The sequence below is a fragment of the Algibacter miyuki genome, from assembly GCF_030409805.1.
Lineage (GTDB): Bacteria > Bacteroidota > Bacteroidia > Flavobacteriales > Flavobacteriaceae > Algibacter > Algibacter miyuki.
The window spans coordinates 1-57,671 of sequence record NZ_JAUFQP010000016.1 but is presented as its reverse complement, the minus strand read 5'-3'; the positions used below and the strand labels follow the sequence as shown (position 1 = coordinate 57,671).

46 protein-coding genes, 1 other RNA gene and 1 pseudogene (1 of these 48 running past the window's edge) are annotated in these 57,671 nt (G+C 34.0%); 22 read left to right on the top strand and 26 right to left on the bottom strand.

Annotated elements, in window-relative coordinates; translation table 11 throughout:
* Together QWY92_RS18930 and QWY92_RS18925 are read right to left on the bottom strand one after the other, a co-directional pair.
* Nucleotides 1-9,065, bottom strand: the 5' portion of a protein-coding gene (locus QWY92_RS18930) for an HYR domain-containing protein (RefSeq protein ID WP_290274536.1). The gene continues 1,069 nt to the left of window position 1, outside the view; the window shows 9,065 of its 10,134 coding nt (coding positions 1-9,065); it begins with the start codon at nt 9,063-9,065; the stop codon falls past the left edge of the window.
* A gap of 31 nt (nt 9,066-9,096) precedes the next feature.
* Nucleotides 9,097-9,624 carry a hypothetical protein gene (locus QWY92_RS18925; RefSeq protein WP_290274532.1) on the bottom strand — a complete coding sequence of 176 codons (528 nt, stop codon included), beginning with the start codon at nt 9,622-9,624 and terminating at the stop codon, nt 9,097-9,099.
* 460 nt (nt 9,625-10,084) lie between these two features.
* On the opposite strand from QWY92_RS18925, the gene QWY92_RS18920 reads away from it, so the two are divergent.
* The 4 genes from QWY92_RS18920 to QWY92_RS18905 all read left to right on the top strand — a co-directional run bounded on the left by QWY92_RS18920 (nt 10,085) and on the right by QWY92_RS18905 (nt 14,345).
* A complete protein-coding gene (locus QWY92_RS18920) occupies nt 10,085-10,570 on the top strand; it encodes a SixA phosphatase family protein (protein WP_290274529.1) in 486 nt (161 codons plus the stop codon).
* Nucleotides 10,571-10,747: 177 nt separating this feature from the next.
* The gene (ppk1, locus tag QWY92_RS18915; RefSeq protein WP_290274526.1) at nt 10,748-12,805 is read left to right on the top strand and encodes a polyphosphate kinase 1; all 2,058 of its coding nucleotides are present in this window, start codon (nt 10,748-10,750) and stop codon (nt 12,803-12,805) included.
* Nucleotides 12,806-12,810: 5 nt separating this feature from the next.
* Nucleotides 12,811-13,716: a Ppx/GppA phosphatase family protein gene (locus QWY92_RS18910; protein WP_290274523.1), complete on the top strand. Its 906-nt coding sequence runs from the start codon at nt 12,811-12,813 to the stop codon at nt 13,714-13,716.
* A 101-nt stretch (nt 13,717-13,817) separates the two neighbouring features.
* On the top strand, nt 13,818-14,345 hold the full coding sequence (locus QWY92_RS18905; RefSeq protein ID WP_290274520.1) for a porin family protein: 528 nt from the start codon (nt 13,818-13,820) through the stop codon (nt 14,343-14,345).
* 38 nt (nt 14,346-14,383) lie between these two features.
* On the opposite strand, the gene QWY92_RS18900 is transcribed toward QWY92_RS18905, so the two are convergent.
* Both QWY92_RS18900 and QWY92_RS18895 read right to left on the bottom strand, forming a co-directional pair.
* Nucleotides 14,384-14,965: a MiaE family protein gene (locus tag QWY92_RS18900; protein WP_290274517.1), complete on the bottom strand. Its 582-nt coding sequence runs from the start codon at nt 14,963-14,965 to the stop codon at nt 14,384-14,386.
* Nucleotide 14,966: 1 nt separating this feature from the next.
* Nucleotides 14,967-15,536: a hypothetical protein gene (locus QWY92_RS18895; protein WP_290274515.1), complete on the bottom strand. Its 570-nt coding sequence runs from the start codon at nt 15,534-15,536 to the stop codon at nt 14,967-14,969.
* Between the two features lie 190 nt (nt 15,537-15,726).
* Between QWY92_RS18895 and QWY92_RS18890 the strand changes: the two genes are divergently transcribed.
* The 3 genes from QWY92_RS18890 (at nt 15,727) to QWY92_RS18880 (ending at nt 18,229) form a co-directional block, all read left to right on the top strand.
* The gene (locus QWY92_RS18890; RefSeq protein ID WP_290274512.1) at nt 15,727-16,905 is read left to right on the top strand and encodes a DUF3095 domain-containing protein; all 1,179 of its coding nucleotides are present in this window, start codon (nt 15,727-15,729) and stop codon (nt 16,903-16,905) included.
* Between the two features lie 227 nt (nt 16,906-17,132).
* A complete protein-coding gene (locus QWY92_RS18885) occupies nt 17,133-17,609 on the top strand; it encodes an Hsp20/alpha crystallin family protein (RefSeq protein ID WP_290274509.1) in 477 nt (158 codons plus the stop codon).
* Nucleotides 17,610-17,752: 143 nt separating this feature from the next.
* Nucleotides 17,753-18,229, top strand: coding sequence for a hypothetical protein (locus tag QWY92_RS18880; RefSeq protein ID WP_290274508.1), 477 nt, complete (start codon nt 17,753-17,755; stop codon nt 18,227-18,229).
* A gap of 111 nt (nt 18,230-18,340) precedes the next feature.
* Here QWY92_RS18880 and dnaX read toward each other — a convergent pair whose 3' ends face one another.
* Complete coding sequence (dnaX, locus tag QWY92_RS18875) at nt 18,341-20,071, bottom strand: DNA polymerase III subunit gamma/tau (RefSeq protein WP_290274506.1); 1,731 nt, start codon at nt 20,069-20,071, stop codon at nt 18,341-18,343.
* 312 nt (nt 20,072-20,383) lie between these two features.
* Here dnaX and rnpB point away from each other — a divergent pair.
* Nucleotides 20,384-20,700, top strand: an RNA gene (gene rnpB, locus QWY92_RS18870) — RNase P RNA component class A.
* A gap of 61 nt (nt 20,701-20,761) precedes the next feature.
* On the opposite strand, the gene QWY92_RS18865 is transcribed toward rnpB, so the two are convergent.
* From QWY92_RS18865 to QWY92_RS18855, 3 genes are read right to left on the bottom strand one after another with little or no spacing between them, the layout of a single operon-like run.
* Nucleotides 20,762-21,304, bottom strand: coding sequence for an RsmD family RNA methyltransferase (locus QWY92_RS18865; RefSeq protein ID WP_290274503.1), 543 nt, complete (start codon nt 21,302-21,304; stop codon nt 20,762-20,764).
* A complete protein-coding gene (locus QWY92_RS18860) occupies nt 21,304-22,134 on the bottom strand; it encodes a DUF3822 family protein (protein ID WP_290274501.1) in 831 nt (276 codons plus the stop codon). Before QWY92_RS18860 ends, QWY92_RS18865 begins: the two co-directional genes overlap by 1 nt.
* The gene (locus QWY92_RS18855; RefSeq protein WP_290274499.1) at nt 22,118-22,855 is read right to left on the bottom strand and encodes a hypothetical protein; all 738 of its coding nucleotides are present in this window, start codon (nt 22,853-22,855) and stop codon (nt 22,118-22,120) included. The genes QWY92_RS18860 and QWY92_RS18855 overlap by 17 nt, the downstream gene beginning before the upstream one ends.
* A gap of 129 nt (nt 22,856-22,984) precedes the next feature.
* Between QWY92_RS18855 and QWY92_RS18850 the strand changes: the two genes are divergently transcribed.
* From QWY92_RS18850 to QWY92_RS18815, 8 genes are all read left to right on the top strand, one after another.
* Complete coding sequence (locus QWY92_RS18850) at nt 22,985-24,418, top strand: ATP-dependent DNA helicase (RefSeq protein ID WP_290274497.1); 1,434 nt, start codon at nt 22,985-22,987, stop codon at nt 24,416-24,418.
* 75 nt (nt 24,419-24,493) lie between these two features.
* Nucleotides 24,494-25,060 carry a DUF4126 domain-containing protein gene (locus QWY92_RS18845; RefSeq protein ID WP_290274494.1) on the top strand — a complete coding sequence of 189 codons (567 nt, stop codon included), beginning with the start codon at nt 24,494-24,496 and terminating at the stop codon, nt 25,058-25,060.
* Nucleotides 25,061-25,151: 91 nt separating this feature from the next.
* A complete protein-coding gene (kdsB, locus tag QWY92_RS18840; protein WP_290274492.1) occupies nt 25,152-25,880 on the top strand; it encodes a 3-deoxy-manno-octulosonate cytidylyltransferase in 729 nt (242 codons plus the stop codon).
* Entirely contained in the window at nt 25,871-26,575 is a 705-nt protein-coding gene (locus tag QWY92_RS18835; protein ID WP_290274490.1) for an HAD family hydrolase, read from the top strand. The genes kdsB and QWY92_RS18835 overlap by 10 nt, the downstream gene beginning before the upstream one ends.
* Before the next feature lies 1 nt (nt 26,576).
* On the top strand, nt 26,577-27,194 hold the full coding sequence (locus tag QWY92_RS18830; protein WP_290274488.1) for a CatA-like O-acetyltransferase: 618 nt from the start codon (nt 26,577-26,579) through the stop codon (nt 27,192-27,194).
* 48 nt (nt 27,195-27,242) lie between these two features.
* The gene (locus tag QWY92_RS18825) at nt 27,243-28,325 is read left to right on the top strand and encodes an iron-containing alcohol dehydrogenase family protein (protein ID WP_290274486.1); all 1,083 of its coding nucleotides are present in this window, start codon (nt 27,243-27,245) and stop codon (nt 28,323-28,325) included.
* Nucleotide 28,326: 1 nt separating this feature from the next.
* The gene (locus tag QWY92_RS18820; protein ID WP_290274484.1) at nt 28,327-28,875 is read left to right on the top strand and encodes a 1-acyl-sn-glycerol-3-phosphate acyltransferase; all 549 of its coding nucleotides are present in this window, start codon (nt 28,327-28,329) and stop codon (nt 28,873-28,875) included.
* Between the two features lie 217 nt (nt 28,876-29,092).
* Entirely contained in the window at nt 29,093-29,845 is a 753-nt protein-coding gene (locus tag QWY92_RS18815; RefSeq protein WP_290274480.1) for an NYN domain-containing protein, read from the top strand.
* Between the two features lie 206 nt (nt 29,846-30,051).
* Here the strand turns inward: QWY92_RS18815 and QWY92_RS18810 are convergent, their stop codons facing one another.
* From QWY92_RS18810 to gcvT, 6 genes are all read right to left on the bottom strand, one after another.
* Nucleotides 30,052-31,026, bottom strand: a complete 975-nt coding sequence (locus QWY92_RS18810; protein WP_290274478.1) for a Gfo/Idh/MocA family protein — start codon at nt 31,024-31,026, stop codon at nt 30,052-30,054.
* 66 nt (nt 31,027-31,092) lie between these two features.
* A complete protein-coding gene (locus tag QWY92_RS18805) occupies nt 31,093-31,812 on the bottom strand; it encodes a YebC/PmpR family DNA-binding transcriptional regulator (protein WP_290274476.1) in 720 nt (239 codons plus the stop codon).
* 149 nt (nt 31,813-31,961) lie between these two features.
* A complete protein-coding gene (locus QWY92_RS18800) occupies nt 31,962-32,255 on the bottom strand; it encodes a 4a-hydroxytetrahydrobiopterin dehydratase (protein ID WP_290274475.1) in 294 nt (97 codons plus the stop codon).
* 122 nt (nt 32,256-32,377) lie between these two features.
* Nucleotides 32,378-33,211: a sugar nucleotide-binding protein gene (locus tag QWY92_RS18795; protein WP_290274473.1), complete on the bottom strand. Its 834-nt coding sequence runs from the start codon at nt 33,209-33,211 to the stop codon at nt 32,378-32,380.
* A gap of 9 nt (nt 33,212-33,220) precedes the next feature.
* Nucleotides 33,221-34,135: a glutaminase gene (locus tag QWY92_RS18790; RefSeq protein ID WP_290274471.1), complete on the bottom strand. Its 915-nt coding sequence runs from the start codon at nt 34,133-34,135 to the stop codon at nt 33,221-33,223.
* Nucleotides 34,136-34,138: 3 nt separating this feature from the next.
* On the bottom strand, nt 34,139-35,218 hold the full coding sequence (gcvT, locus tag QWY92_RS18785; protein ID WP_290274469.1) for a glycine cleavage system aminomethyltransferase GcvT: 1,080 nt from the start codon (nt 35,216-35,218) through the stop codon (nt 34,139-34,141).
* A 227-nt stretch (nt 35,219-35,445) separates the two neighbouring features.
* On the opposite strand from gcvT, the gene QWY92_RS18780 reads away from it, so the two are divergent.
* A complete protein-coding gene (locus QWY92_RS18780) occupies nt 35,446-37,188 on the top strand; it encodes a hybrid sensor histidine kinase/response regulator (protein ID WP_290274467.1) in 1,743 nt (580 codons plus the stop codon).
* A 95-nt stretch (nt 37,189-37,283) separates the two neighbouring features.
* Here the strand turns inward: QWY92_RS18780 and QWY92_RS18775 are convergent, their stop codons facing one another.
* Nucleotides 37,284-37,778, bottom strand: coding sequence for a hypothetical protein (locus QWY92_RS18775; protein WP_290274464.1), 495 nt, complete (start codon nt 37,776-37,778; stop codon nt 37,284-37,286).
* Nucleotides 37,779-37,938: 160 nt separating this feature from the next.
* Between QWY92_RS18775 and QWY92_RS18770 the strand changes: the two genes are divergently transcribed.
* Nucleotides 37,939-39,537, top strand: coding sequence for a DUF5060 domain-containing protein (locus QWY92_RS18770; RefSeq protein WP_290274461.1), 1,599 nt, complete (start codon nt 37,939-37,941; stop codon nt 39,535-39,537).
* Between the two features lie 126 nt (nt 39,538-39,663).
* Nucleotides 39,664-40,449 carry a 3-keto-disaccharide hydrolase gene (locus tag QWY92_RS18765; protein ID WP_290274459.1) on the top strand — a complete coding sequence of 262 codons (786 nt, stop codon included), beginning with the start codon at nt 39,664-39,666 and terminating at the stop codon, nt 40,447-40,449.
* 95 nt (nt 40,450-40,544) lie between these two features.
* On the opposite strand, the gene thrC is transcribed toward QWY92_RS18765, so the two are convergent.
* From thrC to thrA, 3 genes are read right to left on the bottom strand one after another with little or no spacing between them, the layout of a single operon-like run.
* Nucleotides 40,545-41,837: a threonine synthase gene (gene thrC / locus QWY92_RS18760; protein WP_290274455.1), complete on the bottom strand. Its 1,293-nt coding sequence runs from the start codon at nt 41,835-41,837 to the stop codon at nt 40,545-40,547.
* Nucleotides 41,838-41,893: 56 nt separating this feature from the next.
* Entirely contained in the window at nt 41,894-42,814 is a 921-nt protein-coding gene (locus tag QWY92_RS18755) for a homoserine kinase (protein ID WP_290274452.1), read from the bottom strand.
* 44 nt (nt 42,815-42,858) lie between these two features.
* Nucleotides 42,859-45,303, bottom strand: a complete 2,445-nt coding sequence (thrA, locus tag QWY92_RS18750) for a bifunctional aspartate kinase/homoserine dehydrogenase I (protein ID WP_290274448.1) — start codon at nt 45,301-45,303, stop codon at nt 42,859-42,861.
* 343 nt (nt 45,304-45,646) lie between these two features.
* Between thrA and QWY92_RS18745 the strand changes: the two genes are divergently transcribed.
* Entirely contained in the window at nt 45,647-47,203 is a 1,557-nt protein-coding gene (locus QWY92_RS18745; RefSeq protein WP_290274445.1) for an NAD(P)H-hydrate dehydratase, read from the top strand.
* Between the two features lie 81 nt (nt 47,204-47,284).
* On the opposite strand, the gene QWY92_RS18740 is transcribed toward QWY92_RS18745, so the two are convergent.
* The 6 genes from QWY92_RS18740 to QWY92_RS18715 are packed head-to-tail and all read right to left on the bottom strand — an operon-like array spanning nt 47,285 to nt 52,694.
* Nucleotides 47,285-48,664 carry a TlpA family protein disulfide reductase gene (locus tag QWY92_RS18740; RefSeq protein ID WP_290274443.1) on the bottom strand — a complete coding sequence of 460 codons (1,380 nt, stop codon included), beginning with the start codon at nt 48,662-48,664 and terminating at the stop codon, nt 47,285-47,287.
* Nucleotides 48,665-48,689: 25 nt separating this feature from the next.
* Nucleotides 48,690-49,544, bottom strand: a complete 855-nt coding sequence (locus QWY92_RS18735) for a substrate-binding domain-containing protein (protein ID WP_290274442.1) — start codon at nt 49,542-49,544, stop codon at nt 48,690-48,692.
* A gap of 11 nt (nt 49,545-49,555) precedes the next feature.
* On the bottom strand, nt 49,556-50,431 hold the full coding sequence (locus QWY92_RS18730) for a nucleoside phosphorylase (protein WP_290274439.1): 876 nt from the start codon (nt 50,429-50,431) through the stop codon (nt 49,556-49,558).
* Nucleotides 50,421-51,365, bottom strand: coding sequence for a DUF1835 domain-containing protein (locus QWY92_RS18725; RefSeq protein ID WP_290274437.1), 945 nt, complete (start codon nt 51,363-51,365; stop codon nt 50,421-50,423). Before QWY92_RS18725 ends, QWY92_RS18730 begins: the two co-directional genes overlap by 11 nt.
* A 3-nt stretch (nt 51,366-51,368) precedes the next feature.
* Nucleotides 51,369-51,698: a translation initiation factor gene (locus tag QWY92_RS18720; RefSeq protein WP_290274435.1), complete on the bottom strand. Its 330-nt coding sequence runs from the start codon at nt 51,696-51,698 to the stop codon at nt 51,369-51,371.
* A 48-nt stretch (nt 51,699-51,746) separates the two neighbouring features.
* Entirely contained in the window at nt 51,747-52,694 is a 948-nt protein-coding gene (locus QWY92_RS18715) for an isopenicillin N synthase family dioxygenase (protein ID WP_290274433.1), read from the bottom strand.
* A 130-nt stretch (nt 52,695-52,824) separates the two neighbouring features.
* Here QWY92_RS18715 and QWY92_RS18710 point away from each other — a divergent pair, with 130 nt between their 5' ends.
* On the top strand, nt 52,825-54,816 hold the full coding sequence (locus QWY92_RS18710; RefSeq protein ID WP_377878742.1) for an alpha-ketoacid dehydrogenase subunit alpha/beta: 1,992 nt from the start codon (nt 52,825-52,827) through the stop codon (nt 54,814-54,816).
* Between the two features lie 53 nt (nt 54,817-54,869).
* Here the strand turns inward: QWY92_RS18710 and QWY92_RS18705 are convergent, their stop codons facing one another.
* A complete protein-coding gene (locus QWY92_RS18705; protein WP_290274427.1) occupies nt 54,870-55,424 on the bottom strand; it encodes an ExbD/TolR family protein in 555 nt (184 codons plus the stop codon).
* Nucleotides 55,425-55,741: 317 nt separating this feature from the next.
* Here QWY92_RS18705 and QWY92_RS18700 point away from each other — a divergent pair, with 317 nt between their 5' ends.
* Nucleotides 55,742-56,272 carry a hypothetical protein gene (locus QWY92_RS18700; protein WP_290274425.1) on the top strand — a complete coding sequence of 177 codons (531 nt, stop codon included), beginning with the start codon at nt 55,742-55,744 and terminating at the stop codon, nt 56,270-56,272.
* A 317-nt stretch (nt 56,273-56,589) separates the two neighbouring features.
* On the opposite strand, the pseudogene mgrA reads toward QWY92_RS18700, so the two are convergent.
* Nucleotides 56,590-57,603: pseudogene (gene mgrA / locus QWY92_RS18695) on the bottom strand (L-glyceraldehyde 3-phosphate reductase).
* Nucleotides 57,604-57,671 lie beyond the last annotated feature (68 nt).

The window sequence follows — 57,671 nt, the reverse complement described above, 5'->3', positions numbered from 1 at the left end:
GTGATATTGGCTAGTGGTAACGTACCATCGAATACTGGTTTGGTAGTATCCTGAACAGATATGATCTGGGTGTAAGATGTTTTGTTTTCACATTCGTCTTCTGCAGTCCAAATTCTTGAAATAGTATAGTTTGAATCGCAAGTTCCATAAGTGATAATATCTTCCACGGTTACAGTTGCTAAACCAGAACCACATGAATCTTCAGCAGCTACAAATGGAGCTGTAGGAACGGCATCGCACTCAACTACTAAATTAGGGCTTGGTAATGTCCCTGTAAATGTAGGCGGTGTTGTATCTTGAACTGTTATCGTTTGAACAAAATTATTAAAGTTTCCAGCTTTGTCTGTAACAATGTACGTTCTAACTAAAGTATAGTTTGAAGGACAAGATCCTTCCGTTTTTACTTCGTTAAAGGTTAATGTTGGTGTTTCGCAATTGTCGATTCCTGTAAACACTAAAGGTTCTGGAACATTAGTACATTCTACGGTTAAGGTTTCCGAAGGAAGCGCCTCTACAAACGTAGGAGGGATATTATCAATAATTGTGACTTTTTGAGTACAAGTTGTTTCGTTATCCGCTTCGTCTGTTACAGTCCATGTTACTGTGGTTTCTCCAATAGGAAATGTTTCAGGCGCATCATTTGTGATTTCAACATTACCACAATCTTCTACATCTAAAGTTCCTAGCTCTACATTTGTAGCACTACATGAGTTGGCATCTACAAAAGTAGATACATCAGCAGGGCAAACTATTTCTGGTAAGTTACCATCGTTAACGGTTACTTTTTGTAAACATGTTGTTTGGTTACCTGAATTATCAGTGATGGTCCATGTTATAATAGTTTCACCAAGTGCATAAGGTTCTAGTGCATTATTTGTAATTGTATAGTTATCACAGTTGTCATCTGTAGTTGGTGTCCCTAAATCTACACCGGTAGCAGTACATTGACCTTCATCAGCATTAACAATAATATCAGCCGGACAAGTTATTGTTGGGAAAATATTATCGACTACTGTTACATTTTGTGTACATGTTGAACTGTTTCCAGCTTCGTCTTTCACAGTCCAAGTTACTACAGTTACTCCAACAGGGAAAGAAAGAGGAGCGTCGTTATTGATGGTAACAGAAGTACAATCTATTGCATCTAGTGTACCAAGATCTACGTTTGTTGCAGCACAAGAATCAGCATCTACAAAAACATCTACATCTGCAGGACATGTAATTTGTGGTGCATTTCCATCTGAAATTGTAACGGTCTGATCACATGGATCACTATCGTTAGAACCATCGTTGGCTATCCAAGTAATGGTTGTTGTTCCAATAGGGTAAGATGCGTTTAACGCTAATCCATCACTACGTGTTGCAGTAAAGTTAAATGCAACGGCACAATTATCGGTTGCTGTAGGCTCTATAATGCTAACATTAGCATACTCACAGGTGTTGGCATCTAGCTCTAAATCAATTGGGCTAGGGCAAGTTATTACAGGTTTTTGTACATCGTTAATTGTTACTGTTTGGAAACAAGGATCGCTGTCATTGTTGTTTCCATCATTCGCTATCCATGTAATGGTTGTTGTTCCAACAGGATAAGGAGCTGTTAATTCAAGATTATCAGAACGTGTTGCTGTAAAAGTAAATATTGTTGCACAGTTATCTGTTGCAGCAGGATCTGTAATAGTAATATTAGCATTTTCACAGGTGTCAATATCTGCGTCTCGAATAATGTTATCAGGGCAAGTAATTACTGGTACTTGTGTATCAGTAATAGTTACTGTTTGATCGCAAGATTCACTATCATTAGTTCCATCATTAGCGACCCAAGTAATAGTTGTTACACCAACAGGATAAGGAGCTGTTAATTCTAAACCGTCCGAACGTGTTGCTGAGTATGTTATTGAACAATTATCAGTAGCAGTAGGCTCTTCTATAGTTACGTTTGTTGCTTCACATAAGTTGGCATCTGCCTCAAGTTCAATATTAGCAGGACATGTTATCACTGGAATATCTGAATCGATAATGGTTATTGTTTGTTCACACGGTTCACTATCATTTAGACCATCATTTGCGATCCATGTGATGGTTGTTACACCTACAGGATATGCGTCATTTAATTCAAGATTATCAGAACGTGTTCCTGTAAAAGTAAATGTTGTTGCACAGTTATCAGTAGCGGTTGGCTCTGTTATGGTTACATTAGGATTATCACATGCAGTAGCATTTAATTGAATATCCGTTGGACATAAAATCACTGGGATTTCTGCATCAGTAATGGTTACTGTTTGTTCGCAAGGATCACTATCATTTGTTCCATCATTAGCTATCCAAGTAATAGTTGTTACACCAACAGGGTAAGGAGCGTTTAATGCTAAATTATCAGAACGAATTCCTGTGTAAATAAATGTTGTTGCACAGTTATCAGTAGCAGTAGGCTCTGTAATAGTAACGTTTGTGTTTTCACAAGCATCAACATCTGCATCTAAAGCAATATCCGCAGGGCAAGTAATTACCGGAGCTTGTGCATCAGTAATGGTTACTGTTTGTTCACAAGGAGCACTATCGTTAGTACCATCATTCGCAATCCAAGTAATTGTTGTTACACCAACTGGGTAAGGAGCGTTTAATGCTAAATTATCAGAACGTGTTCCTGTGTAAGTAAATGTTGTTGCACAGTTATCAGTAGCAGTAGGCTCTGTAATAGTAACGTTTGTGTTTTCACAAGCATCAACATCTGCATCTAAAGCTATATCCGTAGGACATGTAATTACTGGAGCTTGTGCATCAGTAATGGTTACTGTTTGTTCGCAAGGATCACTATCATTTGTTCCATCATTAGCTATCCAAGTAATAGTTGTTACACCAACAGGGTAAGGAGCGTTTAATGCTAAATTATCAGAACGTGTTCCTGTATAAGTAAATGTTGTTGCACAGTTATCAGTAGCAGTAGGTTCTGTAATAGTAACGTTTGTGTTTTCACAAGCATCAACATCTGCATCTAAAGCTATATCCGTAGGACATGTAATTACTGGAGCTTGTGCATCAGTAATGGTTACTGTTTGTTCGCAAGGATCACTATCATTTGTTCCATCATTCGCTATCCAAGTAATGGTTGTTACACCTACAGGATATGGAGCATTTAATGCTAAATTATCAGAACGAATTCCTGTGTAAATAAATGTTGTTGCACAGTTATCAGTAGCAGTAGGCTCTGTAATAGTAACGTTTGTGTTTTCACAAGCATCAACATCTGCATCTAAAGCAATATCCGCAGGGCAAGTAATTACCGGAGCTTGTGCATCAGTAATGGTTACTGTTTGTTCACAAGGAGCACTATCATTTGTTCCATCATTAGCTATCCAAGTAATGGTTGTTACACCAACAGGGTAAGGAGCGTTTAATGCTAAATTATCAGAACGTGTTCCTGTATAAGTAAATGTTGTTGCACAATTATCAGTAGCAGTAGGCTCTGTAATTGTAACGTTTGTGTTTTCACAAGCATCAACATCTGCATCTAAAGCTATATCCGCAGGACATGTAATTACTGGAGCTTGTGCATCAGTAATGGTTACTGTTTGTTCACAAGGAGCACTATCGTTAGTTCCATCATTCGCTATCCAAGTAATGGTTGTTACACCTACAGGATATGGAGCGTTTAATGCTAAATTATCAGAACGTGTTCCTGTATAAGTAAATGTTGTTGCACAGTTATCAGTAGCAGTGGGTTCTGTAATAGTAACGTTTGTGTTTTCACAAGCATCAACATCTGCATCTAAAGCTATATCCACAGGGCAAGTAATTATTGGAGCTTGTGCATCAGTAATAGTTACTGTTTGTTCACAAGGAGCACTATCATTTGTTCCATCATTAGCTATCCAAGTAATGGTTGTTACACCAACAAGGTAAGGAGCGTTTAATGCTAAATTATCAGAACGTGTTCCTGTATAAGTAAATGTTGTTGCACAATTATCAGTAGCAGTAGGCTCTGTAATTGTAACGTTTGTGTTTTCACAAGCATCAACATCTGCATCTAAAGCTATATCCGCAGGACATGTAATTACTGGAGCTTGTGCATCAGTAATGGTTACTGTTTGTTCACAAGGAGCACTATCGTTAGTTCCATCATTCGCTATCCAAGTAATGGTTGTTACACCTACAGGATATGGAGCGTTTAATGCTAAATTATCAGAACGTGTTCCTGTATAAGTAAATGTTGTTGCACAGTTATCAGTAGCAGTGGGTTCTGTAATAGTAACGTTTGTGTTTTCACAAGCATCAACATCTGCATCTAAAGCAATATCCGCAGGACATGTAATTACTGGAGCTTGTGCATCAGTAATGGTTACTGTTTGTTCGCAAGGATCACTATCGTTCATACCATCATTCGCTATCCAAGTAATAGTAGTTACACCAACAGGGTAAGGAGCATTTAATGCTAAATTATCAGAACGTGTTCCTGTATAAGTAAATGTTGTTGCGCAGTTATCAGTAGCAGTAGGCTCTGTAATAGTAACGTTTGTGTTTTCACAAGCATCAACATCTGCATCTAAAGCAATATCCGCAGGACATGTAATTACTGGAGCTTGTGCATCAGTAATAGTTATTGTTTGTTCACAAGGAGCACTATCGTTAGTCCCATCATTAGCTACCCAAGTAATAGTTGTTACACCAACAGGGTAAGCGGCGTTTAATGCCAAATTATCAGAACGAGTTCCTGTATAAGTAAATGTTGTTGCACAGTTATCAGTAGCAGTAGGCTCTGTAATTGTAACGTTTGTGTTTTCACAGGCATCAACATCTGCATCTAAAGCAATATCCGAAGGGCATGTAATTATTGGAGCTTGTGCATCAGTAATGGTTACTGTTTGTTCACAAGGAGCACTATCGTTAGTACCATCATTTGCTATCCAAGTAATGGTTGTTACACCAACAGGATATGGAGCGTTTAGTGCTAAATTATCAGAACGCGTTCCTGTATAAGTGAATGTTGTTGCACAGTTATCAGTAGCAGTAGGTTCTGTAATAGTAACGTTTGTGTTTTCACAAGCATCAACATCTGCGTCTAAAGCTATATCCGCAGGGCAAGTAATTACTGGAGCTATTAAATCTACTACCGTTACTGTAGCGGTACAAATAGCATTGTTTCCTGCATCATCAGTAACAGTTAATGCTACTGTATTATCACCGAGGTCGTCACAACTAAAGTTCGTTTTATCTAAAGTGATAGAAGCAATGTTACAGTTGTCGGTAGATCCATTGTCAATATTATCCACTGTAATTGAAACAGTACCATCAGCACCTAATTCCGCAGTAAATGCTTTACATAGTGCTATTGGATTTGTTTGATCCGTAACAGTTACGTTTTGAGTACAATTAGTAATATTATTAGCCTCATCTGTTACCGTCCATGTCACTACTGTAGTTCCTATAGGAAAGCTATCAGGAGAATCATTTGTAATATCAACATCAGTACAATCTCCTACAGATATTGATCCGAGGTAAACATTTGTAGCAACACAAGAATCGCTATTAACAGGAACAGTGATGTCTTCAGGACATTCTATTTCTGGTTTATTACCATCGGTAATTGTTATTGTTTGTTCACATTGTGTTTGGTTTCCAGCCGTATCTATTACGGTCCAAGTTACAATGTTTTCACCCAGAATATAACGAGGTGGAGCATCATTTTCAACAGATTGAATACCACAATTATCTGATGTCACTGGAGTTCCTATATCCGTAATAACTGCGGAACATAAATCTTCATCTGCCGGTCTTTCGATATCCGCAGGGCAAGTAATTACTGGAGCTTGTGCATCAGTAATAGTTACTGTTTGTTCGCAAGGAGCACTATCATTTGTTCCATCATTAGCTATCCAAGTAATGGTTGTTACACCAACAGGGTAAGGAGCGTTTAATGCTAAATTATCAGAACGAGTTCCTGTATAAGTAAATGTTGTTGCACAGTTATCAGTGGCAGTGGGTTCTGTAATAGTAACGTTTGTGTTTTCACAAGCATCAACATCTGCATCTAAAGCAATATCCGCAGGGCAAGTAATTATTGGAGCTTGTGCATCAGTAATAGTTACTGTTTGTTCACAAGGATCACTATCGTTCGTGCCATCATTCGCAATCCAAGTAATGGTTGTTACACCAACAGGGTATGGGGCGTTTAATGCTAAATTATCAGAACGAGTTCCTGTATAAGTAAATGATGTTGCACAGTTATCAGTGGCAGAAGGCTCTATAATAGTAACGTTTGTGTTTTCACAAGCATCAACATCTGCATCTAAAGCTATATCCGCAGGGCAAGTAATTACTGGAGCTTGTGCATCAGTAATAGTTACTGTTTGTTCGCAAGGATCACTATCATTTGTTCCATCATTAGCTATCCAAGTAATAGTTGTTACACCAACAGGGTAAGGGGCATTTAATGCTAAATTATCAGAACGAGTTCCTGTGTAAGTAAATGATGTTGCGCAGTTATCAGTAGCAGTAGGCTCTGTAATTGTAACGTTTGTGCTTTCACAAGCATCAACATCTGCATCTAAAGCAATATTCGCAGGGCAAGTAATTACTGGAGCTTGTGCATCAGTAATAGTTACTGTTTGTTCACAAGGAGCACTATCGTTCGTACCATCATTCGCAATCCAAGTAATGGTTGTTACACCCACAGGGTAAGCGGCGTTTAATGCCAAATTATCAGAACGAGTTCCTGTATAAGTAAATGTTGTTGCGCAGTTATCAGTAGCAGTAGGCTCTATAATAGTAACGTTTGTGTTTTCACAAGCATCAACATCTGCGTCTAAAGCTATATCCGTAGGGCAAGTAATTACTGGCACCTCCGTATCTGTAATGATTACTTTTTGCTCGCAAGAATCACTATCGTTAGTCCCATCATTTGCTATCCATGTAATTGTTGTTGTTCCAACAGGATAGGCGTCGGTTAAAGCTAAGCCGTCATCACGAGTTCCTGTAAAAGTAACTGTAGTTATACAATTATCAGTAGCGGTAGGTTCTGTAATAGTTACTACACTATCACAAGTACCAGAACTTGCATTACCAGTAATATCAGCAGGACATGTTATTGTTGGGGGAACAGTATCTTCAATAATTATTTCTTGAGTTACTTGGGTAACATTTCCACAATCATCAGTAATGTTATATGTTCTTGTAATAGTTTCTATTGGACTTCCGCCATCTGAAACATCACCATCATGAGTTACTACAGGAGTTATACCAGAATTATCGGCTAAATTTGTAACGGATGTTAAATCAACAGCTGGAATATCAGCATTACAAAGAATATTAACAGTTCCTGGAGCAGTTCCAGTAGGAGGTGAGTTAACGTAATCTTCGTAAACAATAGGGATGTTTATAGGCGCAGGAATAGGTTGTCCAACACAGTCATCAGAATCATAGCCTTGGATTAAAACACGACTAAAATCGGCACCTGAAACGGCACCAACACCACTAATTCTACCATTAACCGATACGTTTTCATTAAGATCCTCATCTCTAAGAACATTACAATCTGTAGTTACAGTAAGTTCAAAACTAATTGTAGCTAAAACATCACTTGAGTCAATTGGAGCGGGGAGTGTTCCAATATTCCAAACAAGTTCACGGTTAACTTTGTCGATAACGTAAGGCGTTCCACCTGTAACGCTTGGGTCGGTTGTAGTTAATACCGTTAATTCATCAATATCTATAGTTTCTGGAAGCGGAATAACAAGGGTTGTGTTGTCTGTAGCCTCGGTTCCTGTATTTTTTATTTCAACTTCATAATTAGCACTTTGGCTAGGAGCTAAACTCGTATTAACATCACTAGGTGTGCCGTTGTTAAGAGAGGTTACAGTTAATACACCTTCAATTTCTGGAATGTAAGCATCTACAGCAAAAGTAACGTTAAAAACGAGGTATGCATCTTGTGTACTATTATATTTAAAACGTGTATAGTTTTGTTTATTTGCTATGATAGTATTACCAGTGTTTGGAATATTGAACATCGCAATATCTACACCTGTATTATTTGTTAACTCTGGGTTTCTTTTTCCTGTAGCGCCATTATGCGTAAGTACTGATGAATTAAAAAAGTTGTCTTGGCTATTTCCTGTATGAGATAAATTGAGGTATGTATTATCTAATAAAGTAGAAGGTATACCGGCAACATCATTACCATTAGGTTCTACAATAGCAAAACGGTCGCCACTTACAGAGACATCACCTTCACCAGCCATGACTCCTAATTTTATATTTACAGCGCCATCTTCTACAGCTTTAAACCCAGTGACATCAATAAATTGTTCCGCGACACCAGATGCCATGTGAGCATAACCATCAAAAACAGATACACTTCTCCATTTCATTTTTGAGTTTTCGTAAACTACAACTAAACCCCAACCTCCTGAGTAACCAATGTTTCCACCATTACCTTCAACAGTTGCAATATCAGCAACAAAATATTCACCACTTCCACCGTGATCGGTAATAATATTAGTAACATCAGCAAAAGCAGCATACATGTTATTGTTAGTTCCATTTGGAAATTTAATATCAGTAGCTTGCACAGATACATAATCGGCAGCGTCAGGACCTTTAATTAGTACCTTAGTTTTATCTAATATTTTGGTTTCTCCATTTCCGAGATCTACCGAAAAGGTATTCGAATTAAAATCATTATCATCATTGGCATCTATACCGTCAGGAGCCGCTCTACCAGTCCAATATAAACCAGCAAATATAATATTCGAACATTCTGGATCTGCTTGATTTTCTGTTGAAAATTCTAATATGGAAGACGAAGAGTTGATGGTATTATCATCCGTATCAACGTCAATATATTCCATATCGGCGTTATTATTTTTGTTATCAGCATAGTTAACCAATGTTAGGTTGGTATTTCCTATCATGGTAAAATCACCTTGTATAGTATAAGACGATTCTCTATTTGTGAAATCAATGTTTTGTCCGTAATTACTATGGATTGTGGAGAAAAGCAAAACTAAAAACAACATCATTTTAAATGATGTTGTTTTTACTGAAGATTGTTTATTGTAATTTTTTTTCATTTCTTATTCTTTTAAATATCGAAATATTATATTATGAAGCTGTTTCCGAGGTGTAAAAAACACGGATACCACTGTTTGATATGTATTTAGTAAAACTTTTAATTTGTTCGCTAGTACAATCAAAAGCACATTTAATATAAATATATTTTAAATTTGATAAGCCATCTTCTGAAATGCTAAGAGGTGCTATTAATTCACTTTGATTTTTTAACGTAATTGTTAATAATTCTACGTTACTAAAATCCAGACTATTTTGTTTAAGAACTCTTAAAGAAGAGGCGTCTTCTAAAGTAATTTTCACTAAAGCCCCTTCTCCATAAGTTTTATTTAACTTATTATTTCCTAAATATGCGGTAGGATGTAGTTTTTGAGAAAGATTATAAAATTCTTGTCTAGTATTAGTATTTGTTGCTTTTCCTGTAGCAGCTCTAGCCTGAGTATTACTCGTGTTTAATTCGTAAATACCATATTCTTGCGCTGTGGCATCTAAGTAGGAGAAGAACGATAGACAACAAACCATGATTAAGGTTTTTATCGTCGTTATTGATGTGTTTTTCATAATCTTTTTTTTAGTAATAGCGGTGTTTTTGGGTACATTCACTTTCAAATACAGTGCTGGTTACACGTTATTTGTATATTTTGAATGATAATTTTAACAATGTCTTTTGAGGGAAATATAAAGAAGGTTTTTCCAAAAAGAAAGTCTTCTCTGTTTTTGAAATTAGATTTGGGGTCATAATTTTCTATTTTATAGGTTCATCAAAAGAAAGCATTGGCTACATGTAAATCAAAAATAAATGTTAAATCACTCATAAATTCGTTGTAAGGCGACATTTGTTTTGCTTATTCTGTGTAAAAGTTGTCTTAATCACTAAGTTTCTTTTTATTACAAACTACGTTTTACTAAAATTTTTAAATTGAGATATCAATTTTTATCTTATTTTTATCTACAAATAAATCGCTTTTTAACTTAGAAACCAACTTTTTATCGATAAATAACGCGTTTAAACGAAAAATTTATGAAAAAACTTATTTTGGTACGACATGCAAAATCATCATGGAAACATAATGTTATAGATCACGAACGACCATTAAACGAACGAGGAAAAACTGATGCAGCATTGGTCTCCCAACATTTTTTAAGTTACAAATTACATCCTGATTTAGTGCTTTCTAGCGATGCTTACAGAGCAAAACATACCGCTGAAATTTTTATTTCAAACTTAAAAATAGATCCAGAAAAATTTGTTCTTAATCATGAGTTATATGATTTTTCGGGAGCTCAATTAACATCGGTAATTAAATCCACTACAAAATCTGTTAATAATTTGATGCTTTTTGGTCATAATCATGCCATTACTGCTTTTGTAAACACCTATGGAGACCAACCAATAGAGAATGTTTCAACTAGCGGTGTTGTGGTTTTTAATTTTGATATTATGGATTGGAAAGACCTAAAATCAGGACACACCATAAATACTATTTTTCCAAAAGACTTAAAATAAGATCATTAGCTATATTTGTTAATGATTTTTTTTTGTTTTATCGACGAACGGTAATTAGTTGTTTTTTTGGATGCCCAAAAATATTCTGAAATTTTCAATTTCATAACTTAAATCGCGCCCTTTTTTTCATCTAAATAGAATATATTTGTTTTTACATATTATCAATAATACAGAGCAATGACAAATACAGAACCTATAAATAACACTTATATTAATAGAGAAATTAGCTGGTTACAATTTAATGCAAGAGTATTACAAGAGGCATTATCTGAAAACGTTCCGTTAATAGAACGACTTCGTTTTTTAGGGATTTTCTCTAATAATTTAGATGAATTTTTTAAGGTACGTTATGCTACTGTAAAACGAATAGTTGAAGCAGGAAAAGGTGGTAAAAATGAACTTGGAGGTATAAAAGCCAAAGAATTACTTGAAATTATAACGCAAATTGTAATTAAGCAACAAAGCGAAAGTTTAGATATTTTAAACACTATTAAGGGTAAGCTTGAAAAAGAAAACATTTATGTTATAAATGAAACCCAAATTAGCGAAACCCAAAACGAGTACATTAAAAATTACTTTATCAAAACAGTTAGTCCTGCTTTGGTAACAATTATCTTGAATGACTTAGTCGTGTTGCCAAACCTAAAGGATAGTGCAGCTTACTTAGCGGTACGTATGTTATTGACTGACGGAAGTAAGCAATTTGCTTTAATTGAAATTCCAAAATCTATAGATCGATTTGTTGAGCTTCCGAAGCAAGGCAATAAGAGTTATATTATAATGATTGATGATTTATTGCGTCATTCATTGCGTGATATTTTTAATATTTTCGATTATGAAACTATTTCTGCACACATGATTAAAATAACCAGAGATGGTGAACTTGATTTTGATAGTGATTTGAGTAAGAGTTTTATGGAAAAAATTTCCGATAGTGTAAAACACAGACAAGTTGGTGAGCCGGTTCGTTTTGTTTATGATAAAACCATACATACTGAAACTTTGGAGTATTTAATGTCTAAAATGGGCATTGACGATACCGATAGTATTATTCCTGGCGGACGTTACCACAACCGTCGAGATTATATGGGTTTCCCGAGTTTAGGACGTACAGATTTGCTTTATGACAAAATAGACCCACTTCCAATTAAAGGATTAAGCTTTCAAGAAAGTATTTTTAAAGCGATTACCAACAAAGATTATTTATTACATACGCCTTACCAAACGTTTTCGTATGTGGTTAAGTTTTTAAGAGAAGCTGCTTTAGATCCGATGGTGAAAACTATAAAAATCACTATTTATAGGTTAGCCGAGATATCGCATATTGCGAGTTCTTTAATTAATGCCGCTATTAATGGTAAATCGGTTACGGTATCTATCGAGTTACGTGCCCGATTTGACGAACAGGCTAATATAGATTATGCCGAGCAAATGCAGAGTGAAGGCATTAACCTTATATTTGGTGTTGCAGGTTTAAAAGTACATAGTAAAATGTGCGTGGTAGAACGTGAAGAAGGAAAAAAATTAAAACGTTATGGTTTTGTTAGTACAGGAAACTTTAACGAATCTACAGCTAAAATTTATACCGATTACACGCTTTTTACAGCAGACCAACGCATTTTAAAAGATGTAAATAAAATATTTAGCTTTTTTGAAGCCAACTATAAAATATACAGCTATAAACATTTAATCGTATCGCCACATTATACTCAAAAAACAATTTTCAAATTAATTGACAAGGAAATTAATAACGTTAAAAATGGTAAAGAAGGACTTATTCGACTAAAAATGAATAGTGTCTCGAGTTATACCATGATTGATAAATTGTATGAAGCAAGTCGTGCAGGTGTAAAAATCCAAATGATTGTTCGTGGTATTTGCTGCTTAATTCCTGGTATAAAAGGCATGAGCGAAAATATTGAAGTTATTAGTGTTGTCGATAAATTCTTAGAACATTCAAGAGTCTATATGTTTGCTAACGGAGGAGACACCAAAATATATATATCTTCTGCCGATTGGATGAGTAGAAATATAGAAAACAGGGTAGAAGTAAGTTGTCCAATTTATGACGAAGATGTAAAAAAAGAGATTATAGAAACTTTTAATATCAGCTGGAACGATAACGTAAAAGCTAGATTGTTAAACGATACTCAGCAAAACGAATACAAAGTATGCGACAAAGAGAAGGTAAGATCTCAGTTTGATGTTTACGATTATTATTTAAATAAAATATAACGGATATGCTTTCAATAAAAAAATATGCGGCCATAGATATAGGTTCTAATGCGGTTAGACTTTTAATTTCTAATATCATTGAACAAAAAGGGAAACCGGCGCAATTTAAAAAGAATTCATTGGTACGCGTGCCTATTCGTTTAGGAGCCGATGTTTTTATTAAAAATAAAATATCCAAAGAGAATACACAACGCATGTTAGATACCATGTTAGCTTTTAAGCTTTTAATGAAATCGCATAAAGTTGTAAAATATAAAGCCTGTGCTACCTCGGCTATGCGCGAGTCCGAAAATGGCGCAAAAATAGTACAATCAGTTTTAGATCATGCCGGAATTAGTATTGATATTATTGGAGGTGAAGAAGAAGCTGCGATTATTGCAGCAACCGATTTAAACAAATACATTGAGCCTAATAAAATTTACCTTTATGTTGATGTAGGTGGTGGAAGTACTGAATTTACCGTTATAGACCATGGCAAGCAAGTAGTTTCACGATCGTTTAAAATTGGAACTGTTCGACTTTTAAATGATATGGTAAGGAAAGAAACCTGGCAAGAATTAGAGCAATGGATTCGTACTAATGTAAAAGATTACGATAAAATTGAAGTGATTGGTTCAGGAGGAAATATTAATAAAATCTTTAAGATTTCCGGAAAGGCGATGGGAAAACCTTTAACGTATTTCTATATGACATCCTATTATTACACGCTTCAAAGTTACTCTTATGAAGAACGTATTACAGAGTTGGACCTTAACCAAGATAGAGCCGATGTAATTATCCCGGCCATGCGTATTTACTTGTCTGCCATGAAATGGAGTGGCGCAAAAAATATTTATGTTCCGAAAATTGGATTGGCCGACGGTATTATAAAAAGTATATATTACGATACCGTTTCGAGTAATACACAGTAAAATTTTGCACTTTAGCCTTTATAATTGTCCCCTTTTGATTATATGATATATATTCGTACACATATACTTAATTGCAAGCTACAAACCCAAACCTATTCATTATGAAAAAAATACTACTTTTTACGGCATTAATTGGATTATCATTTCAAGGATTTTCACAAGATGTAAAATATGGTATCCGTGGCGGTTTAAATATTTCTAATTTAGATTTCAGTACACCTTACGCTACCGAAAACAAACATAGAAACAGCATATATTTTGGGGCTTTCGCGAACATAAGTTTATCTAAAACCACCGCTTTAGTTCCAGGGTTTGAATTTTCTGCGGAAGGAGCAAACGATGAAAGTATACATTTAGATTATTTACAAGTACCTGTATTATTAAGATTCAGGTTAAGTGAAAAGTTTCATGTTGGTGCTGGTCCACAAGCGAGTTTAAAAATACATAAGTATGAGGACGGCATTAAAAATTTCGCTTATTCGGGTGTAGCTAATTTAGAATATAAAATTAATCTCATGCTATTTGCAGAGTTAAGATATAACTATGGTTTCACAAATATATTTGACGATCACTTAGGTGTTAATGCCAAAAACAGAACCATTCAACTTGGGTTAGGGTATAAGTTTTAAGTTGAGCTACAAAAGATAGAATTTATGCGATTAAATTTCTATCCATGTATGGTTTCACTAGTACCCAAATTACTCATAATTTCAGCCTCAAATTCAAGAAGTTGTTGCCATTTGGTATCAACTTCTTTTTTTTCGCCATATTGTCTCGCAAACCCTAAAAACATGGTGTAATGGTTAGCCTCGCTTACCATTAAATTTCTATAAAATTCAGCCAGTTCTTGATCTTCTAATTCTTCGGAAAGCAAACGGAAACGTTCACAACTTCTAGCTTCTATCAATGCTGCATAAAGTAATCTATGTACTAATTGCGTTGTTCTACTACCTCCTTTTGGAAAGAATTTCAATAAAGCAATCACGTAGTCATCACGACGATCACGACCTAACGTCCAACCACGCTCAATAATTTTATCGTGTACCATTTTAAAATGACTAATTTCTTCTTTAACCAAAGCCACCATTTCTTGTACAAGGTCTGTATATTCCGGAAAACTCACTATTAAGGAAATAGCTGTGCTCGTTGCTTTTTGTTCGCAAAAGGCATGGTCTGTTAATATTTCTTTAATGTTTTTCTCTACAATATTAACCCATCTTGGGTCGGTTGGTAATTTTAAGCCTAACATGTTATATGGTATTTGGAAGCAAATTTACTTCTTTAATTTTAAGGTTGCCAAAAGTATCAATTAAAATACTGAAGTCTTTAAAAGTATTGGTGTTTAAAATTCGGAAGGAGGTGTTTAAGCACACCATTTCTGCGGTAGATTGTTCATGGTTTAACCAAACATGTTGCATAATAGCCTGTTCCCAAAAATCAGGTGTGGCGTACTCTTTAAAAAGCGATTTATTAATTAAACTATGCGTTAATAACTGTCCTTGTTTTAGTACAGATAATTGCGCTTCGAAGTTTTTAAAATGTATTTTAGTTTGAGTTTTACCTTTTGTAACTTCCGTTTTCGAGACAAATTGACCTTCAATAGAATTATAATTTAATTTCACATGAAAACCACTACTCATTATAGTATCTGTATGTATTTTAACTTCTTCCTGCGGCACAAAATAAACTCGAGTACTAAACGATTCTAAAAGATTAGCACTTTCTAAAACCTCACGATTACTTTGGTGCATACGATTTCGACCATCGCAACTCATAAAAACTAAAGAAATGGTACAAGCAAAAAAAAATATTTTTTTCATATGTTTGGTTTTTCCCGTTCCATTCTAGAACGTTTTTCTGTTCAAATATACCTAAAATCGGTTATACTCTCTAATTCATAAATCATCAATTATTTTTAAGGTTTATAGGGTGAAAGCTATTATCTGTTTTCGATTGTTATCGGCAGATATATATTACCTTTAACCCGAACCAGTAGTTAATAGTAGCGTTTTGATTAAGAAGAGTTATTTAAATTTTTATAAAGATATTCCAAAAACCAATTTATCCATTAAAGATCTTTTAAAGGATGAAAGTTTATTTTATAAGGTCCCTGATAGTTGGTCTGTGGTAGTTACAGATATAGAAAATTCTACCGAAGCTGTAGCACGAGGCTTGCATAATGATGTTAATTTAAGTGCTACTGGAAGTATTATAACGGTATTAAACACTTTAAAATCGACAAAAACCAAAGTTAAAATCCCTTATTTTTTTGGAGGAGATGGTGCTACTTTTATTATACCAAAAGCGGCGGTAAAACCTGTTTTATTGGCTTTAAATAATTACAGCCAGCATATAAAAAAAACAACCGAACTTAATTTACGAGTTGGACAATTAGAGGTAGAAAAAGTATACGCCAACAACATCACTTTAAGAATTACAAAGCTTAGGCACAATAAATATTTAACCACGCCTGTAGTTTTAGGAAATGGAATGAAATATGCCGAACGCATTATTAAGGACGGTTTTAAGGCTTCGGATATATTTAGCGAAAAACCAACCAAACTTAATCTAGAAGGCATGGAGTGCCGTTGGAACGAAGTTTATCCCAATAAAAACGATAAAAAGGTGATTTGCCTGCTTGTAGATTGCGATAACGAAAACGAGCAAGCAGAAGTTTATGGTGAAATTATGGAGCAGGTTGATGCTATTTTTGGTGATCTCGAAAAACGGAACCCGATTTCCTCTCAAAAACTAAAGTTAGACTCTTCTTTGAAAAAAATAAGAAAAGAGATGTATGCTAAAATTGGAAAATACAAACGAAGCTATCTCATAAATAATTGGCTCATCACCCTTTTTGGAATATTATATTTTAAGTTTTCTAAAGCAGGAAGAATCACCAAAACGAGAATTGCACAATTATCGGATACCATAATGCTCGATGGTTTTTTGAATACGGTAATCTCCGGAACCGATGAACAAGTTGATGCTTTAAAAGCACTTCTAGATCGGCTCGAAGCTGAAAACAAAATTATCTATGGAATACATATTACACATGCTTCCATTATGTCTTGCTATATTGAAGATCGCACTGAAAAGCACATTCATTTTGTAGATGGTACCGAAGGTGGTTATACTAGCGCAGCTATTATGTTTAAAGAAAAGCTTAAAAAATTACAGTTGAAAGGTTGATACCTGTCGAATTTCATGTTCAATGACATTTATAGCATGTTGTTACAAGTCTTAAAATGTCATTATTTCAGTGTTTTAAATGATTTTCTAACAATAATTCTGAAAAAATGGCAGAAATATTGTTAGAAAACATAGAAATATTCGTTTGGTACTTTTTTTGTTTTTCACTGCATGAAATCATAAAGGTTTCAAGTTTGAAAAAATGTTTAATTTAAAATTTTGTAATTATGAGCAATTTAATTAATGTTCCTAAAAACGGAAGTTTAGCAAAAACAAATTCAAATGCAAGCTTCCCAAGTACTTCTAATTGGTTAGATGATATTTTTAATAGAGAATTACCCTCTGTATTTACTTCTAATTTTAATACAGGTTTCTCTTTACCAAAAGTAAATATTAAAGAAACTGCCGATAATTATACGGTAGAAATGGCTGTTCCAGGGTTAAAAAAATCAGATTTCAAATTAGATATAGACCATCACGTGTTATCTATTTCCACCGAGAAAAAAGAAACGCACGAGCAACAAGAAGAAAACTACACACGTAGAGAGTTTGGTTATACTTCATTTAAAAGAACTTTTACCTTACCAGAAACGGTAGATGATGATAAAATCACGGCTAATTATCAAGATGGTATTTTAAATATTCTTTTACCAAAAAAGGAAGAAGCTAAACAAAAACCTGCCAGACAAATTAAAATTTCTTAATTGTACAACTAAATTTTTAACAAAGGAATTTTTAAGAGATTAGTGAGGCTGAATTTTTCAGCCTCACTTCTTTAAGTGCTCTATGCTGAACAAACAAAATCATTATTAGTGAAATATAAATGTTTAACTAAAAATTTAAAATCATGAAAAAATGTGTTTTATTATTAGCGGTTGCATTATTAAGTATTAATTGCAGCGGGCAAAAAGATGAAAATAAAAAAACAGAAATTACAACAATAGAAAAACCAAAAGGGTCATGGAAAGTAGATAAAGAATTTGACGAAAACGGTAATTTAATTAAATACGATAGTATCTATTCTTGGTCTTCTAGCGAGGATATAGAAAGATTATCGGCCATGGATCGAGATAGTTTAATGCAAAGCTTTAAGTCTAAATTTTTCAAGAACTATTCGAGATTTGAACAACAAGGATTTGAGAATATATTTTCTGAAGATTCTCTTTTTAGCAATCATTTCTTTAATGATGATTTCTTCGGAAGTGATTTTGGTACAGATTTCATGAATATAGATCAAATAACTGAAGACTTAATTTCGAGACAAAAAAAGTTCTTAGAAAAATATCAGTCCGAGATTGTTTTACCAAAAGAAGATAAAGAATAGCGAAAGCTATTCTTTATCTGTTATTACTAACTTTTTTATAAAGTCTTTCGTATATTCATAATCAGAGTTCTATTAATTACGGAAATAACACTATTAATAGAAGACCAAGACCTAAAGATCTAAATCGAAAGCACGACGAAGAATTTCGATGTTTGGGTTGCTTTCTTTTAGTTTTTCGTATTTATCCTCATCAGTAAATACGTATTTTTTTTCAGTCACCTCATTAACTGTTATCACTAAACTAATATCGAAATTGCTTAATGTCGTTCTAATGTAATTCATCAGCTCGAACTGGTTTTGTGTAACCTCTTTTTTGTTCGTTTCGGTAGGAAACTCTAAATGAATATTGGTGCCTTTAAGTTTAGGCGTATCCATGCTTAAAATAGAAGCCAGATTGTGTTTTCCGTCTTTTCGGATTTTGTTTGTAATAAACTCCCAAACTTCCATAAAGCGTTCTTCTGTAAAAGGCTCGGTCGGTAAGTTCTCTTCATCAACAACAACTTCTAATTGCTTTATTTGGTGCTCTTTTTTAGCGCGAATACTACTTAACGACAATCCAGAACGGCGTCTTGGTGGTGGGTTTGTAACCACATTGGAAACCGTTTCTGCTTCGGGCTGTTTGGCAGGCGCTTGTGGCGTAGAAACGGGTGTGCTTGGTGTTTTCGCTTCCGCGGAAGGTGCAACGCTTGCCGCAGGTTTTGGAACTTTTACAGGAATAGGCGTAATGCCTTTCTTTTTAAAGTATGATGAAGGTATTATGTAACATTTGCTATTTTTTTTTTCTCCATCGAAAGTGATAGAGGCAAGCTGCATGAGACATAGTTCGACGAGAAGTCGCTGGTTTTTACTGGTTTTATACTTGAGATCGCAGTCGTTCGCAAGATTGATACCTTGCATGAGGAATTCCTGTGAAGCTTTCTGTGATTGTTCTAAATATTTAGTTTGTGTTTGTTCGCCAACTTCTAACAATTCAATAGTGGCTGGTGTTTTGCTTACCAATAAATCTCTAAAATGCGAGGCTAAGCCTGCTATAAAGTGATGTCCATCGAATCCTTTAGAAAGCGTATGATTAAACTGAATAAGCAAATCGGGTATTTTGTTTTCAAGAATTAAATCGGTGCTTTCAAAATACGTTTCGTAATCGAGTACGTTTAAGTTTTCGGTTACGGCTTGTCTAGTTAAATCTTTCCCTGAGAAACTGACAACACGATCGAAAATAGAAAGTGCATCACGCATGGCTCCATCGGCCTTTTGTGCTATAATATGCAAAGCATCGTCGTCGGCAGTAATGCCTTGTTCTTCGGCGATATATTTTAAATAGTTTTTGGCGTCTTTTACCGTAATACGCTTAAAATCGAATATTTGACAACGCGATAATATAGTTGGTATTATTTTATGCTTTTCGGTAGTTGCAAGTATAAATATACAGTGTTTTGGCGGTTCTTCTAATGTTTTTAAAAAGGCATTAAAAGCGGCTTGAGATAACATGTGTACCTCGTCAATAATATAGACTTTATATTTTCCAACTTGTGGCGGTATACGTACTTGATCGGTTAGGCTTCTAATATCGTCTACAGAGTTATTGGATGCAGCATCGAGTTCAAATATGTTAAAAGCAAAATCTTCTTCGCCTGTTTCCTTACCATCACTATTTATCATTTTAGCCAAAATACGTGCGCAGGTTGTTTTACCAACTCCACGAGGACCTGTAAATAATAAGGCTTGGGCTAAGTGATTGTTTTCAATAGCGTTTAACAAAGTATTAGTAATGGCTTGTTGCCCAACGACATCTTTAAATGTTTGAGGTCTGTACTTTCGAGCCGATACTATAAAATGTTCCAAATTTTTACTGCTATTGAATGAGTAACAAAGTTAAAAATTCCTTTCGGATTATTAAATTGTAAAGGCGAAATTTAAAGGGAGTTATTAACAACTGTTTTTTTATGAAGAAAAGTGAGTAGTGAAGAAACCGCTATGAGCTGAAAGACAGACCCGCGTTAGGGATTGCAGCATTGTTGGAGCTCTTTTTGTGTTGTTGCACCTATGCAACATAAAAAAGCGACTGCGGAAAGCCCGACCTTTAGGTAACGCCCAAAGATTAATTATTTATAAATTTCTATGTATTTTACTATTTGTTTATTGTAGTTTTGCTGGCTAGTAGATCGCCTTATCGCTATTTCGATTATTTGAGGTAGAGGAAAGTCCGGACACCATAGTTCAACATAGTGGCTAACGGCCACCAACCGAGAGGTTAGGACTAGTGCAACAGAAAGAATGTACAGGTAATGCTGTAGTGAAACCAGGTAAACTCTATGTGGTGCAATGTTATGTAAACCAGTGCTTGAGGGTTGAACGCCCGATGCTGGAGGGTAAGCAGCTAAAGTGTTTTGGTAACAAAATACGCAGATAAATGATAAGGTATTCTTGCTTTGCGAGAAGAACAGAACCCGGCTTATAGATTTACTTACTTATAAAAAAACCCTTCGAGCTTTGGATTTGAAGGGTTTTTGTGTTTTTATGAATAATGTTGGTTTATTCTGGTGTTTCGAAGAAGCTAAACATATTGCCTCCGTAACTTTTTGAGTAACTAAAATTTATGCTTTTAGAGATATCGGTATGTTTTGAATGCTCTACGATAAGCACACCTCCTTCTAGTAGCAGGTTGTTTTTAAATACTAATTCGGGTATTTTTGAGAACTGCTCTTCGGTGAAACTATATGGTGGATCGGCAAAAATAACGTTAGCTTTTAATGTCGATTTTTCTAGAAATTTAAACACATCGCTTTTAATGGTGTTTATTGGCATATCGAATTGCTCGGCAGTTTGGTTGATAAATTTTATGCATCCAAAATCTTGATCTACAGCTGTAATTTGTGCTGTACCGCGTGAGGCGAATTCATAACTTATATTTCCGGTTCCGGCGAATAAATCGAGTACCGAAATGTCGTCGAAATAAAAAGTATTGTTTAATATATTGAATAACGATTCTTTAGCCATATCGGTTGTTGGACGAACGGGTAAGTTTTTCGGAGCTGTTATTCTTCTGCTCTTATATAATCCTGATATTATGCGCATTAAAAACCGTTTATTAAAGTGAAGTTTGAATGATTTGTTTCTGGTGTTTCGGTAAATTTGTATTGCTTTTGTGCTTGGCCAAAACTTACATTTCTAATGTATTTGTAAGCGATGTTGTAAAGTTCGTCGTCTTGTTTTACATCTCCAAGTAAAAGGAGGTTTAAGCTTTCTGGACTAGCCTTTAATTGCTCGGCAGTAAACAAAATATAGTAAATAAAATCTTCTTTAGTATGAAACACAAAACTATTGTAAAATTGAAGTTTACCGTTTTTAAGGACTATAATTTGAAATTGATTTTGCCCAACGTGTGCGTAAAATTGTGTGGTTTCAGATGTCTTTTCAGTAGCTAAAATCGTTTCTATTAAAACGGTAGAGGCGTGCTTAAAGGTGAAATCGCCAAAGTGATCGTAAATGTAATTATTAACGTTTACATACGGGATGTACACGTTTACACTTTGGTTTAAATCAATGGTATCAAAAGTTATAAAATCGGACTTTAAAATTTTAGAATTGAATTTTAAATAATCAGCTAGGTTATTTTCGTTAAAAATAGATTGTGGCACTAATGTAGAAAGCTCGTTATCGTGAATCACGTTAACAGCATAGAACTTATTTTGTAATGCAGTTTCAGTCTCAAAAGCCTCCTTTAACTTATCTAGAAGGGCTATTGGGTTTAATTTCTTTTTAAACGGAATAACCTTAAGATCGGTAATAGTTTGCGTATCTCGCTGTAGAATACAAAAAGAAAGTCCACTCAAGCTTATTTGAATGGACAGTTCTAAATTAGTTAGTTTATTAATAGTGGTGGTAATATTATTCGCTTGCGCCATAAGTTTTTGGCCAGTTACCTGTAGTATTTACTTCGTTCATAGATCCTACTTTTAAAGCATCACCGTTAACGCCGTCTACAGCTATTACTTTATTTTCTTGTAGTACTAAGTCTTTATTTTGATCGAATAAAATAACTTCCTTTTTAACTAAAGTTTCGAAAACAGGAATGTTAATATCGTTTTGAGTAATAAAGCCAGCTTTTAATTCAAATTTAGCACCTTCTTTTCCTCCAGGAACATTCATCATGGTTTTGTAGCGGTCAGATGATTTAAATAAAGAATCTTTTACAGAAACAGTACCTAAAGTATCAACAATAACAATATCTTTAGTTGTATCTACACCGTAACGTTTAGTTAAAACTTCATCAATAACACTAGAGTCACGACGTTGTGTAATAGTAAACTCTGCAGTATCGATAAATTTAATTAAGTTATCAAAGTTATCTGTAAATCTACCTGTTACTTGTCTGTGCGCTAATTGAGCATCTCTAATATCCTTTAAACTTTCAATAACAACAACATAACGTTTGTTCTTAAGTTTGTTAAATTGAATTGGCTCGTAAATCGACATGTACGTTTGGTATCCTAAAAAACCAATTAATACCCAAAGGGCAATTGTTAAAAACGGTTTAAGTTTTGCAGGTATAAATTTATCAACCAACTTAACCAAGCCAATCGTTGCTAAAATTACTGCAACTACAATAAGAATAAAATTTAACATAGTGTGTTATTTAATTTAAAAGTTTATTAATCGTTATTTAGCAAATCTACAATTTTTTTTTAATCGTAAAAACCAAAGCGAATAAAAATCATTCTATCTTTGAACAATTTATAAATTTTAAGCTAATAAATGACAGCATCCGAATTCTATTCCCTTATAAAACAGCAGTTTCCGTTTAATCCAACAATTAAACAAAATATTGTACTCCAGCAATTATCCGAATTCATCTTTAATACTGATAAAGATGCCTTGTATTTGCTTAAAGGCTACGCTGGTACTGGGAAAACAACCATTGTGGGCGCCATTGTAAACAATTTATGGAAAGCTAAAAAAAGTGCCGTTTTAATGGCTCCAACTGGGCGAGCAGCGAAAGTAATCGCTAATTATTCCGGAAAAGAAGCCTTTACAATTCATAAAAAAATATATTTTCCAAAAAAAGATTCTGGTGGTGGCGTAAAGTTTGTTTTGCAGCCAAATAAGCACAAAAATACTATTTTTATTGTGGATGAAGCGTCTATGATTCCAGATACACCTGCTGAATCTAAATTTGTAGAAAACGGATCGCTTTTGGATGATTTAATGCAATATGTTTATGCTGGCCATAATTGCAAACTTCTTTTAATAGGAGATACCGCACAGCTTCCGCCAGTAAAACTAGATATAAGCCCCGCTTTAGATGAGCATATTTTGGCGCTGAACTACAACAAGGAAGTGACACGTATGGAATTGGATGAAGTGGTTAGGCAAGGTCAAGATTCGGGTATTTTAGTAAACGCTACCGTTTTGCGAGATGTTATAGCTAGTGAGAATTACGATCATTTTAAATTCGACTTACACGGTTTCAAAGATATTGTAAGATTGGTGGATGGATATGAAATTATGGATGCCATAAACGATGCTTATAGCGATTTAGGAAACGAAGAAACCGCCATTATCGTTAGAAGTAATAAACGCGCCAATTTATACAATCAGCAAATTAGAAACCGAATTCTGTTTAACGAGCACGAATTATCGGCAGGAGATTATCTTATGGTGGTGAAAAATAATTACTTTTGGTTAAAACCTACTTCTGAAGCCGGTTTTATTGCCAACGGAGATATTATTGAAGTGCTAGAAATTTTCAGTATTCAAGAATTATATGGTTTTCGTTTTGCGGAAGTTAAAATACGTATGGTGGATTATCCCAAAATGATTCCTTTTGAAACGGTTTTAATTTTAGACACTATTGAAGCTGAAACGCCATCGCTACCTTATGAAGATTCTAACCGGTTATACCAAGAGGTGATGAAGGATTTTGAGAATGAAACTTCGAAATATAAAAAGTTTTTAAAGGTAAAAGGAAACAAACATTTTAACGCCTTGCAAGTTAAATTTTCGTACGCTATTACTTGTCATAAATCACAGGGTGGACAATGGAATACCGTATTTGTAGAACAACCGTATTTACCTAATGGTATTGATAAAGACTATTTACGATGGTTATATACAGCAGCCACAAGAGCCAAAGAAAAACTATATCTAATCGGTTTTAAAGATGATTTTTTTGAAGAAGAGACACCATAATTTATTGTATTTTTATAAAGGCACAATTTTTGAATTACAAAACAGAAATCAGTAAATTAAAGCTTTTAAACTTTTATGACAGTAGAAACCATCATCAGCATATTTTTAGGCATCGGTCTTTCCGCATCTGTTGGATTTCGGGTGTTTTTACCATTATTCGCATTAAGTTTATCGGCCTATTTTGATGTTTGGCAACTTAATGAATCTTGGCAATGGGTTGGAAGCACAACGGCTTTAATCACATTAGGAGTGGCTACAGTTGTCGAAATTTGCGCGTATTTTATACCGTATGTCGATAATTTATTAGATACCGTCGCTGTACCTTTAGCGGCATTAGCTGGTACAGCAGTCATGCTTTCTACTGTGGCCGATTTAAGCCCTGTAGTTACTTGGGCATTGGCCATTATTGCTGGTGGTGGAACAGCCGCTGCCGTTGCAGGAACTTCAAGTACCACGCGCTTAGCGTCTACAGCAACTACAGGTGGTTTAGGAAACCCCATTGTATCCACTTTAGAAACAGGAACTTCTGTGGTTATGTCTGCTATTTCAATATTTATGCCCATACTTGCTATTGTTTTAGTTCTTATTATATTGTTCGTTATTTTTAAAATCTATAAAAAGTTTAAACCCAGCAACACTTAAAACCTACAATAATTATGTTATTTTTGAAGAAGATATCATGATTTAAAACTGACAACTTTCAGAAGTAAAACAAAAAATAGTAATATTTTATATGAAAATAATTTCAATGATTCCTGCACGTTACAGTGCATCTCGTTTTCCTGCAAAGCTAATGCAAGATTTGGGTGGGAAAACGGTTATCCTTAGAACGTATGAAGCCACTGTAGCTACCAAATTATTCGACGATGTTATTGTAGTTACAGATAGCAACATCATTTACGACGAGATTGTAAATAACGGCGGAAAAGCCATGATGAGTATAAAAGAACACGACTGTGGTAGCGATAGAATTGCAGAAGCTGTTGAGTTTTTAGATGTTGATGTCGTGATAAATGTACAAGGCGACGAACCTTTTACTGATGAAGTTTCCTTAGCAAAACTGATAGAAGTTTTTAAAAACGACCCAAATAAAGAAGTAGACTTAGCATCTTTAATGGTACATATTACCGATTTAGACGAAATAAATAACCCGAACACGGTAAAGGTAATTGTAGATCAAGAAAATTTTGCACTTTATTATTCACGCAGTCCAATTCCTTATCCTAGAGATAAAAATGCTGGTGTTAGATATTTTAAACACAAAGGGGTTTATGCCTTTAGAAAGCAAGCCATTTTAGACTTTTATAAGTTACCAATGCTGGCTTTAGAAGCTTCAGAAAAAATAGAATGTATCCGATATTTAGAGTACGGAAAACGTATAAAAATGGTTGAAACTGATGTGCAAGGTGTTGAAATTGATACACCTGAAGATTTAGAACGTGCAAAAAAACTATGGAAATAAATTATAAAGATATAAAAGTGATTGGTTTTGATGCTGATGACACGCTTTGGGTTAACGAAACTTATTTTAGAGAAGCCGAAGATGAAATCGGGCGTTTATTATCGCAGTATGAAACGCCTAATAAAATAGATCAGGAGCTTTTTAAAAAGGAAATTAGTAATTTACCATTATACGGTTACGGCATAAAAGCCTTTACTTTATCTATGGTTGAAATAGCTTTGGAATTATCAAATTATAACGTTTCAAATAAAACCATCGAAGCTATTTTAAATATTGGTAAAAACATGCTTAATAAGCCTGTGGAATTGCTTGATGGGGTAGAAGATGTGCTAAAAACACTTTCAAAAAAATATAAACTCATTTTAGCAACCAAAGGTGATTTATTAGATCAAGAACGAAAATTGGAAAAATCAGGATTAACTAATTATTTTCATCACATTGAAGTTTTAAGCGATAAGCAAGAAGATAATTATGCTAAACTATTAAAACGTTTAGATGTCGATGCTTCGGAATTTTTAATGATTGGAAATTCACTAAAGTCAGATGTTTTACCTCTAGTTAATTTGAAAGCTAAGGCCATTCATGTACCATTTCATACCACTTGGGCACACGAACAAGTTACAGAAAAGGAAACCAACGGAAAAGCTTACAAAACCATAAATTCGTTGAAAGATTTATTAAAACTTATAGATTAAATTGAAAACTATAGATATAAATACCTGGAACAGAAAACAACATTTTGAGCACTTTTCAGCATTAGCCGATCCGTCCTTTGCGGTTACTATACCGTTTAATGTTACACAGGCTTATCAGGTTTCTAAAGCAAATAAGATTAGCTTTTTTACGCGATATTTACACGATTGTATGCGGGCTATCAATGAGGTTGAAAATTTCAAGTACCGTATTCTAGATAACGAGGTAGTGGTGTACGATGTAATTCATACTTCTCCTACAATTCTAAGGCAAGATAAGACCTTCGGGTTTTCGTTTGTACACTTTAACGATGATTTTAAGTTGTTTTCTGATAATTTAGAAAATGAAAAAACACGTATAAATAACTCCACTAATCTTTATCCACCGGTAAATGGACTCGATTGTATTCATTGTTCCGCATTACCTTGGGTCAATTTTATTGGTCATAAAGAGCCTAATTCAGGGCTATTAGACAGTATTCCTAAAATTTCTTTTGGAAAAGCAACCAAAATTAATGATGAATTAATAATGAATGTTTCCGTGCATGTAAATCACGCTTTAGTTGATGGCTACCATGTTGGTCTATTTTCTGAAAAATTTCAACACTTTTTAAACGAGTAAAATTTAAATTAATACTATTTTTACATTTCGTAAAAGAAAACAGAATAAATGAATTACAAAAACTTTCCAATGGTGCCTAGAGTAATTTTTGGCAGAGGTAGTTTCAGTCAAATAAACGACGTTTTATCCCCAAAACGATCAAGTATTCATGCGCCTTTTATTTTTTTAATAGACGATGTTTTTAAAAATAACACCTGGTTAATTTCAAGAATTAAATTGTCTTATGATGATAAAATTATTTTTGTTTCAACCAAAGATGAACCTAAAACCACACAAGTCGACGAGCTTGTTGAAGATATAATTGTAAAATCAAAAGCACGCCCATCTGGTATTATTGGTATCGGTGGTGGAAGTTTACTCGATTTAGCCAAAGCGGTTGCCATTTTAATTACTAATGAAGGCGAAGCTAAAGATTACCAAGGCTGGGATTTAGTTAAAAATCCAGCTATTTATCACGTCGGAATTCCAACCATTTCTGGTACAGGAGCCGAAGTTTCTAGAACAGCTATTTTAACAGGACCAAAACTTAAGTTGGGTATTAATAGTGATTTCACGCCCTTTGATCAAGTTATTTTAGATCCAGAATTAACAAGAGATGTTGCTAAAGATCAATGGTTTTATACCGGAATGGACTGCTATGTGCATTGTGTAGAATCGTTAAACGGAACGTATTTAAATGAATTCAGTAAAACTTATGGCGAAAAATCGTTTGAGTTATGCAAAGAAATATTTTTAAGCGATACTATTTCCGAAGAAGAATCTCAAGACAAATTAATGATGGCAAGCTGGCATGGAGGTATGAGTATTGCTTATTCTCAAGTTGGTGTTGCACATGCTATGAGTTATGGTTTGTCGTTCCTTTTAGGCGTAAAACACGGTATTGGTAACTGTTTAGTTTTCGATCATTTAGACGAATTTTACCCAGAAGGTGTTGCTATTTATAAGCAAATGAAAGCCAAACACGGTATAGAATTACCACAAGGTATTTGTAAAAATTTAAGCGACGAAGAGTTTGATATCATGATTGGTGTAGCACTAAGTTTAGAGCCACTTTGGGAAAATGCCATCGGAAAAAACTGGAAAGAAACCATTACTCCCGAGAAGTTAAAAGGACTTTATAAGAAAATATAATATGCAATGGCTAGCCAAAATAATATACTCTAAACTTTTAGGTTGGCAGGTTGTTGGTAACACCAGTTTTTCAAAAGATACCATTAAAAAATCCATTATTATAGCAGCGCCACATACCAGTTGGCACGATTTTTATATTGGCGTTTTAGTACGTGCCGTTGTTGGCGTGAAAACTAATTTTGTTGGAAAAAAAGAACTCTTTATTTTTCCGATAGGTTGGTTTTTTAGAGCATTAGGAGGCGCTCCAATAAATCGGCAGAATAATGAAAACAAAGTAGAGGCCATTGCTAAATTGTTCAAAGAAAAAGACGAATTCCGTATGACCTTGGCACCAGAGGGCACGCGTAAAAAAGTAAAAAAATGGCGTACCGGGTTTTATTATATTGCAAAAGAAGCCGGCATTCCTATTATTATGTTCACACTAGATTTTAAAAATAAACAGAATAAAGTGTCCGAGCCTTTTTACCCAACAGATAATACTGAAGCCGATTTCGCTTTTATGGATGCCTTTTACAAAGGTGTTGTAGGGAAAATACCCGAATATTCATAAAATGATACTTTGGTATAATAATTGAATTTTATACTTTAGTTGGGTAAAATGAAACATAAAGTAAACAATTGATTGTCCCTAAAAAGAAACATTTTTCACAACTTTTAAAACTCAAAGGCTATCTCTCACAAGGATGTAGCTTTTTTTATTAACCAAATTAGAAGTTTTTTAGACTTAACACATCTTCAAGTCTATATTATTTATATCTTTAATAATTATGATAAAAGACACTAAAATAGCCGTTTTAATCGATGGCGACAACATACCATCACGATACATTTCTGAAATGATGGAAGAAATAGCCAAATATGGCACACCAACAATAAAACGAATATATGGCGATTGGACTAAGCCACACCTTTCCAAATGGAAAAATGTGCTTTTAGAAAATGCCATAACGCCAATTCAACAATACGGGTATACCACGGGCAAGAATGCCACAGATTCCGCTATGATTATCGATGCCATGGATATTTTATATTCCGAAAAGGTAAACGGCTTTTGCTTAGTATCATCAGATAGTGATTTCACCAAATTAGCAACCCGATTACGCGAAGCCGCTATGGTGGTTTACGGTATGGGTGAAAAGAAAACTCCAAACCCTTTTATTGTCGCTTGCGATAAATTTATCTATCTAGAAATCCTGGCCAAGGATAGTGATGAAGATGAAGATACCAATAAAGGCAAAAAAGGAGCAAAGCCTAAAAAAGAAAATTTATACAGCATAACACCGAAAGTGATTAAGCTACTAAAAAACTCTGTAGACGATGCTGCGGACGATGATGGTTGGGCATTTTTAGGCGATGTAGGCTCTTTAATTCTAAAAAAGCAACCCAACTTCGATTCTCGAAACTTTGGATTCCAGAAGTTAACACCGCTGTTTAAATCTCTACCACAATTTGAAATGGAGCAACGCGACCAAACCAATGGACGTTTTAAGTTGATTTATGTAAAAAATAAAGGTAAATAAAATTTTTAAACCTTAGCGATTTTCGGTTTTAGAGCGTTCCCCAAGGGGCGGGCTTTCGCTACTCGCTTTTTTGTGTTGCATAGGTGCAACCACACAAAAAGAGCTCAAACAGGCCGCTCAATCCCTAACGCAGGGGAAATCTGCCATGATTATTCTAAACATTAAAGTCAATACTATATATTAAATACCATAATCAAAGGTGAAAACTAAATTTCGCCTAAAATCTTATCCATTACCCAACTGGTATGCAATGCTGTTTTTCCTGTAGAAGGATGTTCGGGGATTTCATTAAATAAAACGGCTTTCATGCTTTCAACATGTGGCGTTTGTATATGTTTTGGGTTTTCAATAACTAAGGACTTGTTTTTAGATTCACTTTTTAATACAATTGGGTTTTCATGAAATACGGAAAATTCAATGGTGCCTTTACTACCATAAATAGTAACATGATCTAGGTGATCACTACACCCGAAATTCCATGTTCCAGAACCTGTAATACCATCTTTATGTAACCAAGATGCGGTAACGGCATCTTTAGCCGAATATAAGTTTTGCTGATTTAAACTAAAACCTTTAGCATCCACGAAATCTCCTAATAAATAAGCAAATAAATCTAACCCATGGCTCGCTAAATCATCAAAATAACCTGCGGGAGCAATATTAGAGTCTGTTCGCCAATTATCTTTTTTCAATAAATCGGTTTGGTTTGCAGGTTTGCTTAAATGTGCCGATATATGTCTAATATCACCAATATAATTACTATCTAACCATGCTTTAACCTTTAAAAATCGAGGTAAAGATCTACGATAATAGGCCACAAATAACGGAACATCTTTTTCTTTAAAAGCGTTATATATTTCTAAACTATCCGCATAACTTGGGCTCAATGGCTTTTCAATACAGCAAATTTTTCCGGCAGCAGCGACCTTTAAGGCATAAAGTTTATGGCTATCGGGCGGTGTTGCTATATAAACGGCATCAATACTACTATCATTAATAAGTGCATCGGCGTCTGTATATGTTTTAGCAATGCTATGGCGTTTGGCGTAATCTTCAAGTTTTTCAACATCACGACGCATCACGGCTTCAATATTAAAACCATCTGTAAGTTTGTAAGCTGGTCCGCTTTTAACTTCGGTAACGTTGCCACAGCCAATAATTCCCCAATTTATCGTTTTCATAAGTTTCAATAGTTTTATGCAAAAAAAAGAGAACCGCTAAGTTCTCTTTAATTCATTTTATATGATTTACTCGCCAGTTTCTTCCATGGTATGATATACATTCTGTACATCATCATCATCATCTAACTTTTCTAAAAGCTTCTCTACATCAGCAGCTTGTTCGGCAGTCAATGCTTTTGTTACTTGAGGAATACGCTCAAAACCAGACGATAAAATTTCAATTTCACGAGATTCTAGCTCAGCTTGAATTGCTCCAAAACTTTCAAATGGGGCATAGATTAATATACCATCATCATCAGCAAAAACTTCTTCAGCACCAAAATCTATAAATTCTAATTCTAATTCTTCAGGATCTAATCCTTCTGCACCAATTCTAAAATTACAAGTATGATCGAACATAAACACCACAGAACCCGATGTACCTAAACTACCATCGCATTTGTTAAAATAACTTCTAACATTGGCTACTGTTCTTGTATTATTATCGGTTGCCGTTTCAACTAAAACAGCAATTCCGTGAGGCGCATAGCCTTCAAAAATGACTTCTTTATAGTCACCTTGACCTTTTTCACTTGCTTTTTTAATGGCACGCTCTACGTTGTCTTTAGGCATGTTTACAGATTTTGCATTCTGTATAACAGCTCTTAAACGTGAGTTACTTGCAGGATCGGGACCACCTTCTTTAACAGCCATCACAATGTCTTTACCAATACGTGTAAAGGCTTTGCTCATGGCAGACCAACGTTTCATTTTCCTTGCTTTTCTAAATTCAAAAGCTCTTCCCATAATTAAAATTCTTTAGTGGTTGTCCGTTTATAAGTTGATAAAAATCAAATGAAAGCGACAACTTTATTACTGTTACATTTCCGCAAAAGCGAAAATAAATCTATTATATTTATTACGACAAAGTTAAAAACCTAAATCGAAAAAACAAATTAATCCTCGTCTGGTTCTACAATGTTTTCGATGGCTTCGGCAAGTTTAAAATCTTTAACCGTAACGCCTTTGGCATCGTGCGTAGAAAGAGAAATGGTAAGTATGTTGTAAACGTTAGACCAATCGGGGTGATGGTTTAAGGCTTCGCATTCAAAAGCAATTCGGCTCATGGCGCTAAAGCAATCTTTAAAGTTATCGAATTCAAATTCGGCATGAATAGCATCATCATAATAATCCCATTCTGGAAGTTGAAGTAAGCGTTTTTCTATATCGTCTTCTGATAGTTTAAGCATGTTTTATGTATTTATGGTGTGTTTAGTTCTAGATTTTAAAAATAGACACGAATTAATCTTTGATATAATTTAAAGAAGCTAATTTAATCAATTTAATGAGGATATATAAGCGCTTCGTTTTTTTATTTTTTTAATTCTGATAAAACATCTTCGCTTACCAATTGCAGGTGTTTAGGGAGTTTATTTAGTTTTGGTAAAACAGCTAAGTATCTATCGTCGTTAGTGGTGTAAACCTGTTTGTACTTTACTTTATTTTGAAGCTGAAGGGTTTCGATAATTTCTTTTATAAAATCGTCGTGATGCACTAAATCGGTACTTCCAAGATGAAAAATGCCAGATTTATTTCTGTTGATGATGTAATGAATTTGTTGGGTTAATTTATTTTCCGAAGTAACATTCATAATTAAATTCGGAAAAACTTCAACAGCTTCATTAACGTCTATTAGGTTGATTATCTCAGTGATTCTGGGCGATTGTGATCCAAAAACCATAGGAATTCGTATAATAACAACGTTCTTTTTAGGTAATCGCAGGAGCATATTTTCAATTTTTATTTTGAAATGCCCATAAATACTCATGCTTAAGGTTTTATCTTCCTCGTAACTTGGATACTTACTGTAAGCATCAAAAACGTTTGCTGAGGATAGAAAAATAAATTTGATATTTTCAGCTAAAACATATTCCGCCACATGACGATGGACGATGACTTGCTTAGAAAAATCGCCACGAAGTGCCGAAATAATAATGGTGGGTTTTACAATATCGAGAATTTCGTAAACATCATCTTCTTCAATATTAAATTGAAAAAATTGATGATTTTTCTCTAAAGCCGTATTTGTTGTATTGTAGGTGCCGTAGGTTTTAAAATAGGGGTAAAGCTCGCGGTAAATAGCGTTTCCTATAAAACCGCTAACGCCCAAAATAAGAATTCTATGTTTGCTTTCTCTTTTTATCATAAAAGCAACCTAGAAAATGGAGCGTTTGGTTCGGGTTGTAAAAGCTTCTAGCGCCAACATCCCTAGTTTAGAATTTCCTTTTTTATTTAATCCCGGAGACCAAGTTGTAATTACAAAATTATCGGGAAGTAAAGCCACAATACCACCGCCAACACCAGATTTACCAGGTAAACCAACTTCAAAAGCAAACTCGCCAGCTTCGTCGTAAAAGCCACAAGTAAGCATAATAGCGTTAATCCGTTTAACTTGCGATTCTTTTAAATGTACTTTATTTAATAGACAAGTGCCTTTATTAGCCAAAAAGAAAAATGTTTTAGTAAGCTGGGTGCAAGTCATTTCCAAGGCACATTGATGAAAATAGAAATCTAAAACCTCTTCAACCGGATTTTGTAAATTTTTAAAGGACTTTAAAAGATTAGCCGCAGCATAGTTTTTAAAGCCTGTATTTTTTTCAGAAATAGCAACAGCTTCATTGTATTTAATATTGCTGTCGTTTGTAATCTCGCGAACAAATTTTAGAAAATCGGCTTTTGGATTCTCTAAATGCGACACCAAAACATCGGCAATAACAAGCGCACCAGAGTTAATTAACGGGTTTCGTGGAATACCGTTTTCAACTTCCAATAAGGCTAATTGATTAAATGGATGCCCAGATGGTTCCACATCAACTCGTTTCCATACATCTTCGCCAATAAGCGACATGGCTTTGGCTAAACTTAAAACTTTAGAAATACTTTGTATGGAAAAAGGTTTGTTAAACTCGCCAGCACCATAGGTTTCACCACGAGAAGTACGTAAATGTATTCCGAAGTTGTTTTTATCAATATGGGCTAGTTCAGGAATATAAGACGCTACAACTCCCTTGTCGGAAGCATGAATAGCGTCTTGATGAATACCTTTTAATATGGCTTGAAAATCGAGCATATATTATTTGTAAAACGGGAGCTTAACAATGGTTGCTGGCACCGCTTTTTTTCTAATTTGAATATTAATTTTGCTATCTACACCAGCCAAAACGGTTGGTACATAACCTAAACCAATACCTTTGTTTAAGCTTGGTGACATGGTTCCGGAAGTAACTACACCAATTTTATTGCCGTTGCCATCTACAATATCGTAACCATGGCGAGGAATACCGCGTTCATCAAGTTCAAAAGCAATTAATTTACGTTCGGCTCCTTTTTCTTTTTCAGCTTTTAGAGCTTCAGAATTAGTAAAATCTTTAGTGAATTTGGTAATCCAACCCAATCCTGCCTCAATAGGCGAAGTGGTATCATCAATATCATTTCCGTAAAGGCAATACCCCATTTCTAAACGTAAGGTATCACGAGCCGCCAAACCAATTGGTTTAATACCAAAATCGGCTCCTGCTTTAAATACGTTATCCCAAATTTGTTTCGCTTCGGTGTTTTTGCAGTAGATTTCAAATCCGCCACTTCCGGTATAACCCGTTGCAGAAATAATCACGTTTTCAACACCTGCAAAATCGCCAACTACAAAATTATAAAACTTGATAGCCGATAAATCTTGACTTGTAATAGATTGCATGGCCTCAATGGCTTTTGGACCTTGAATTGCAAGTAAAGCATAGTTTTCGCTTAAATCACGCATTTCAGCACCAACATCATTTTTAGATTGAATCCAATTCCAATCCTTTTCAATATTACTAGCATTAACAACCAATAAATAGGTGGTTTCTTTTATTTTATAAATAATTAAATCGTCTACAATACCGCCATCATCATTTGGCATGCAACTATATTGTGCTTTTCCAATGGTTAGTTTAGTGGCATCGTTACTCGATACTTTCTGAATTAAATCTAAAGCATGTTCTCCTTCAATTAAAAATTCACCCATGTGCGAAACATCAAAAACACCAACACCACTGCGCACAGTTTCATGTTCGGCAATAACACCTTCATATTGCACCGGCATATTATATCCTGCAAAAGGTACCATTTTAGCACCTAGTGCTTCGTGAGTTTGAGATAAGGCTGTGTTTTTCATTGAAATTACTTTTTAATTGTTTTGAAATTGTTTGAGTGAGTATTTTAAGAAAACAAATGTATAGAAAAAATATAGATTTCGTTTTAAAGTATTTCGAACAATATTTCCTAGGCACCGTAAGAATAAATCCGATATTTTGTAAAGAAATACACAAAATATTGCAATATTTATGAATCATCTTGTTTTTAATCGATAAAATCACTTCTTTTGTCTGTACTGAATTTCAAATGGAACATAGAATACATCACCTTAATTTTAAAGAATTAAAAAGCAAATCCTTTTTTAAGCTTGCTATGCTTATCTATTTTTCTGCTATTTTGGTCACTTTTTTCTATATTTTTTTAGCATATCGTTACAGTTTAACGGTATCTTTAATTATTATTATATTTCCTCTTATAAGCTTTTTTGTAAGTATCTATGTTTTAGTTGTTATGCGCAACTACTTAATAGGCCCATATATGGTTTACATTGTTTTGGGGCTCTCTACGCTGATACTATCTTACCTAGAAGGTTTAATGTCTGGTTATTATTGGTTTCAATTGGCGCTATTATTTGTACTACCTTATGTTATTCGTCATGAAATATATTTTCAAAAACACACGAATATACTTTATTCAATAACCATTTTAATTATGGTTATTTCGGTTATCATCTCTCCAATGTATTCCACATATTACGAGAACATCACTCGAGAACAAACGCACTATAGATTTATTTTAAACTCATCGGTTGCTTTCGTGCTAATTATGGTGTTTTCTCTTCAAGGATTGGGACATAATAAATCGTATATTAAAAAAATCTATAATGATAAGAAACGTGCTGTAAGCGAAAAGGATAGAAGGACCAAAGTATTGTCTAATTTAGGACATGAATTACGCACACAAATTAATAGTATTAATGGGGTTACTCAATTAATATTAGATGGAGGTGCTGAAGACACTCCTAAAAATAGTACCAAGTATTTTGAAATATTGGATTACTGCAATAATAATATGCTTTTGTTGGTAAACGATATGTTGGATATTCATAAAATAGAGTCGGGACGCTTTGAACTTGTTATCGAACCTAAAATAATTTATGACTTTTTAAGTAAAATAACCATACCATTTATTAATAAAGCAGAAGAGAAAAACTTAAAACTACATAGTTATATTGATCCAAAGTTAAAAGATGTTGTAGTTAATATAGATGAAAAACGTTTTGCACAGGTAGTTTACAACCTCATATCTAACGCCATTAAGTTTACCGAACAAGGTGAAATAACCTTCTCGGCCGAAGTTGTAACTTTAGAAAACGATACGGTAAGCATTCAATTTAAAGTAAAAGATACAGGAGTAGGAATTGCACCAAAAGATATAAAGAAAGTATTTGAAAGTTTTCATCAAATTAAGAATGAAATTAATCCTGTTTATGGAGGTACAGGACTAGGCTTAGCGATTTCTCAATCGATAATTGAGGCCATGAATTCTGAGATAAAAATAGAAAGTAAACTTAATAAAGGAACTTCTTTTATATTTCCTCTAACCTTAGAGCGTCTTCCTGTTTTACCTAATAAGTTGGAAATAAAAACTGTTTATAATGATGATTTTTCAATAAACGCTAATGTTTTACTTGTTGAAGATAATGTGATAAGCATGATGTATGCTAAAAAAATATTAGAAAAACGGGTTGCCAAAATTTATGAAGCTACAAATGGAATTGAAGCCATTGAAAGCATAAAAGCTAATAGAGATATTGATTTAGTGTTTTTAGATTTAGAAATGCCACAAATGAATGGTTTTAAAGCCATTACTCATATTAAAGCATACAATCCTAGCTTAACGGTTATTGCTTTCACGGCGAACATACCAAGCACAGAGCTTATTACTAAATTGGACGATTTAGGTTTTGATGATATTCTCTCTAAACCTTTTAATAAACAAGACGTTTTTGGTATTTTGAAAAAATATACTGATGACGTTTTAGTTTAATAACACACATACTCATAAAAAAAGTCTCGGCTCACAGCAAAAAGAAACCCAAACTGGTTTTCAATTTGGGTCTCTTTCATAAAAACAGGAATGACTTATTTAGCTTTTTTCAACTGTTTTAATATATCTTTTAAAATCACTTTACGTATTACTAAAGATCCTTCGCAAAGTTCAACACCTCCATCATTTTTATAACAACCAACGCATTCATATGTAATAGCATTTTTATTATAACCCTTCCTTTTTCCAATTCTTTCTATAACACAGCCTTCTTCTTCACAACCTTTTGTACAAAAGAAATCAGCGCTACCTCCCAAGAGTATTTGAGTTTTTCCTGGCGGCTTAGTTTGATGTTTTGAAATTAAAACGCTTTCGTCCTTTTTGTTATAAAACATTTTATACCCATTGAAAGCTGTTGTAATACCATCATTTGCAACTTTAATAAATTTGTAACCAGCCGATTGAAAATATTTAGTTGCTTCTTTGTTGAGTACAATTCCTTTTATCTCAACGTTTTGTGCTCTTGAATGCAGACAAATACCTAATACTAAAATTAGGATTGGAATGATTCTTTTAGTTAGTTTTTTCATAGTTTTTGTTTTTGGTTATTGTTATACTCGAAAATAACAGAATAAATGAAGGTTATTCTCATCCATTTGGGTGATTTTGATATCTTTAGGCTACTCTATAGCATACTTTATTTTCTAAAATAAATAGAGTATTACAGTTCTAAATTTATCAGATATAAAAATGAAAAAGTTATTTCTATTTGCACTATTAGTTTTATTTATGCCGCACAATTCTTTTGGTCAAAAGCTTATTCAAGGTCATAAATGGGAAACGATTGATTTGTCGTTTACAACAAAAGGACATATTGAAAAACCTTTTCAAGTAGAAATATCCTGTACATTTAAAAGTCCTGATGGCTCACAATTAAATGTGCCTGGCTTTTATAACGGTAACAATGAATGGCTTGTACGTTTCAACCCAAATATAGAAGGCATTTGGACTTCCATCAGTAATGCTTCAGTAAAAAAACTAAATGGTATTAAGCATGTTATTAAAGTAGCTCCTGCAAAAAAAGGTGTTCGTGGCGGCATAAAAATTAGTAATACAGATGCTCAAAAGCTTATATACGAAGATGGTTCATCATATAACTTGGTTGCTAATGAGGTAGATTGGTTGTTTGCTTTAGATTATGGTAATCCCGATTTAACAAAAACAAAAACCTTAATTAATGCTATTTCTGCTAATGGTTTTAATCAAATTATTATGAATGTATATGCGTATGATTTGGATTGGAAACAAAGTGAGAACATTGACCCCAAGTGGGATTTTGGATCAAAAAAGGAAATATTCCCATTTTTAGGTGATAATGATAATCCGGATTACTCTGCATTAAATGTTGAATTCTTTAAGCATTACGATCGTGTCATCGAGTTACTTGAAGATCATGGCATAGTCGCACACATCATGATTTATGTTTGGAACAAAATGGTTAATTGGCCTGAAGCGAATTCTGAAGCAGATAATATGTATTTTGATTATGTGGTAAAAAGATATCAGGCTAAAAGCAACGTAATTTGGGATATTTCCAAAGAAGCCCTGCGTTATGGCTACGACGATCCTAATTACATTACCGAGCGTATAGACCGGTTAAAAAGGCTTGATGCTTACAACCGATTGGTAACTGTTCACGATTTTGATTACTGCGAGGCAAATCCCGATAAAGTAGATATTATTTCTGCCCAGTTTTGGCATTCTGACATCTATAGTAAAATGCTTAAATTAAAATCGCAATACCCAAATAAACCTATTATAAATCTTGAAAATGGTGCTTATGAAAAATGCCAGTATGATATTTTTCTTGATAGTAATTATGATAACCCAATATCAGGTATAGAAAGAAATTACAAATGTGCTTTTGCCGGAACTTACACCAGTTATTATTGGCAAGGAATGGCTTGGAATATCGTGATTTATGATCCTTTTTCTGAAGATGTAACCGTGCAACCTAAATTTGAATATTTTAAATATTTACAAGATTTTCTAGACAAAGCTAACTTTGAGAAACTCCAACCAAGTGATCGCTATAGTTCTAGCGGTTATTGTTTGGCAAATACCGAAGACGGAGAATATGTATATTATATGCCTAAAGCAAATAGTGCCATAGCTATAAAAGGTTTACCTAAATCTGAAAAATTGCAAATCCAATGGTTTAATCCACTCACAGGTGAATATACAGAACCTTACGATGTCGATTTTAAGAGTTGGTTAATATTGAATCCTGAATTTGAAGGCATTGACAACGTTATTATTGTAAAATTAGTGAATAGAATAAAAAAATAAATATATAATATGAAATCTAGTTTGAAGATAATAGTCATACCAATCACAGTTATTCTAATATGTTTTTCGATAAGCTCTTGCAATTCGAAAAAATCAAATGATAAAGAATGGGAACATCTTCTCGATATGGAACTAAGCGACTGGGACGAGTTTGTTGGAGCGCCGCACCATACCGTTGCTATTGAAGGTTGCGAAAAAGGTAACGGCATGGACGCAGGAACACCTTTAGGTTTAAACAATGATCCCTTAAACGTATTTTCAGCTATAGAAATCGATGGCGAACCTGTATTGAAAATTTCAGGAGAAATATACGGCGCAATAACCACCAAAAAGGAGTACGAAAACTATCATTTAAGCCTCATGTTTAAGTGGGGAGAAAAAAAATACAAACCTCGTTTAGATAAACCCATGGATAGCGGGATTTTGTACCATGCCATTGGGGAGCAAGGTGCCTTTTGGAACTGTTGGATGCAATCTCAAGAGTTTCAAATTCAAGAAGAAGATTGTGGAGATTATTACACTATAGCTGGTGCAGGTGCTGATATTAGAGCTATAAAGAAAGAGAATCCAGATTCTGATTGGGATATTTTCATCTATAACCCAGATAGCGATTATAAGCAGTTTAAAACAGGAGAGGACGGACGCTGCAGAAAAAGCGCCAACTACGGAAAGTTAGAAGGATGGAATCAAATTGACTTGGTTTGTATAGGCGATAAGGCCTATCATATCGTCAATGGAAAAGTAGCACTTGTTATGGAAAAATCCGTTACTTATGGTGAAGACGATATTGCTAAACCGCTTACCAAAGGAAAAATTCAACTTCAAAGTGAAGGTGCAGAAGTGTATTATAAGGATATTAAAATAAGATCTATTAGTGAATTACCAAGTCAGTTTGCAAATCAGCTAAATTAATAGTGATACTGAAATATTATATCAAAAAAAACACGCTTATCAGAAGGTTTAACCTCCGTAAGCGTGTTTTATATTTTAGGTTGAATTCTATATTATTAATTCAGTAAAAAACCTTTTAAATCTTCATAAGTTGCAATAGAAATAGCAACTTTTTTCCCTCCCATAACCGATTGTATTTGTTCAGGAAGTGGTTGTTTTTCTTTAATCACTTCTTCAACAACATCTAAAAATTTTGTTGGATGAGCGGTTTCTAAAAACACACAATGTGCGTTTGGATTTTCTTTTAAATAGGCTTTAGATCCTAAATAACCTACAGCACCATGCGGATCAGCCACATAATTACAATCGTTAAAAATCTCTAACATGGCTTCACGAGTTTCATTATCAGAAAAACTGTAAGACGATAAATTTTCTTTTAAGCCTTCAAAGTTGTTTTTATAAATTTCTTGAATACGAATAAAGTTACTAGGCGCACCAACATCCATAGCATTACTAATGGTTTGCACCGATGGTTTTGGCTCATAGGTTTCCGATTGTAAATAGCGCGTTACTACGTTATTTTCGTTGTTCGATGCTATAAAATGCTTAATTGGTAAACCCAATTGTTGCGCCATCATACCGGCACAAACGTTTCCGAAGTTTCCACTTGGCACTGAAAAAACAATGTTTTCATGCTTATTATGCAACTGTTTATAAGCAAACATAAAATAAAATAACTGCGGTAACCAACGCGCGACATTAATAGAATTGGCCGAGGTTAACTGCATTTTACTGGTTAAGCTTTCATCTAAAAAGGCCGTTTTAACCATCGCTTGGCAATCATCAAAAGTACCATCAACTTCTAAAGCTTTTATATTCTGCCCTAAAGTTGTTAATTGCATTTCTTGAATATCGCTCACTTTTCCGCTAGGATAAAGTATCACAACGTTTACACCTTTTACACCCAAAAATCCGTTAGCCACAGCGCCACCAGTATCTCCCGATGTAGCTACTAAAACGGTTACTTCATTGGTGTTTTCTTTATTGAAATAACCTAAACAACGGGCCATAAAACGCGCGCCAACATCTTTAAATGCCATGGTTGGACCATGAAACAATTCTAAAGTTGAAATGTTATCGTTTAACTGAACCACTGGAAAATCAAAAGACAAGGTTTCTTCAACAATAGTTTTTAAAACATTTTCTGGAATTTCTGGCGATACAAATTGTTTGATGGCTTCAAAAGCAATTTCAGAATAAGATAAATTATCAATATTATCAAAAAATGATTTTGGTAAAGGCGTTATACTTTCAGGAAAATACAATCCTTTATCAGGGGCTAAACCTTTTACAACAGCATCTTTAAACGATGTGTTTTCTGAATTTTTATTTAAAGAGTAGTAAATCATGTGTTATGAAAACCTGTAGAAACAGGAAACTATTTTTATTTATTTGCAATTCTTATTTAAACTATTTTAACGCCTTCGGTATTTATTTTAGAAACATGAATATCAAATGCAATACCTGTTTCAGCATAAACTAATTTTATGGCTTCTTTTACTTTATTTGCTACTTCTAAACCTTGGCTCAACGAAAATATCGAAGGTCCAGAACCAGAAATACCGCAACCTAAAGATCCTGCTTTTAATGATGCTTTTTTAACATCATCATAATGAGGAATCAATTTGCTACGATGTGGCTCCACAATAACGTCGTGTAATGAGTCTTTTAGTAAATTGTAGTCATTGGTGTGTAACGCATGGATTAAACTTCCCACGTTAGACCATTGCGTAATAGCATCAGCAAGTGCAACTTCTTTTGGAAGTACTGCACGAGATTCTGATGTTTTTATTTCAATTTGCGGATGAATGATAGTAGCATACAAATCTGTTGGCGATGGAATTTCCAAAATTTGAACGGGATTGATACTTTTAACCAGCGTAAAGCCACCAAAAAGGGCAGGAGCGAGGTTATCGGCATGTTCACATTTACTAGCAATAGCTTCACCTTTTATAGCAAATGCAGTTAGTTGTGTTTTATTGAATGGACGCCCTAAAAGTTCGTTCATACCAAAGACACTTCCAACGGCACTTGCAGCACTGCTTCCAATACCGCTTCCAGGTTTAATGTTTTTATAGATTTCAATTTCGAATCCGAAATCGACATCTATGGCGTTATACATGGCTAATGCCGAAACACCTGCAACATTTAATTCGGTTTCGAAAGGCAAATCGAAACCTTCAATTTTAGTAATAAAAATTCCTTTTTTATCGGTTTTTCTAATCACCATATCGTCGCCAACACTATCCAAACAGAATCCTAAAACATCAAATCCGCAAGATACATTGGCAACGGTTGCCGGTGAAAATATTTTTATTTCATTCATCAATATTATATTTTTATTTCTTAAAAAAGGAAAATTAATAGGTTTTAATTATTTCCAATTCTAATAATATCAGCAAACAAACCAGAAGCAGTAACATCGGCTCCAGCACCGGCACCTTTAATAATCATCGGTTGTTTTGGGTAACGTTGTGTGTAAAACATCACAATATTATCGCTACCTTCTAAATTATAAAAAGGATGACCTTCAGGAATTTCTTCTAAGCCAACGCTTGCTTTTCCATCGTTAAATTGGGCTACATATTTTAGCTGGCAATTGTTCGCTTTCGCGGAAGCGTATAGGCTTTGATAATGCGCTTCGTCTTTAATTAATGTCTCGTAGAAATCGTTTACAGAACCACTTTTTAGTCCTGCTTCCGACAAGAAAGATGCGTTTTCAATATCTTCTAAATTCATTTCAACACCGCTTTCTCTAGCAAGAATTAAAATTTTACGAGCAACGTCTACACCACTTAAATCTATTCTTGGATCAGGCTCTGTATAGCCTTCAGCACCAGCTTGTTTTACAACATCGTAAAACTTAGTTTCATCTGTAAAGTTATTAAACACAAAGTTTAAACTCCCTGATAATACCGCTTGAATAGAGTTTACTTTATCCCCTGAAGCCATTAGATTTCCTAACGTATCAATAATTGGTAAACCTGCACCAACATTGGTTTCAAATAAATACGGTGCGTTATATTTTAGAGATAATTCTTTAAGTAATTTATAGTTTTTAAAATCGCTAGAACAAGCTATTTTATTACAAGCAACCACACCAATACTTTGACGTAAATAATCGGCATATAAATTAGCAACATCAGCATTTGCTGTAACATCAACAAAAATACTGTTACGTAAATTCAGGTTTTTAGTGTTTTCAAAGAAACCTTTTAAACTTGCTGTTTCACCAGAATCTAAAAGTGTTTTCCAATTTTTTAAATCGATACCTTCTTCATTAAAAATCATTTTTCTGGAATTTGATAATCCAGCAACACGAAGGTTAATTTTAAGATTTTCTTTTAGATATTTCTTTTGTTGTTTTATTTGTTCCACTAAACGCTCACCAACATTTCCAACACCTGTGATAAACACATTAAGTTGTTTTGTTTTCGATTCGAAAAACTGTTCATGTAACGTATTTAAAGCCTTTTTAACATCTGATTCTGCGATGACTGCAGAAATATTTTTTTCTGAAGCGCCTTGAGCAATCGCTCTAATATTGATATTGTTTTTTCCTAAAGTACTAAACATTTTACCGCTAATACCTTGGTGATTTTTCATGTTATCGCCAACCAAAGCAATAATAGACAGATTGGTTTCAACAATAATAGGATCTATTTTTTGAAGTGCAATTTCGTTTTCAAAAGCAAAATCGATAGCCACTCTAGCACGTTCGGCTTCCTTATCATCAATCCCTAAACAAATAGAATGTTCTGACGAGGCTTGAGTAATCATTATAATATTGATTTTTTCCTGAGAAAGCGTTTCAAACAAACGTTTAGAAAATCCTGGTATGCCAACCATGCCGCTACCTTGCAAAGTTAATAAAGCAATATTGCTAATATTACTAATACCTTTTACAGGTGTTACTTCTTCAACAACATCGTTAGAGATTATAGTGCCCACAGCTTCTGGTTCCATCGTGTTTTTAATATGAATAGGAATGCCTAAACTTAACACAGGTTGAACCGTTGGTGGATATAGTACTTTTGCACCAAAATGCGATAATTCCATCGCTTCTTGGTAAGATATTTTTGAAATAGGGTAGGCTTGTTTAACCAGTTTTGGATTGGTTGTAAACATACCGCTAACGTCTGTCCAAATCTCTAATTGATCCACTTTTAAAGCTGCAGCAACAATGGCAGCTGTAAAATCTGATCCGCCACGGCCAAGTGTGGTTTGCTCGCCTAATTTAGACTTAGAAACAAAACCAGGTAAAATAGTAATGTTTTGCGATGCGGATTTAAAGTAATCTTGAATATTCGCGTTAGTTACTTTAAAATCGACTTCGGCTCTTGTGAAATTAGAGTTGGTGATAATAATATCTTGAGAGTTTTTACGTTCCGCAGAAATCCCTCTATTTTTCATGGTTTCGGCAATAATATAAGAAGATAACTTCTCACCAAAACTCACAAGTTTATCTGAAGTTTTAGGCGATAATTCATTAATTAAGTAAATACCGTTTAATAAATCTTCTAAAGCCGTAAACTCATTGTCAACATGTTTTGTAATGTTTTCACCATTACCTAAATTTAATTCATTGATAATTCCGAAGTGAATATCTTTAATTAAATTAAGTGTGTCTTTATAAGCTAGTTCTTTGTTTTGAGCTTGTTTTCCTGTTAAAAGTAATTTATCTGTAATACCACCAACTGCGGAAACTACACAAACTACGGCATCGGTTTTGCCATAGTTTTCTAAAATATCGATAACTTTATTTATGTTTTCTGAAGAGCCTACAGAGGTTCCACCAAATTTTAAAACTTTCATGTTTTAATGAATTGAAAAATTAAAAAAAATACTTGAATTTTCGCGATTTATGTTATCGCAAATATAGCCTGAAGAATATATAACTAGTAACCCCAAAGGGTTGTAATATTTGTAGTTGTACCAAAAACAGTTACTGTTCCTTTTGTAGAAAAAGAAATAGTTGTATTTGTATTTTGGTTGAATTGATTCATTATTGTTATATAATACCCTTCAAAAGTATTACTTTTAGGCTTATAAAAAAACTAAAATATATTTTTTACAGAATTCTTATGTAGAATCGAATTTCATAAAAATAAAACGACAAACTTTAATAAGAATTGAAAAATCAATAATAATAAAATTAATGAAGTTATTTTCTAAAGAACAAATTTACGCTGGCGACAAAATTACTAGTGAAAAACAACAAATTTCGTCTACCGATTTAATGGAACGTGCAGGAAGTCAAATTTTTAATTGGATTGATTTACGAATGCAAGGTGCTCAAGTCCCAATACATGTGTTTTGTGGTATTGGTAATAATGGGGGAGATGGTTTAGTTTTAGCGCGTCAACTTATTTTAGCAGGTTATAATGTAAATACGTTTGTGGTAAATTGTAGTGATAAGCGTTCAAAAGACTTTTTAGTTAATTATGACCGCATTAAAAATGTTACTAAAAATTGGCCAACACTTTTGAGGTGTGCAGAAGATTTTCCTGTAATTCAACCCGAAGATATTATTGTAGATGCTGTTTTTGGTATAGGGTTAAACCGGCCTGTTGATGAGTGCGTTAAAAACTTATTTATTCATTTTAGAACGAGTAAAGCGTTTACATTATCGATAGATATTCCATCAGGCTTATACACAGATAAAGCGGTAACCGATGAAGATGGTGTGGTGCATGCTGGGTATACTTTAAGTTTTGCATCACCTAAATTAGTATTCTTTTTACCCGAAACAGCCAAATATACGGTGCAATGGGAGGTTCTAGACATAGGTTTAGATCAAGAATTTTTACAAACTACACAAACCGAAGCGCAATTAATTGGCAAACATGAAGTATTGCCAAATTATATTCAACGAGGAAAATTTTCGCATAAAGGAGAGTTTGGCCACGCCTTGATTATTGGGGGAAGTTATGGTAAAATGGGTGCCGTTACTTTAGCCAGTAAAGCGGCATTATCAGCCGGAGCAGGATTAGTTACAGCATATATTCCGAAGTGTGGTTATCAAATTTTGCAAACGGCATTGCCAGAAGCTATGGTAATAACGGATGTGAATAAGGAAAAAATAACAGCTATCGATTTTGACATAACACCTACCGTTATTGGTTTTGGTATAGGGATTGGTACTGATGAAAAAACACTAAAAGCATTCAAATCGTTTCTGAAATCTAATAAATCACCATTAGTTATTGATGCAGATGGTATTAATATGTTGGCTAAAAAGCAGGATTTACTAAAACTATTACCTGCAGAAACGGTTTTAACGCCGCATCCAAAAGAACTAGAACGTTTAATTGGTACTTGGGAAAATGATTTTAATAAGCTAGAAAAAGTAAAGGCATTTTCGAATACCTATAAAGTGATTGTAGTGATTAAAGGAGCCAATAGCATTACCGTTTTTGATGATACACTTTATGTAAACACAACAGGAAACCCGGGATTAGCTACCGCTGGCAGTGGAGATACTTTAACCGGAATTATAACAGGTTTAATTGCGCAGGGTTATCATCCTGTTGTAGCTTCTATTTTTGGTGTGTATTTACACGGAAAAGCTGCCGATATTGCTGTTGAAAATTATGGTTACCAAAGTTTATTAGCGAGCCATATTATAGATTATTTAGGTGAAGCGTTTATCGATTTATTTAAAGAGCCAGAACAACAACAGGTTGCACAAGCAGAGGAGGAGCCGCAAAAATAATACTCAAAATAAAAGATATAAAATTAAAAAGCCACGATAATCGTGGCTTTTTAATTTTTAATGATATAGATTTTATATGAATTAAATATTTAGTGAATTAAACAAAGTAATTACTTGTGAACTTGATGGGCGCGGTGCATCGGTTTGAACAATATCTCCTTTTGGATCTATAAGTATAAATCTAGGGATACTTTCAATTTTATAATCTATAACAAATTGAGAACCTCCAGAGTTATCACTAAATAACTGAATACCGGTTAGGTTTTTACCAGCAACCATTTCTTTCCACGTTTTAAAATCTGATTCTTGATCTATAGAAATACTGACAAACTCAATGTTTTTACCATGATATTGTTTTTCCAATTTTTTAAGCGATGGAATCTCTCTTATGCAAGGTCCACACCATGTTGCCCAAACATCAATATAAACGTACTTTCCTTTTAAATCGTCTAACGAAGTTGTTCCTCCTGCAAAATTTCTATAATTAATAAATTTTGGAGATGGTTTTCCTGCCTTTAAACCTGTAAGGTTATTATACTTTTGAATAATAACATCGTTGTTATGTTCATTTGTAGAATGATCTAAAAATAGATTATACAATGCTTCAATATCCGAACTTGTATCCATATAGGCGTTAGCGAAATCGAACAAAACGCTATTTTTAATCGTTTGATTCTTTATAGAAGCCGCTGTTTTTATGGCTGCTATATCTTTAGCAATGTTGTCTTTTTTGGATAATTCATTCGAAATATCAGAAAAATGAGTCATTAGAATATTTTTATAACTATTAGAAAACTTAAAATCTTCTTCATTGTTATAATCAAAATCAGCCATCTCAACTAAAAACGTATCATCGACTTCAAAAGCTTTGTTTTTAGTGAAATAAACATGTGCTTTTTCATAGCGTAAAAGCCAATTGAAATATTCGTAGGTAATGTTACGTTTATCTTTTTCAGCAAAACCAACTGGAAGATTTTTCGAGTTAGTAAGAAGTTCTTCTTGTTGCTTTTTTATACTGACAAGTTTTGATTTATACTCGGATTGATTCAAGCTAAAAGTTTCCTGCGGACTTCCTATAGCATTAGAGAATATTTTTGTTTTTTCTAATAAATATATACTCGCGGAAGCACCTTTCCCTGAAATTGCAACAGTATTCAAATAATCTTTTTTATCCAAAGAAATATGTAAACTATCGCCTGGTGTTACGTGTAAAAGTAAAGCCTGTTGCGGCCCCGTATAAAGCGTGTATAATTCTGAGTCGGTGCGAAGAGTATCCCTAAAAACACCATCTGCGGAAACATTAATGGTGAACTTATTTGCGGCGTCATTACCTTTTACTAAAGATAATTTACTAGCATTATTATTAGTTATTTTACCAGTAATTATAGCAAAATCTTTATCTGAATTTGAATTACAGGCCATAATAAATAGGGCAAGCAAAGCATAAAGTCCTTTTTTCATTTTTAAGAAATATTTAATCTGTAGATTATAATTTGTGAGTTAACCTGTTATAATCTATAATTTCAGGAATGATGTTTAATGCAAAAAGTTCTTTTTGTACATGATCTAAAGTCTCTTTATCTATTAACTCTTGAGACCATTCCGTAATACTTAACCATTCTTGAACATCTTCTATTTGCTGCTCATAGCGGTTAGCAATAGTTTTATCTATACTCGGAATGTCTTTAAATTCAGCAGTTGTATTATTAACAATATTCAAAATAGACTTTAATGTTTCAGGATTATTTTCAATAAAATCTTCACGAACGGCAATCACAAAACACGGCCATGGCGAAGGACAATTATCTATACGTCTAAAAACACCTGAATCAACCAATGGTTTGGTGGTGAATTTTTCCCATAAAAAATAATCACCTTTTCCACTTGTAAGACCTTCTACAGCTCCATCGAGGTTTTTTATAACTTCAAAATCTAAATCTTTTTCTAAATCCCAATCGTGATTTTGTGCATTTATATAAGCCATTAAATGCGAGCCAGAACCAAACCGACTAATAGCGGCTTTGGTACCTTTTAAATCGGCAACGGTTTTATACGTTGAATTTTGAGCCACGTGAACGCCCCAATTTAATGGTGTTTGCACAAAAGTTTGCACAATTTTACTTGGGTTACCTTCAATAATATCCTTTACAATACCTTCGGTTAGTATTACGGCAATATCAATATCACCATCGCGCAAAGCCTTACACATAGCACCTGTACCACCGTAATAATCATGCCAACGCAAGTTGATGTTTTCGTCTTTATACTCCCCGTTTTTCAGTGTTAAATACCAAGCTAAATTAAAATGCTCTGGCACACCACCTATATTTACTTTTTTCATTTGTTAAACTGCTACTCGGCTATTTTATTAAGCGCGAATTGAATTAAATTATTAACTATACCTTCCGGATTTTCACTAAACGTACCATTTGCGCGATTGGCTATAATAGCGTTTAAGGATACCGCTCGATGCCCTAACAACTTTGATAAGCCATAAATGGCCGATGTTTCCATTTCTAAATTTGTTATTCTGAAATCTTTAAATTTGAAAGTATCAATTTTATTATTTACGTCAGCATCTTGAAGCGCCAAACGTAGTACACGACCTTGTGGACCATAAAAACCGTTTGCGGTTACTGTAATACCTTTGAATATTTTTTGAGCACCTACTGTAAATTTTTCAGCTAAACTACTACTGTTTTCAATAATAATTGGTCTAGACTTATTTTGATGCCAATCGCTATGTTTTATAAATGCATCTTCAATCTCAGGATGCGAAATGTTTTCAATTTGATAGGAGTGAAGTGTACCATTAATATCCATACCATGCGAGCTTAATAAAAATGAATCTACGGGAATATCAGCCTGTAAAGACCCCGAAGTACCAATTCTAATAATATCAAGACTCACTAGGTTTGCGTTAATTTCTCTAGTTTCCAAATTGATATTCACTAAAGCATCCAATTCGTTTAAAACAATATCAATATTATCAGACCCAATACCTGTTGAAATAACAGTAATACGTTTGCCTTTATAATGTCCTGTTTGAGTTTTAAATTCACGTTTATGTGTTTCGAATTCAATGCTATCAAAATGTTCTGTAATTTTACTAACACGATCAGGATCGCCAACAAAAATAATGGTATTTGCTAAATTTTCGGGTTTTAAATTTAGATGATAAACACTACCATCTGGATTTAAAATAAGTTCAGATTCTTTAATTGGCATCAGAGATCGTTTTAATAAGTTTGTTTTCAGATTTACTAAAGTAGAAATCATATTTTTTAATACCACCAAAATACATATTACTGTCTATTTGACTTGAAAAATTATGACCGCCTAAAAGGGCTTCATGGCCATCTCTATTTAACGTAATACTGCTTTTTTCTTCAGTTAAAAACAAACTTAATTTATTAATAGTTCTAGAAAGTTGTAAGTCATTATAACCGTAGTACCCCTGATAATTTAAGGCATATCCTAATAAGTGGTTTTTCGATTTTATATTATAATCTTTTACTATTTTTAAAATATTACGTTCTAAAATATTGAGTCCATTTATTGAATCTGGAAAACGTTCTAAATGCGCTTTTAAGCAGTTGCTTAAATATTTAAAATTAGACGGTTTTACAATAATAGGTTTTAATAAATTATGATCTTTACCACAGTAAATACCCCAAACGGTTGTTGCCATATCAATATCCGCATCATTTAAATATACTTTATTTTTATAATGACTTTGAAGTTGCGACCCATTTAATTCTGAAAAAGTAGATAAGTTTTTACTTCCTGGAGTTCTACCACTACAAACTAGCGACATTGGTAGTTTTATCTTTTTCTGATGAATTAAGCTAATAACAGCAACCATATTAATGTGGCAGTATAAATGATAATCAAACCAAAGGACAATTTCTGAATACCTGTTTTTAGCTTCATTTAATTGTTCTAAAGCTTGTTCTACTTTACTTAAGTCTAAATCGATATCGTAGAAGTCGCTTAAAAACTCACTACGCAATTTTACTGATTCATCGGATATAATATGTTCTGTAGTTCTGCCTTCGCAAAACATTTCTTGCCATGTAAATTGTGCACCAGGAATCTCTAATTCCTTTAAACGAGATGATAGGTTTCCACCATTCGTAATATGTAAAATTTGTTTTTCCATAAATTAACCTCCAACACGTTTTACATTAAACCCTTTAGCTTTTAGCATAGCCATTATTTTATCTCGGTAATCGCCTTGAATTATAATTTTATCATCCTTAAAACTTCCACCAACACTCAATGTTGTTTTAATTTCTTTAGCTAAAATCTTGAAATCTTCGGTAGCACCTGTATAACCATCCAATATGGTTATGGGTTTTCCTTTCCGTTTTTCGTATTTGCAAAGTATAGGGTCATCTTGCATCCAAATACCACCTGCAGCATCTGCTGTTTCTGGTTTTTCTTCTTCAATATGATCGGGGAATAAGTTTTTTAGTTGATCTTGTAAATCCATGGTTTAAAAGGGTGTCTCTGCTTAAAATAACGTTGACTTTTTACGGGGTTATTTTTTAAGACCTAATTCAATTAAACGTTCGTTTAAAAACTCTCCAGCCGTGATATCCTCAAATTTTTTCGGATTATTTTCATCAATACAACCTTCTAAAACATCTAATTTCATGGCGCTTATTGGATGCATAAAAAATGGAATAGAATAACGTGATGTTCCCCATAATTCTTTTGGAGGGTTTACAACACGATGGATAGTAGATTTTAATTTATTATTAGTGTGTCGCGAAAGCATATCTCCAACATTTATCATTAATTCATCAGCTTCGGCAATGGCATCAATCCATTCCCCTTTATGGTTTTGCACTTGTAAACCACGACCTTGAGCTCCCATTAACAAAGTAATCAAATTAATATCACCATGAGCCGCTGCACGAACCGCTTCTTTAGGTTCTTCTTGTATTGGCGGGTAATGTATAGGTCTTAAAATGGAATTTCCATTATGAATATAATCATCAAAATAAGTTTCTTCTAAATTTAAATGTAAAGCCAAAGCACGCAATACATATTTAGCCGTTTTTTCTAACATGCGGTAAGTTTCTTTCCCAACCTCGTTAAATTCAGCAAGCTCATTAACCGTAACATTCTCTGGATATTCAGCTTTTAATTCGTCATTATCTTCAACATATTGTCCAAAATGCCAAAACTCCTTTAAATCACCTTCTTTTTTACCTTTTGCGCTTTCCTTTCCGAAAGACACATAGCCACGTTGCCCGCCAATTCCAGGGATTTCATATTTCCTTTTGGTTTCAATTGGTAAGTTGAAAAAGTTTTTCACTTCTCCATATAAATTTTCAACTAAAGCATCATCCAAAAAATGACCTTTAAGTGCCACAAAGCCAATATCTTCATAAGCTTTGCCAATGGCATCTACAAATTGCTGCTTTTTTTCGGCATCGCCCGAAGTAAAATCTTTTAAATTAACACTTGGTATAATATTCATTATGAAATAATTTTAGTCAATGTATTACAAATGTACAAAAACATTGGAGAGTTTTATAAGTCGTTTTTTTTATTAACGATTTACACCTTTGCACACATTTATACTATATTTGAGAGACTAATATTTTTTTATGGGCACGACAAATTTTAATTATCAAACGGAAAATTTGGATAACAGCTTACTTTTAGAGTTGTACAAAAACATGCTAAAACCTAGGTTAATCGAGGAGAAGATGCTGGTTTTGTTGCGTCAGGGAAAAATTAGTAAATGGTTTTCTGGAATTGGACAAGAAGCTATTTCCGTGGGCGTAACCATGGCTTTAAATACTTCGGAATACATCCTGCCAATGCACCGAAACTTAGGCGTATTTACCACCAGAAATATTCCACTAAATCGCTTATTTGCACAATGGCAAGGCAAGAAATCGGGTTTTACAAAAGGACGCGATCGTTCGTTTCACTTTGGAACACAAGAATTTAAAATCATTGGAATGATTTCGCATTTAGGTCCACAATTAGGTGTTGCCGATGGTATTGCTTTGGTGTCTAAACTGAAAGATAAAAATGAAGTTACCGCTGTTTTTACAGGAGAGGGTGGCACAAGTGAAGGTGATTTCCATGAAGCTTTAAATGTAGCATCTGTTTGGCAATTACCCGTTTTATTTTGTGTTGAAAACAATGGTTATGGTTTATCTACACCAACATCTGAACAATATTATTGTGAACATATTGCCGATCGTGGAAAAGGTTATGGCATGGAGTCGCATATTATTGACGGAAATAATGTGGTTGAAGTTTACACCAAAATGCATGAAATAACAAAAAGTGTACGACTAAATCCTCGTCCTGTTTTAATAGAATTTAAAACTTTTAGAATACGCGGGCATGAAGAGGCGAGTGGCACCAAATATGTTCCAGAAACACTCATGGAAACTTGGTCAAAAAAAGATCCCATCGCAAATTTTGAAGTGTTTTTGAAAGAAAAAAATATTTTACATGAAGCTGAAAAAACAGTTATTATCGATGAAATTTCTAATGAAATAAATGATAATTTAGAGATTGCGTTTAATGAAAACGAAGTAAACTCAACTAAAACTGAAGAATTAAATGATGTATTTCAAATTAAAGAATATCAATTAGTTGAAGAAAGTGAATTTACAGAAAACATTCGTTTTATTGATGCCATTTCCGATGGTTTAAAACAAAGCATGAAACGTTATGATGATTTAGTTATCATGGGACAAGATATTGCTGAATATGGAGGCGCTTTTAAAATAACCAATGGTTTTGTTGATGTCTTTGGAAAAGACAGAATTAGGAATACACCCATTTGTGAATCAGCCATAATTGAAACCGCCATGGGTTTGTCAATTGCAGGTATTAAAAGCGTTGTAGAAATGCAATTTGCTGATTTTGTAAGCTCCGGATTTAGCCCTGTGGTAAACCTATTGGCAAAATCGTTTTACAGATGGAATCAAAATGCCGATGTGGTTATCAGAATGCCTTGCGGCGGCGATGTGGGCGCAGGGCCGTTTCATTCACAAACCAACGAAGCTTGGTTTACAAAAACTCCTGGTTTAAAAGTGGTATATCCCGCGTTTCCTTATGACGCCAAAGGTTTATTAGCAACAGCTATTAATGACCCAAATCCGGTATTGTTTTTTGAACATAAAGCCTTGTATAGAAGTATTCGACAAGAAGTTCCTGTAGATTATTATACGCTTCCGCTAGGAAAAGCTTCTATAATTAAATCAGGAGATAAAATTACCATTATTAGCTACGGAGCAGCCCTTCATTGGGTATTGAAAACATTAGAAAAACATCCTGAAATTTCTGCCGATGTTATCGATTTACGCACGCTCTGCCCGTTGGATACCGAAACTATTTTCAATTCTGTTAAAAACACAGGTAAAGCCATTATTTTACAAGAAGATTCGTTGTTTGGTGGTGTAGCAAGTGATATTTCAGCCTTAATTATGGAGCAGTGTTTTGAGTATTTGGATGCGCCCGTAAAGCGTGTGGCGAGTATGGAAACACCTATTCCGTTTGCAAAAATATTAGAAGACCAATATTTACCAAAAAGCCGCTTTGAAGAAGAACTAATTAAGCTAATAAATTACTAAGTTCCTTTTTTGCCGAAAAGAAACTTAGTAAAATAATTTTTCAGAAGAAATCTTTATTTAGTTTCCGCTTCCGACAAGATAAAAGGATATGCATTTTTAACTTGTTTTAAATCTGCTTTTGTTAAATTATCAACCGATTTCTGAAGCACTTTTGCGGCATAATTATGTCTTAATTCAAAATAAGCTTTAGATAGTTCGTTTTGCACAGCAACAAATTGTTTATAGGTGGTAAGCTTTCCATTTTGCAATGAAACCACAGCTTTCTTTGGATTATCCGAAGCTTCCGGATTCTTTTCGCCGTAGCAATAGTTACAAGAACCATCACCATTATTATCAATAAAGGCTTTAGTTATGTTTTTCAATTGATCCAAAGAAACCAATTCATCTTCAACCATAATCGCGTCTTCATTATTAATAACGACGCGCAAAATGTTACGCTCCTGTTTTATGCTTTCGCAATCCCCAGTAGGGCAATCACTTGGTAAAACACGGTTAATTCCGGTGTCGGAAGAAATTGTAGCGGTTACCAAAAAGAAAATTAGAAGTAAAAAAGCAATGTCGGCCATGGATCCCGCATTGACCTCAGGAATAAGTTTTGAATGTCTCATAATTAACTGATTTTTAAAATGTTATTATAAATTATGATTCACAAAAATAATACCAAAAAGTAACGTTGTTTATTGTTTAAATTCATTTAGGAACGGTTATTGTATTAATCTTTTCCTAAATAAGGCGGGCTATAATTGCGTTTTAAATGATAACAATTATCTTTGAAATCTAATTATACTAGTTCTTTATTAAGTATTTATAATTAAAAAGCGCTTAACAACCAATGAAGTTTCATTTTTCATTTTTTATATTTTTTGTATGCACTATATCTAGTTTTGCACAAATAGACAGCAGGAATAAATCAATACCTTTTCCTGTGATTGAAAGTGTAAAGGATACTTTAAAGGCGGAAATACCGAAACCTTCAACACCTATTGAAGCTGAAACGAAACCTTTAAACGGGATGAACGCACCTAGAGTTTCAACCGATTTAAATTTCCCTAAAAAGGAACTTTCAATGTTTCCGGAGGAAGAATTTGGAAACCCTGGAGAGTTATTTACCAAAAATTTAGACCGACAAGCTAAAGCCGTTTTGCCTGATGGTCATGGAGAAAACAGCGGTTTAAAAGAAGATGCCTTTTGGGGAGATTACCATACAAAATCATTATATATCGAAATTAAGTGTCGAGATTATAGCGCTGTGGATGGCGATTTACTACGTATTTTTGTAAATGGCGATGTTGTTCGATCTAATGTTTACTTAGGAAGGGCTTTTAGTACCTATAGATTGAAGCTGTTAGAAGGCGCTAATAAAATTGCTTTTTATGCAATTAACACCGGTTCTTCTGGGTCCGAATACGGCAGAATACCGCATAGTGGACGAAACAGGTGCTGTAATAGCCAATAAAGTTTGGGCTCTAGAAAAAGGCGTAAAAGTAACGGTTGTTGTCGTGAAGGATTAAATTTCTTCTTCCTTTACCATACTTAATTCTTTTTAATATGTTTTATATAAGTGAAGGAACATAGCTGCTATCTCTAAGATTCCGATTATAATCATAACTATAGCGAAACTTTTGTAATTTGAATACACTAGAAAAAGTAAACCCACCACAATCGAAACAATACTAAGACTTTCTGTAAAAAGATATAAAGTTTTTAACTATTTAAAAATCGATAATCTAATTCATGGGTATATTATTTAATTTGTACCGCTGTCGTTAGAGTTTAAGACAATACACGCTCAATTTGCTCTAATTCTTCACTAGTAAATTCTAAATAATCTAAAGCTTTCACGTTTTCTTTTAACTGACTAGAAGAACTTGCTCCAACCAACACCGAAGCGACTTGTTTTTGTCTCAAAATCCATGAGATGGCCATTTGCGATAATTTTTGACCACGATTGTTGGCAATTTCAGCGAGTTGCTGCACTTTTTCAATGTTCTCATTTACGGTTTCAGTATTTAAATACGTTAAGTTTTTACCGGCTCTAGAATCTTTTGGAATACCATCCAAATACTTATCAGTAAGCATGCCTTGTGCTAAAGGAGAAAAAGCAATACAGCCTACGCCATTATCTTCTAAAGTATTTAATAGTCCATCTTCAACCCAACGATCCAACATGGAATATCGTGCTTGATGCAAAATAAAAGGTACATTATATTCGCGTAACAATTCGGCTGCTTTTTTGGGTTTCAGCAGGCTGATAATTTGAAATTCCAACATACAACGCTTTACCTTGTCTAACTATATCTGCAAGCGCTCCCATTGTTTCTTCTAAGGGCGTATCAGGATCTGGACGGTGATGATAAAAAACATCAACATATTCCAAATTCATACGTTTTAAACTCTGATCAATACTTGAAATTAAATATTTCCTTGAACCTAAATTTCCGATGGTCCAGGCCACATATCAAAGCCCGCTTTGGTAGCTATAAACATTTCATCTCTATAACTTTTGAAATCATTTTTAAAAATAGTTCCAAAATTTTCTTCCGCAGAACCATAAGGAGGTCCGTAATTATTGGCTAAATCAAAATGTGTAATACCTAAATCGAAAGCACATCGCAAAATATCTCTAGCATTTTGAATATTATCTACAAAACCAAAATTATGCCATAACCCTAATGAAATAGCGGGTAGGAGCACACCACTTTTTCCAGACCGCTTGTAGGTCATCTCGTTATAGCGTTTCGGTGATGCTTGGTAATTTGTTAGGCCACTCTTATCGTTTATCTGCATAATAGAAATTATAAAAAACCAAATGTATTAATTTGTTTTGATTTATGGCGACGTAAAACCATCCGAAT

Excerpts from the sequence above, each read along its gene's own strand:
- QWY92_RS18865 (WP_290274503.1), bottom strand. The coding sequence starts at position 21,304 with ATGCGCATAATATCAGGATTATATAAGAGCAGAAGAATAACAGCTCCG.
- thrA (WP_290274448.1), bottom strand. The coding sequence starts at position 45,303 with ATGAAAGTTTTAAAATTTGGTGGAACCTCTGTAGGCTCTTCAGAAAAC.
- QWY92_RS18880 (WP_290274508.1), top strand. The coding sequence starts at position 17,753 with ATGAAAAAATGTGTTTTATTATTAGCGGTTGCATTATTAAGTATTAAT.
- QWY92_RS18715 (WP_290274433.1), bottom strand. The coding sequence starts at position 52,694 with ATGAATATTATACCAAGTGTTAATTTAAAAGATTTTACTTCGGGCGAT.
- QWY92_RS18905 (WP_290274520.1), top strand. The coding sequence starts at position 13,818 with ATGAAAAAAATACTACTTTTTACGGCATTAATTGGATTATCATTTCAA.
- QWY92_RS18815 (WP_290274480.1), top strand. The coding sequence starts at position 29,093 with ATGATAAAAGACACTAAAATAGCCGTTTTAATCGATGGCGACAACATA.
- QWY92_RS18895 (WP_290274515.1), bottom strand. The coding sequence starts at position 15,536 with ATGAAAAAAATATTTTTTTTTGCTTGTACCATTTCTTTAGTTTTTATG.
- QWY92_RS18900 (WP_290274517.1), bottom strand. The coding sequence starts at position 14,965 with ATGTTAGGCTTAAAATTACCAACCGACCCAAGATGGGTTAATATTGTA.
- QWY92_RS18820 (WP_290274484.1), top strand. The coding sequence starts at position 28,327 with ATGCAATGGCTAGCCAAAATAATATACTCTAAACTTTTAGGTTGGCAG.
- QWY92_RS18710 (WP_377878742.1), top strand. The coding sequence starts at position 52,825 with ATGGGCACGACAAATTTTAATTATCAAACGGAAAATTTGGATAACAGC.
- QWY92_RS18790 (WP_290274471.1), bottom strand. The coding sequence starts at position 34,135 with ATGCTCGATTTTCAAGCCATATTAAAAGGTATTCATCAAGACGCTATT.
- QWY92_RS18775 (WP_290274464.1), bottom strand. The coding sequence starts at position 37,778 with ATGAAAAAACTAACTAAAAGAATCATTCCAATCCTAATTTTAGTATTA.
- QWY92_RS18860 (WP_290274501.1), bottom strand. The coding sequence starts at position 22,134 with ATGGCGCAAGCGAATAATATTACCACCACTATTAATAAACTAACTAAT.
- QWY92_RS18810 (WP_290274478.1), bottom strand. The coding sequence starts at position 31,026 with ATGAAAACGATAAATTGGGGAATTATTGGCTGTGGCAACGTTACCGAA.
- QWY92_RS18925 (WP_290274532.1), bottom strand. The coding sequence starts at position 9,624 with ATGAAAAACACATCAATAACGACGATAAAAACCTTAATCATGGTTTGT.
- QWY92_RS18835 (WP_290274490.1), top strand. The coding sequence starts at position 25,871 with ATGGAAATAAATTATAAAGATATAAAAGTGATTGGTTTTGATGCTGAT.
- QWY92_RS18755 (WP_290274452.1), bottom strand. The coding sequence starts at position 42,814 with ATGAATGAAATAAAAATATTTTCACCGGCAACCGTTGCCAATGTATCT.
- QWY92_RS18845 (WP_290274494.1), top strand. The coding sequence starts at position 24,494 with ATGACAGTAGAAACCATCATCAGCATATTTTTAGGCATCGGTCTTTCC.
- QWY92_RS18910 (WP_290274523.1), top strand. The coding sequence starts at position 12,811 with ATGCTTTCAATAAAAAAATATGCGGCCATAGATATAGGTTCTAATGCG.
- ppk1 (WP_290274526.1), top strand. The coding sequence starts at position 10,748 with ATGACAAATACAGAACCTATAAATAACACTTATATTAATAGAGAAATT.
- QWY92_RS18745 (WP_290274445.1), top strand. The coding sequence starts at position 45,647 with ATGAAGTTATTTTCTAAAGAACAAATTTACGCTGGCGACAAAATTACT.
- thrC (WP_290274455.1), bottom strand. The coding sequence starts at position 41,837 with ATGATTTACTACTCTTTAAATAAAAATTCAGAAAACACATCGTTTAAA.
- QWY92_RS18850 (WP_290274497.1), top strand. The coding sequence starts at position 22,985 with ATGACAGCATCCGAATTCTATTCCCTTATAAAACAGCAGTTTCCGTTT.
- QWY92_RS18825 (WP_290274486.1), top strand. The coding sequence starts at position 27,243 with ATGAATTACAAAAACTTTCCAATGGTGCCTAGAGTAATTTTTGGCAGA.
- QWY92_RS18805 (WP_290274476.1), bottom strand. The coding sequence starts at position 31,812 with ATGGGAAGAGCTTTTGAATTTAGAAAAGCAAGGAAAATGAAACGTTGG.
- QWY92_RS18705 (WP_290274427.1), bottom strand. The coding sequence starts at position 55,424 with ATGAGACATTCAAAACTTATTCCTGAGGTCAATGCGGGATCCATGGCC.
- QWY92_RS18735 (WP_290274442.1), bottom strand. The coding sequence starts at position 49,544 with ATGAAAAAAGTAAATATAGGTGGTGTGCCAGAGCATTTTAATTTAGCT.
- QWY92_RS18720 (WP_290274435.1), bottom strand. The coding sequence starts at position 51,698 with ATGGATTTACAAGATCAACTAAAAAACTTATTCCCCGATCATATTGAA.
- QWY92_RS18795 (WP_290274473.1), bottom strand. The coding sequence starts at position 33,211 with ATGATAAAAAGAGAAAGCAAACATAGAATTCTTATTTTGGGCGTTAGC.
- QWY92_RS18780 (WP_290274467.1), top strand. The coding sequence starts at position 35,446 with ATGGAACATAGAATACATCACCTTAATTTTAAAGAATTAAAAAGCAAA.
- QWY92_RS18770 (WP_290274461.1), top strand. The coding sequence starts at position 37,939 with ATGAAAAAGTTATTTCTATTTGCACTATTAGTTTTATTTATGCCGCAC.
- QWY92_RS18730 (WP_290274439.1), bottom strand. The coding sequence starts at position 50,431 with ATGCCAATTAAAGAATCTGAACTTATTTTAAATCCAGATGGTAGTGTT.
- gcvT (WP_290274469.1), bottom strand. The coding sequence starts at position 35,218 with ATGAAAAACACAGCCTTATCTCAAACTCACGAAGCACTAGGTGCTAAA.
- QWY92_RS18885 (WP_290274509.1), top strand. The coding sequence starts at position 17,133 with ATGAGCAATTTAATTAATGTTCCTAAAAACGGAAGTTTAGCAAAAACA.
- QWY92_RS18765 (WP_290274459.1), top strand. The coding sequence starts at position 39,664 with ATGGAACTAAGCGACTGGGACGAGTTTGTTGGAGCGCCGCACCATACC.
- QWY92_RS18855 (WP_290274499.1), bottom strand. The coding sequence starts at position 22,855 with ATGTTAAATTTTATTCTTATTGTAGTTGCAGTAATTTTAGCAACGATT.
- kdsB (WP_290274492.1), top strand. The coding sequence starts at position 25,152 with ATGAAAATAATTTCAATGATTCCTGCACGTTACAGTGCATCTCGTTTT.
- QWY92_RS18800 (WP_290274475.1), bottom strand. The coding sequence starts at position 32,255 with ATGCTTAAACTATCAGAAGACGATATAGAAAAACGCTTACTTCAACTT.
- QWY92_RS18725 (WP_290274437.1), bottom strand. The coding sequence starts at position 51,365 with ATGGAAAAACAAATTTTACATATTACGAATGGTGGAAACCTATCATCT.
- QWY92_RS18740 (WP_290274443.1), bottom strand. The coding sequence starts at position 48,664 with ATGAAAAAAGGACTTTATGCTTTGCTTGCCCTATTTATTATGGCCTGT.
- QWY92_RS18920 (WP_290274529.1), top strand. The coding sequence starts at position 10,085 with ATGAAAAAACTTATTTTGGTACGACATGCAAAATCATCATGGAAACAT.